Origin of the sequence: Shigella sp. FC1544 (genome assembly GCF_001722145.1) — a bacterium.
GTDB lineage: Bacteria > Pseudomonadota > Gammaproteobacteria > Enterobacterales > Enterobacteriaceae > Escherichia > Escherichia coli.
This window is the reverse complement of sequence record NZ_MECT01000066.1, coordinates 1-40,580: the sequence shown is the minus strand read 5'-3', so window position 1 is coordinate 40,580 and position 40,580 is coordinate 1. Positions and strand designations below refer to the sequence as shown.

The 40,580-nt window shown below is 52.5% G+C and carries 29 protein-coding genes, 6 pseudogenes and 1 riboswitch; of the genes and pseudogenes, 15 read left to right on the top strand and 20 right to left on the bottom strand.

The genetic code is table 11. The annotated features are described in order from the left end of the window. Window positions 1-365 precede the first annotated feature (365 nt). Both murI and btuB read right to left on the bottom strand, forming a co-directional pair. A complete protein-coding gene (gene murI / locus BGK49_RS05200) occupies window positions 366-1,223 on the bottom strand; it encodes a glutamate racemase (protein WP_000201819.1) in 858 nt (285 codons plus the stop codon). Further along, window positions 1,168-3,016: pseudogene (btuB, locus tag BGK49_RS05195) on the bottom strand (TonB-dependent vitamin B12 receptor BtuB). The gene murI and the pseudogene btuB overlap by 56 nt, the downstream one beginning before the upstream one ends. Before the next feature lie 54 nt (window positions 3,017-3,070). Continuing rightward, window positions 3,071-3,260, bottom strand: a riboswitch (cobalamin riboswitch). Window positions 3,261-3,373: 113 nt separating this feature from the next. Here btuB and trmA point away from each other — a divergent pair. Next, window positions 3,374-4,474, top strand: a complete 1,101-nt coding sequence (trmA, locus tag BGK49_RS05190) for a tRNA (uridine(54)-C5)-methyltransferase TrmA (protein WP_000187019.1) — start codon at window positions 3,374-3,376, stop codon at window positions 4,472-4,474. Between the two features lie 39 nt (window positions 4,475-4,513). Here trmA and BGK49_RS05185 read toward each other — a convergent pair whose 3' ends face one another. Both BGK49_RS05185 and fabR read right to left on the bottom strand, forming a co-directional pair. Continuing rightward, complete coding sequence (locus BGK49_RS05185) at window positions 4,514-4,873, bottom strand: YijD family membrane protein (RefSeq protein WP_000806411.1); 360 nt, start codon at window positions 4,871-4,873, stop codon at window positions 4,514-4,516. After that, window positions 4,873-5,523 carry an HTH-type transcriptional repressor FabR gene (gene fabR / locus BGK49_RS05180; RefSeq protein ID WP_122988064.1) on the bottom strand — a complete coding sequence of 217 codons (651 nt, stop codon included), beginning with the start codon at window positions 5,521-5,523 and terminating at the stop codon, window positions 4,873-4,875. The genes BGK49_RS05185 and fabR overlap by 1 nt, the downstream gene beginning before the upstream one ends. 320 nt (window positions 5,524-5,843) lie before the next feature. On the opposite strand from fabR, the gene sthA reads away from it, so the two are divergent. Next, on the top strand, window positions 5,844-7,244 hold the full coding sequence (gene sthA / locus BGK49_RS05175) for a Si-specific NAD(P)(+) transhydrogenase (RefSeq protein WP_001120824.1): 1,401 nt from the start codon (window positions 5,844-5,846) through the stop codon (window positions 7,242-7,244). Here sthA and oxyR read toward each other — a convergent pair. The 4 genes from oxyR to argC all read right to left on the bottom strand — a co-directional run bounded on the left by oxyR (window position 7,227) and on the right by argC (window position 11,631). Further along, window positions 7,227-8,144: a DNA-binding transcriptional regulator OxyR gene (gene oxyR / locus BGK49_RS05170; RefSeq protein ID WP_001025939.1), complete on the bottom strand. Its 918-nt coding sequence runs from the start codon at window positions 8,142-8,144 to the stop codon at window positions 7,227-7,229. The genes sthA and oxyR overlap by 18 nt on opposite strands. Window positions 8,145-8,408: 264 nt before the next feature. Next, window positions 8,409-9,782: an argininosuccinate lyase gene (gene argH / locus BGK49_RS05165; protein WP_001230101.1), complete on the bottom strand. Its 1,374-nt coding sequence runs from the start codon at window positions 9,780-9,782 to the stop codon at window positions 8,409-8,411. A gap of 60 nt (window positions 9,783-9,842) precedes the next feature. After that, entirely contained in the window at window positions 9,843-10,619 is a 777-nt protein-coding gene (gene argB / locus BGK49_RS05160; RefSeq protein ID WP_077901192.1) for an acetylglutamate kinase, read from the bottom strand. Between the two features lie 7 nt (window positions 10,620-10,626). After that, window positions 10,627-11,631, bottom strand: a complete 1,005-nt coding sequence (argC, locus tag BGK49_RS05155) for an N-acetyl-gamma-glutamyl-phosphate reductase (RefSeq protein ID WP_000935387.1) — start codon at window positions 11,629-11,631, stop codon at window positions 10,627-10,629. Window positions 11,632-11,784: 153 nt separating this feature from the next. On the opposite strand from argC, the gene argE reads away from it, so the two are divergent. From argE to BGK49_RS05135, 4 genes are all read left to right on the top strand, one after another. Beyond that, window positions 11,785-12,936: an acetylornithine deacetylase gene (gene argE / locus BGK49_RS05150; RefSeq protein WP_005044632.1), complete on the top strand. Its 1,152-nt coding sequence runs from the start codon at window positions 11,785-11,787 to the stop codon at window positions 12,934-12,936. 351 nt (window positions 12,937-13,287) lie between these two features. Continuing rightward, on the top strand, window positions 13,288-15,939 hold the full coding sequence (ppc, locus tag BGK49_RS05145) for a phosphoenolpyruvate carboxylase (RefSeq protein WP_001005587.1): 2,652 nt from the start codon (window positions 13,288-13,290) through the stop codon (window positions 15,937-15,939). Window positions 15,940-16,121: 182 nt separating this feature from the next. Beyond that, the gene (locus BGK49_RS05140; RefSeq protein ID WP_000556284.1) at window positions 16,122-17,855 is read left to right on the top strand and encodes a phosphoethanolamine transferase CptA; all 1,734 of its coding nucleotides are present in this window, start codon (window positions 16,122-16,124) and stop codon (window positions 17,853-17,855) included. A 214-nt stretch (window positions 17,856-18,069) separates the two neighbouring features. Then, window positions 18,070-18,921, top strand: a complete 852-nt coding sequence (locus tag BGK49_RS05135) for a helix-turn-helix transcriptional regulator (RefSeq protein ID WP_000274584.1) — start codon at window positions 18,070-18,072, stop codon at window positions 18,919-18,921. On the opposite strand, the gene BGK49_RS05130 is transcribed toward BGK49_RS05135, so the two are convergent. The 5 genes and pseudogenes from BGK49_RS05130 to BGK49_RS05110 form a co-directional block, all read right to left on the bottom strand. Next, window positions 18,908-19,249 carry a PTS fructose-like transporter subunit IIB gene (locus BGK49_RS05130; protein WP_000323852.1) on the bottom strand — a complete coding sequence of 114 codons (342 nt, stop codon included), beginning with the start codon at window positions 19,247-19,249 and terminating at the stop codon, window positions 18,908-18,910. The genes BGK49_RS05135 and BGK49_RS05130 overlap by 14 nt on opposite strands. Before the next feature lies 1 nt (window position 19,250). After that, window positions 19,251-20,128: pseudogene (locus BGK49_RS05125) on the bottom strand ([formate-C-acetyltransferase]-activating enzyme). After that, on the bottom strand, window positions 20,094-22,391 hold the full coding sequence (locus BGK49_RS05120; protein WP_000184840.1) for a formate C-acetyltransferase: 2,298 nt from the start codon (window positions 22,389-22,391) through the stop codon (window positions 20,094-20,096). Before BGK49_RS05120 ends, BGK49_RS05125 begins: the two are co-directional and overlap by 35 nt. A 50-nt stretch (window positions 22,392-22,441) precedes the next feature. Then, window positions 22,442-22,762, bottom strand: a complete 321-nt coding sequence (locus BGK49_RS05115; protein ID WP_000161265.1) for a PTS fructose-like transporter subunit IIB — start codon at window positions 22,760-22,762, stop codon at window positions 22,442-22,444. 14 nt (window positions 22,763-22,776) lie between these two features. Further along, complete coding sequence (locus tag BGK49_RS05110) at window positions 22,777-23,856, bottom strand: PTS fructose transporter subunit EIIC (protein ID WP_001004458.1); 1,080 nt, start codon at window positions 23,854-23,856, stop codon at window positions 22,777-22,779. A 308-nt stretch (window positions 23,857-24,164) separates the two neighbouring features. Between BGK49_RS05110 and ptsP the strand changes: the two genes are divergently transcribed. From ptsP to BGK49_RS05085, 4 genes are all read left to right on the top strand, one after another. Then, window positions 24,165-26,666: a phosphoenolpyruvate--protein phosphotransferase gene (gene ptsP / locus BGK49_RS05105; protein WP_001174101.1), complete on the top strand. Its 2,502-nt coding sequence runs from the start codon at window positions 24,165-24,167 to the stop codon at window positions 26,664-26,666. A gap of 11 nt (window positions 26,667-26,677) precedes the next feature. Then, complete coding sequence (gene fsa, locus BGK49_RS05100; RefSeq protein ID WP_000424845.1) at window positions 26,678-27,340, top strand: fructose-6-phosphate aldolase; 663 nt, start codon at window positions 26,678-26,680, stop codon at window positions 27,338-27,340. Between the two features lie 10 nt (window positions 27,341-27,350). Then, window positions 27,351-28,454 carry a bifunctional L-1,2-propanediol dehydrogenase/glycerol dehydrogenase gene (gene gldA, locus BGK49_RS05095; RefSeq protein ID WP_000373977.1) on the top strand — a complete coding sequence of 368 codons (1,104 nt, stop codon included), beginning with the start codon at window positions 27,351-27,353 and terminating at the stop codon, window positions 28,452-28,454. Window positions 28,455-28,727: 273 nt separating this feature from the next. Next, window positions 28,728-29,345, top strand: coding sequence for a DUF1287 domain-containing protein (locus BGK49_RS05085; protein WP_000647869.1), 618 nt, complete (start codon window positions 28,728-28,730; stop codon window positions 29,343-29,345). A 26-nt stretch (window positions 29,346-29,371) separates the two neighbouring features. Here the strand turns inward: BGK49_RS05085 and yijE are convergent, their stop codons facing one another. From yijE to metF, 3 genes and pseudogenes are all read right to left on the bottom strand, one after another. Beyond that, window positions 29,372-30,277 carry a cystine transporter YijE gene (gene yijE / locus BGK49_RS05080; RefSeq protein WP_005044621.1) on the bottom strand — a complete coding sequence of 302 codons (906 nt, stop codon included), beginning with the start codon at window positions 30,275-30,277 and terminating at the stop codon, window positions 29,372-29,374. A 93-nt stretch (window positions 30,278-30,370) separates the two neighbouring features. Continuing rightward, window positions 30,371-32,550, bottom strand: a pseudogene (katG, locus tag BGK49_RS05075) (catalase/peroxidase HPI). Window positions 32,551-32,878: 328 nt separating this feature from the next. Beyond that, window positions 32,879-33,769: a methylenetetrahydrofolate reductase gene (gene metF, locus BGK49_RS05070; protein WP_000007523.1), complete on the bottom strand. Its 891-nt coding sequence runs from the start codon at window positions 33,767-33,769 to the stop codon at window positions 32,879-32,881. A 75-nt stretch (window positions 33,770-33,844) separates the two neighbouring features. Here metF and BGK49_RS31385 point away from each other — a divergent pair, with 75 nt between their 5' ends. Beyond that, a complete protein-coding gene (locus BGK49_RS31385; RefSeq protein ID WP_000660586.1) occupies window positions 33,845-33,979 on the top strand; it encodes a hypothetical protein in 135 nt (44 codons plus the stop codon). A 138-nt stretch (window positions 33,980-34,117) separates the two neighbouring features. On the opposite strand, the gene metL is transcribed toward BGK49_RS31385, so the two are convergent. Both metL and metB read right to left on the bottom strand, forming a co-directional pair. Further along, a complete protein-coding gene (metL, locus tag BGK49_RS05060; protein WP_000110760.1) occupies window positions 34,118-36,550 on the bottom strand; it encodes a bifunctional aspartate kinase/homoserine dehydrogenase II in 2,433 nt (810 codons plus the stop codon). A 2-nt stretch (window positions 36,551-36,552) separates the two neighbouring features. Then, window positions 36,553-37,713: a cystathionine gamma-synthase gene (gene metB, locus BGK49_RS05055; RefSeq protein ID WP_005044617.1), complete on the bottom strand. Its 1,161-nt coding sequence runs from the start codon at window positions 37,711-37,713 to the stop codon at window positions 36,553-36,555. A 276-nt stretch (window positions 37,714-37,989) separates the two neighbouring features. Here metB and metJ point away from each other — a divergent pair, with 276 nt between their 5' ends. The 3 genes and pseudogenes from metJ (at window position 37,990) to BGK49_RS25425 (ending at window position 39,936) form a co-directional block, all read left to right on the top strand. After that, complete coding sequence (gene metJ / locus BGK49_RS05050) at window positions 37,990-38,307, top strand: met regulon transcriptional regulator MetJ (RefSeq protein ID WP_000852812.1); 318 nt, start codon at window positions 37,990-37,992, stop codon at window positions 38,305-38,307. A gap of 183 nt (window positions 38,308-38,490) precedes the next feature. Then, window positions 38,491-39,099, top strand: coding sequence for a YiiX family permuted papain-like enzyme (locus tag BGK49_RS05045; RefSeq protein ID WP_000797345.1), 609 nt, complete (start codon window positions 38,491-38,493; stop codon window positions 39,097-39,099). A 144-nt stretch (window positions 39,100-39,243) separates the two neighbouring features. After that, window positions 39,244-39,936: pseudogene (locus tag BGK49_RS25425) on the top strand (IS1 family transposase). 69 nt (window positions 39,937-40,005) lie between these two features. Here BGK49_RS25425 and BGK49_RS05020 read toward each other — a convergent pair. Then, a pseudogene (locus BGK49_RS05020) lies at window positions 40,006-40,327 on the bottom strand (RHS element protein dsORF-f3). A gap of 1 nt (window position 40,328) precedes the next feature. Then, window positions 40,329-40,403: pseudogene (locus tag BGK49_RS31590) on the bottom strand (hypothetical protein); the annotation flags it as partial. A 55-nt stretch (window positions 40,404-40,458) separates the two neighbouring features. On the opposite strand from BGK49_RS31590, the gene BGK49_RS25415 reads away from it, so the two are divergent. Then, the coding region (locus BGK49_RS25415; protein ID WP_001422013.1) for an IS1 family transposase at window positions 40,459-40,580 on the top strand (122 nt) is incomplete at its 3' end.

Here is a 40,580-nt window from a genome sequence, read left to right as displayed (position 1 = left end):
GATGCTCAAAGAATTAAACTTCGTAATGAATTACGTGTTCACTCTTGAGACTTGGTATTCATTTTTCGTCTTGCGACGTTAAGAATCCGTATCTTCGAGTGCCCACACAGATTGTCTGATAAATTGTTAAAGAGCAGTGCCGCTTCGCTTTTTCTCAGCGGCGCGGGGTGTGCATAATACGCTTTCCCGCTACAGAGTCAAGCATTTATTTTTGCTTTCTCTGTCGGAATTCTCAGGAGAACCCCGCTGACCCGGCGGCGTGTTTGCCGTTGTTCCGTGTCAGTGGTGGCGCATTATAGGGAGTTATTCCGGCCTGACAAGAGGAAATTTAAAATAATTTTCTGACCGCGCAACATTCAACCAAATCAGCCTAAAACTGCCAGTTTTTCGAGCGTTTCGAAGCCGTAACGCTGTAAAACGGGCAATAATTGTTCAGCTTCTGGCGTCATTGCCATACAAAAGGCAATATTCGCATCGGCAGATTTTGCATCCGGGGCTTCATGTTCTAACAACCAGGCCGTTCGGCGAGCAATCGCTGCGCCAGAATCCACTAGCCGGGTTCCCTCTGGCAGCACTTGTAACAGTTCTTCTTGTAGTAGAGGGAAATGGGTGCAACCCAATACAACGGTATCTGGCGGCTCTTTCATTCTTAACCACGGGCGTAGGATACGTTTTAGTGCATCCAGAGAAACATCTTCGCCATGTAGCTTCGCTTCAGCCAACTCAACCATCTCTGCCGAGCCCAGCATTTCTATCTGGCATTCATTAGCGAAACGCGCGATCAGCTCATGAGTATAAGAACGTTTAACTGTTCCGCGGGTTGCCAGTAATCCGACAATGCCATTTGCCGTCAGACGTGCAGCAGGTTTAATCGCCGGCACGACACCAACAACCGGGAAGTCGAACTTTTCGCGTAATGCAGGAAGTGAAACGGTACTGGCAGTGTTGCAAGCGACCACAGCCAGCGCAAGGGGATAACGTTCTTGCACCGCGGTGACAATTGCCACTACTCGCTCAACAATAAACGCTTCGCTTTTTTCGCCATACGGGAAAGCGACGTTATCGAAAGCATAAATGTAATGGAGATCCGGTAAGAGATGCCGGATCTCGTCATAGACCGACAACCCACCGACGCCGGAGTCAAACACCAGCACGGTGGGACGTGGTTCAGAAGGTGTAGCTGCCAGACAAGGTGTATTCCCGTCCTGCAGTTTGGTAGCCATAGACTGTCTCATAATCTTTGTCGAACAGGTTGGCTATTTTACCACGAACTGTCAGGTGAGAGGTGACCGGATACGCAACCGCAAGATCCCACAAGCTCACACCGCCCATTTTAACGGTTTGATAAGGATAAGATGAGTAATCCTTATCATAGCGAGTGCCTAAATACTGATAAGTAATACCCCAGTCGAAGTCATACAACTGCCAGTCGAGCTGGTATTTCACCTGCTGTTTAGCACGGCGTAACAACGGCGTGTCGGTAATCGCATTGCGCGCATCGACATAATCATAACTCACAGTATGCGTCAGTGGTCCGGTATCAAAATTGGCGGTCGCCTCGACGCCCTTAATCCGCGCTTTCCCTTCGTTGTAATATTTCAGGGTGTGATCATCATAATCGATCAAGTCACTGACATCGTTACGATATCCGGAAATACGCCAGTTCACCCCAGCGGTTAAGCCTTCAAACGCGCCTTCCCACTGTTTGCTTTTCTCCGGGTCCAGATTCGGATTTCCGTAGAAGCCATACAGTTGCCCCAGATTTGGTGCCTTATAAGATGTCCCGTAGGAAGCAATGAAGCGATAACCTTCGATGAATTCCCAACCGGCGCTGGTTTGCCAGGTTCCATGACGACCAAACTGTGAGTTATCGTCACTGCGTGCTGCGCCTTCAAAGGTAAAATCGCCGACTTGTTGCAGCCCGGTCAGATAGATGCCGGTATTACGTTGATCATATCCATCCTCAACATAACCTGTACCCGGCGTCGTAGTCTGTTTCTGCCAGTCGACACCCGCACCAATACTACCGTGACCAACGATGACATTGTTTGCCCACTGGACGGTGTATTGCTTCATCTCATCGAGCGTCGCCGACGAATCATAACGACCATAATGGGGATCGTAGTTGTAATCTTTGCTATGGCTATAGCTGGTAATGAGTTGTGATTTAATCAGTTCGCCGTTATAGCGCAGCCCGGCGTCCCAACTTTGGCTATAGAGTTTACGGGTATCGAGCAACGATGAACCGGGAGAATAATACGCGTCATAATTGGTACGGTTATCATAGCCATAGCCGCGCACAAAGCCGCTCCAGGCATCAGTAAAGTTATGCTCCAGCGCGCCATAAAGCGTTTTACTTAAAAAACCATCGTTATCTGTCTGCGCTTGCGTTCCGGTATTACCATAGGCAACAACATCATAACCATGAGTATGGGCATAATCGCCCAACAGCGTTACCCGTGTCTTATCCCCCAGTTGTTGCTGCGTAGAGACATCATAGTTCTGATAACTATTGCTTCCCCACCCTGCTGAAATTTCCGTTCCGGGTTCATCGCGCGTCGTGATGATATTCACCACCCCGCCTATTGCATCGGAACCATAAACAGCGGAGCGCGGCCCACGGATATATTCAACACGCTGGACAAGCGCACGCAATAGGGAACTGGCTAAGGTCGGCAGAACCACTCACCCCCGCCAGATTCAGCCGTACGCCATCAATTAACACCAACACATGACTGGCATTTGTACCGCGAATAAAAATAGATGAGAGCTGACCTGAACCGCCGTTTTGGGTGATATCGACGCCCGGAAGACGGCGCAGCACATCATTGACCGAGGTCGACTGCCAGCGGTCGATATCCTGACGGGTCACAACGGTGGTTGGTGCAAGCACAGTGCTGCGCGGCTGTTCAAAACGGTTAGCAGTAACGACGAGAGTATCCGGGCTGGTATCCTGTGCCCAAGCGGAAAAGGCTGTGACAGAACACGCCGTCAGCAGCGAAGCTTTTTTAATCATTGTAAAGCATCCACAATAGAAGAAGGATGCCGCAGGTTTCATCAATATTACGCGATGATGAGACGTTGGCCGGCAGGTCTTCGGGCTTGGAGGGGTATCTAAGATACTAAGAGATGATGACTTCCCACCGGATGGCAGTGTCCGCATAACGCAATCATCGCACCTTTCCTTACCGCTGCGCGTCAGCTCCAGATTCGCACTGGATTCCCTATTAACTCACAGGACCGGCAAGTGGATGCTACAGGTTGTAACAAGTTACTGTCCAGACGTAGCTCACAAATAGGAATTCATCAAGATCTGGACATCTGATGAGCAATCCCTACAATCGCCGCGTACTTTAATTTTTCAGGATACATCATGACCCCCGAACACCTTCCAACAGAACAGTATGAAGCGCAGTTAGCCGAAAAAGTGGTACGTTTGCAAAGTATGATGGCACCGTTTTCTGACCTGGTTCCGGAAGTGTTTCGCTCGCCGGTCAGTCATTACCGGATGCGTGCGGAGTTCCGCATCTGGCACGATGGCGATGACCTGTATCACATCATTTTCGATCAACAAACCAAAAGCCGTATCCGCGTGGATAGCTTCCCCGCCGCCAGTGAACTTATCAACCAGTTGATGACGGCGATGATTGCGGGTGTGCGTAATAATCCCGTTCTGCGCCACAAGTTGTTCCAGATTGATTACCTCACCACGCTGAGTAATCAGGCGGTGGTTTCCCTGCTATACCATAAGAAGCTGGATGATGAGTGGCGTCAGGAAGCGGAGGCCCTGCGCGATGCACTGCGCGCGCAGAATCTGAATGTGCATCTGATTGGTCGGGCAACGAAAACCAAAATCGAGCTGGATCAAGATTACATCGACGAGCGTCTGCCGGTCGCAGGGAAAGAGATGATCTACCGTCAGGTAGAAAACAGCTTTACCCAGCCGAACGCGGCGATGAATATTCAGATGCTGGAATGGGCGCTGGACGTAACCAAAGGCTCAAAAGGCGATTTACTGGAGCTGTACTGCGGCAACGGTAACTTTTCATTAGCGCTGGCGCGCAATTTTGATCGGGTATTAGCCACCGAAATCGCTAAGCCGTCGGTTGCTGCTGCGCAATACAACATCGCAGCTAACCATATTGATAACGTACAAATTATTCGTATGGCGGCAGAAGAATTTACTCAGGCGATGAATGGTGTGCGCGAGTTTAACCGCCTGCAAGGGATCGACTTAAAGAGTTATCAGTGCGAAACCATTTTTGTCGACCCACCGCGCAGCGGTCTGGACAGTGAAACCGAGAAAATGGTGCAGGCGTATCCGTGTATTTTGTACATCTCCTGTAACCCGGAAACGTTATGCAAGAATCTGGAAACATTAAGCCAGACGCACAAGGTCGAACGTCTGGCTCTGTTTGATCAGTTCCCCTACACGCACCATATGGAGTGCGGCGTATTACTGACCGCGAAGTAAAACCCATGCCGGATGCGCCAGCATCCGGCATAATACCGATTACTCAGCAACTTCCTGCTTACGGTTACGCATCTTCGCGCCAATCCAGAACACCATAATGACGGAGAGTACTGCCGGGAAGAAGTTAGAGCCGATATCCGGATATTCCGCACGAACTACCGTGCTGTACAGCAGTACGCCGAGAATAAAACAGGCAGCTGCCAGACCCGGCAAGCCTACCGGCATAGTGCGATTAAGATAACGTTGATGCAGGCAGTAAACCGTCAGCACCAGGGAAATAATCGGGAATACAGAAAATGGCACAATGGAGCTAAACAGCGCTGCGAAAGTACCATTAATCGATAAGCCAGCAACTAACGCCAGCAGCAGCGTACCTCTATCTTGATTTGCTTGTTTCATTACTCGTCCTTCACATTTCCCGGAATAATTGCGGTTTTCTCTTGTTCACGGCGATACCAGTAATAAGCCCCTTTCGAAATCATTCGCAGTTGCAGTACCAGTCGCTCTTCTAATTGCCGACGTTGTTCGACGCCGACGTCCAACGCCTCGGCACCCGCACTGAAGACAATTGTCACCATTGCTTCGGCTTGCGCTTCAGTAAACGCACGCGGCATATGGTTTTCGAGTTCCAGATAGTCCGCAAGTTCCGCAATGAAGTGCTGAATTTCACGCGCAACGGCGGCACGAAACGCAGCGGAGGTGCCGGAGCGTTCCCGCAATAATAACCGGAAGGCGTTAGGATTATTACCGATGAACTCCATAAATGTGGAGACCGAGGTGCGGATCACACTCCCGCCTTTGGCGATACGCTGACGCGCCTGGCGCATGAGTTGGCGTAGCATTAAACCGCTCTCATCAACCATGGTCAGACCCAGTTCGTCTACGTCGCGGAAATGCCGATAAAAAGAGGTGGGAGCAATGCCCGCTTCACGCGCCACTTCACGCAAACTCAGGCTGGCGAAGCTGCGTTCAGCACTTAATTGGCTAAATGCGGCTTCCACCAGCGAACGGCGGGTTTTTTCTTTTTGTTGCGCTCTTATGCCCATCACGATGTCTGAATCCTTGCCAAAAGTACTGCTGGCACTATACCAGAGAATGAACATACTGGATTGCTCCAGTATTGTGAATGAACGGTAACGCAATAAAACATATTTACTGGCCGGTTCTTTTACGTACAGCGGAAACCTGCCGCTTAAACGGAGAGTATCGTCGATAAAAATCCAATAAAACGTCAGGGCAAAAGTAAGAAACAGACAAAGCAAAGGCCGCTCAGGATATAGCCAGATAAATGACGGGGATCAATTGGCTTACCCGCGATAAAATGTTACCATTCTGTTGCTTTTATGTATAAGAACAGGTAAGCCCTACCATGCCACATTCCTACGATTACGATGCCATAGTAATAGGTTCCGGCCCCGGCGGCGAAGGCGCTGCAATGGGCCTGGTTAAGCAAGGTGCGCGCGTCGCAGTTATCGAGCGTTATCAAAATGTTGGCGGCGGTTGCACCCACTGGGGCACCATCCCGTCGAAAGCTCTCCGTCACGCCGTCAGCCGCATTATAGAATTCAATCAAAACCCACTATACAGCGACCATTCCCGACTGCTCCGCTCTTCTTTTGCCGATATCCTTAACCATGCCGATAACGTGATTAATCAACAAACGCGCATGCGTCAGGGATTTTACGAACGTAATCACTGTGAAATATTGCAGGGGAACGCTCGCTTTGTTGACGAGCATACGTTGGTGCTGGATTGCCCGGACGGCAGCGTCGAAACACTAACCGCTGAAAAATTTGTTATTGCCTGCGGCTCTCGTCCATATCATCCAACAGATGTTGATTTCACCCATCCACGCATTTACGACAGCGACTCAATTCTTAGCATGCACCACGAACCGCGCCATGTACTTATCTATGGTGCTGGAGTGATCGGCTGTGAATATGCGTCGATCTTCCGCGGTATGGATGTAAAAGTGGATCTGATCAACACCCGCGATCGCCTGCTGGCATTTCTCGATCAAGAGATGTCAGATTCTCTCTCCTATCACTTCTGGAACAGTGGCGTAGTGATTCGTCACAACGAAGAGTACGAGAAGATCGAAGGCTGTGACGATGGTGTGATCATGCATTTGAAGTCGGGTAAAAAACTGAAAGCTGACTGCCTGCTCTATGCCAACGGTCGCACCGGTAATACCGATTCGCTGGCGTTACAGAACATTGGGCTGGAAACTGACAGCCGCGGACAGCTGAAGGTCAACAGCATGTATCAGACCGCACAGCCGCACGTTTACGCGGTGGGCGACGTGATTGGTTATCCGAGCCTGGCATCAGCGGCCTATGACCAGGGGCGCATTGCCGCGCAGGCGCTGGTAAAAGGCGAAGCCACCGCACATCTGATTGAAGATATCCCTACCGGCATTTACACCATCCCGGAAATCAGCTCTGTGGGCAAAACCGAACAGCAGCTGACCGCAATGAAAGTGCCATATGAAGTGGGCCGCGCCCAGTTTAAACATCTGGCACGCGCACAAATCGTCGGCATGAACGTGGGCACGCTGAAAATTTTGTTCCATCGGGAAACAAAAGAGATTCTGGGTATTCACTGCTTTGGCGAGCGCGCTGCCGAAATTATTCATATCGGTCAGGCGATTATGGAACAGAAAGGTGGCGGCAACACTATTGAGTACTTCGTCAACACCACCTTTAACTACCCGACGATGGCAGAAGCCTATCGGGTAGCTGCGCTAAATGGCTTAAACCGCCTGTTTTAACACTTTATCGAAATGGCCATCCATTCTTGCGCGGATGGCCTCTGCCAGCTGCTCATAGCGGCTGCGCAGCGGTGAGCCAGGACGATAAACCAGGCCAATCGTGCGGCGAGGTTCCGGCTTAATACACGGCAAATAAACAACCCCATCGCGTTTGCGCTCCGGCGGCACAGCCAGCGCAGGCAGTAAAGTGATCCCGCTACCTGCCGCCACCATGTTACGCAGTGTCTCCAGGCTGGTCGCGCGGAAGTGTGTATCTTCATCCGCCCCGGCTTCAAAGCAGAAACCCATTGCCTGATCGCGCAAACAGTGACCATCTTCCAGCATCAGCAGTTTTTCCCCTGCCAGATCGGCCATCGGTACGCATTCGCGGTTCGCCCACGGGTGATCTTCATAGATAGCCAGCAACATTGGCTCATCAAACAACGGCACTTCAATGAATGCTTCGCTCTCTTTCACCAGCGCGAGGATCACGCAATCGAGTTTGCCGCTGTCCAGTTGCGCCAGTAACTGGTGGGTCTGTGCTTCATGCAGATACATTTCCAGCTTTGGAAATGTCTGGTGCAGCATCGGGATAATATGCGGCAGCAGGTACGGTCCAACCGTAGGAATCAAACCAATATGCAGCGGTCCGGACATCGTCTCGCCCTGCTGGCTTGCCATCTCTTTAAGGACTTTCACCTCACGCAGCACGGTACGCGCCTGATCCACCAGCAGCATTCCCGCCTGGGTGAACAACACTTTACGGCTGGTCCGCTCCAGCAACATCACGCCCAGCTCATCTTCCAGCTTACGAATTTGGCCGCTAAGCGTCGGCTGGCTAACGTGGCAGGAATCTGCCGCACGCCGAAAATGGCGGTGTTCAGCCAATGCCACCAGGTACTCAAGATCACGAATATTCATTATCCATCCTCCATCGCCACGATAGTTCATGGCGATAGGTAGAATAGCAATGAACGATTATCCCTATCAAGCATTCTGACTGATAATTGCTCACAGAAACGGAGCGGCACCTCTTTTAACCCTTGAAGTCACTGCCCGTTTCGAGAGTTTCTCAACTCGAATAACTAAAGCCAACGTGAACTTTTGCGGATCTCCAGGATCCGCTTTTTTGCCATAAAAAAGCCCGGCGATAAGCCAGGCTCAAATTTGTACATATAAATGTTCTTACCCCAACCGCGCCTGCGCAAAAGCAATCGCTTGGGCCACCTGCTGCGGTGAGACGCCGCCTTTTGCCGCACGCTTGTCGAGGCACGATTGTAGCGACAGAATCGGATAGACATCTTCGCCAATCACGTGGCTGAATTTCTGCAACTCGTCGAGCGGCAGATCTTCCAGCGGTTTGCCCTGACGAATGGCTTCCACCACCGCTTCACCCACGATATGGTGCGCCTCGCGGAAAGGTACGCCTTTCGCCACCAGGTAATCCGCCAGTTCGGTGGCGTTGGCGTAACCCTGCTGAGCCGCTTCCTGGCAACGTGGACGTTTCACCTGAATGCCGTCCAGCACCAGCGCCGCCATATGCAGGCAGTCCAGCCAGGTATCGAGCGCGTCGAACAGACCTTCTTTGTCTTCCTGCATATCTTTGTTGTAAGCCAGCGGCAAACCTTTCAGCGTCATCATCATGCCGGTTAACGCACCCTGCACCCGACCGCATTTACCGCGAATCAGCTCCAGCGCATCCGGGTTTTTCTTCTGCGGCATTAATGATGAACCGGAAGTCACGCGGTCAGAAAGCTCCACAAACCCCGCTTCGCCGGTGTTAAAGAAAATCAGATCTTCAGCAAAACGCGACAGATGCACCATGCCGATAGCGGCAGCCGACAGCAGTTCCAACACATGGTCACGGTCAGAAACGCTGTCCAGACTGTTACGGGTCGCCGAAGCAAAGCCCAGCCAGCCTGCTAACTGTTCACGGTCGATTTCATAGGCCGTTCCCGCCAGCGCGCCACAGCCTAATGGGCTGACATCCAGACGCTTAAGCGAATCCTGCAAACGGCTTTCATCACGCGCCAGCATCTCAACATAGGCCAGGCACCAGTGCGCGAACGTCACCGGCTGGGCGCGTTGCAGGTGAGTGTAACCTGGCATTACCGCGTCCTGATTGTTTTGTGCGGTTTCCACCAGCGCCGATTGCAGCTGCCGGTTAGCCGTCAGTAACTCGCTAACGGTATCTTTGCACCACAGTTTCAGGTCAGTCGCTACCTGATCATTACGGCTACGCCCGGTATGCAGCTTTTTGCCTAACTGGCCCACTTTGTCGATCAGTTTGCCTTCCACCCAGCTATGGATATCTTCGGCGTCGCTTTCAAGGATTTGTTGTGGCCTAGCGCGAACATCTTCCAGCAACACGTTCAGCGCCTCTTCCAGTTGCGCCTGCTCTTCTGCGGTTAACACGCCGACCGTTACCAGGGCTTTGGACCAGGCCACAGAGCCAACAATATCCTGCTCCGCCAGACGGTAATCAAAGCGCAGTGAGTCGTTGAATTGTTTGAACCGTTGATCTGCTGCCTGGGTAAAACGCCCGCCCCAAAGTGCCATAACTCTGTTTCCTTATTTTGAAATTCAATGCCGGAAAGCTGCGCCTCCGGCTAACAAAACTTAAGCTAAAATCCGCGTACCCATCGGCATACCGTTAAACAGTGCCGGAAGCTGCTCCGCATGACGCCAGGAGGCGATATCTACCGGACGGCCCAGCGTGCGGGCCGCATCCAGCGCCGCGTTCACTTTCACTATCATGCCGTCAGTAATAATGCCCTGCTCAATCAGTTGTTCTGCTTTCGCGGCGGTCATTTCGGCAATGCGTTGCCCTTTGCCGTCGAGAATGCCGCTGACGTCGGAGAGCAACATCAGATCCGCGCCCAGCGTTGCCGCCAGCGCCGTTGCCGCCTGGTCGGCATTGACGTTCATCAGTTGCCCTTCGTCTGTTACGCCAATGGAGCTGACCACCGGCAGATAACCGTTCTCCAGCAAGGAGTTGATAAGCTTAGGCGAACCTGGCTGCGCCAGTCCAACATGACCTAACTCTTCATCAAGCTGGGTCACTTTGACGCTGTCGCCATCACCGAGAAACAAACCTACGGCCGCAATCTGATGTTTCTTCGCCCATGCCAACAGGGTTTTATTTGCCGTTCCCGCCAGTGCTCCGGTGATAATGTCTATCTGATCAGCAGGCGTCACCCGCAGGCCGTTTTTCTTTTTCACCGGCAGATTCAGCCCTTTCATCAGCTCATCCACCACGCAACCGCCGCCGTGCACAATCACCAGCGGACGCTGATGTGACTCACGATAATTCACCAGTGCGCTAAACAGACGTTCCAGCGCCTCTTCACTATCCAGCAGTACGCCGCCCAGTTTGATAATTAATGGATTCATCATTGCACCCTTAAATAAGAGACTGCGTTTCCGCATAGCCGAAACGAATATTGGCGCACTGTACCGCTTGTGCCGCCGCGCCTTTCAGTAAGTTGTCTTCGGTCGCCACAATAATCAGATGCTCGCCCTGAACGGCAAACCCGATATCGCAAAATGGCAGCCCAACGACATTTTTCAGCGCCGGAACGCCTTTGTCATACAGCCGCACCAGCGGTTTATGGGCATACGCCTGCTGTAACACTTGCGCGACTTGCGCCTGGGTCACACCCGATTTCAGGCGGCAGGTAATGGTTTCGAGAATGCCGCGCGGGAAATTGCCCAGATGTGGGGTGAAGATAACGTCAGCACCGAGGTGTGTGGCGATCTCTGGTTGATGGCGATGAGTAAAGACGCCATACGGTTGCAGGCTAACTTCACAAAAACTATTTGAAATCGCTGCCTTACGTCCTGCACCGCTCACGCCGCTGGTGGCGTTGATCGCCGGCCACTGATTGAGGTCAAGAAGATCGGCATCAATCAACGGTTTCAGCGCCAGCTGTGCCGCCGTCGGATAACAGCCTGGCACCGCAATCAAATTCGCTTCTTTTAATTTATTACCGCACCACTCCGCCAGACCGTAGGCTGCCTGTTCCAGCAGTTCCGGGTATTGATGGGTAAAGCCGTAATATTTTTCATAGAAGGTGGCGTCGTTAACACGAAACGCGCCGGAAAGGTCGAACACCACGCAGCCCGCTTCAAGAAACTGCGGCGCTAAATCGTGGCTAACTTCATGGGCGGTGGCGAGAAACACTACGTCCACCCCTGGGCTAAACTCGCTGATATCCGACATCGGCTGCAACGGCAGCTCAACGATGCCTTTTAGCTGCGGATGCAAATCGGAGATTAACTTTCCCGCATCATTGCTTTGCGCTGAAACAGTCAAAGCGGTTATGTTCATATGCGGATGGCGATTTACATAGGTCACTAGCTCTGCGCCAGCGTAGCCGCTGGCACCCACAATCAGCGTATTCAACATCGGGGCTATTCACCTTCTTATGTCTGGTTGCCAGGTTAAACGTAAAACATTCACCTTACGGCTGGTGGGTTTTATTACGCTCAACGTTAGTGTATTTTTATTCATAAATACTGCATGAATATTGATACTATCATGACCAGAGGTGTGTCAACAATGAAAAACAAATTACCGCCATTTATCGATATTTACCGCGCTCTGATTGCCACACCTTCAATAAGCGCTACGGAAGAGGCACTCGATCAAAGCAATGCAGATTTAATCACTCTGCTGGCGGACTGGTTTAAAGATTTGGGCTTCAATGTGGAAGTGCAGCCTGTTCCAGGAACTCGCAACAAATTCAATATGCTGACAAGTATCGGACAGGGGGCTGGCGGCTTGTTGCTGGCGGGGCATACCGATACGGTGCCATTTGATGACGGTCGCTGGACGCGCGATCCGTTTACACTGACGGAGCATGACGGCAAGCTTTACGGCTTAGGCACCGCCGACATGAAAGGCTTTTTTGCGTTTATCCTTGATGCGCTACGCGATGTCGACGTCACGAAACTGAAAAAACCGCTCTACATTCTGGCGACTGCTGATGAAGAAACCAGTATGGCCGGAGCGCGTTATTTTGCCGAAACTACCGCCCTGCGCCCGGATTGCGCCATCATTGGCGAACCGACGTCACTACAACCGGTACGCGCACATAAAGGTCATATCTCTAACGCCATCCGTATTCAGGGCCAGTCGGGGCACTCCAGCGATCCAGCACGCGGAGTTAACGCTATCGAACTAATGCACGACGCCATCGGGCATATTTTGCAATTGCGCGATAACCTGAAAGAAAGTTATCACTACGAAGCATTTACCGTGCCATACCCTACGCTCAACCTCGGGCATATTCACGGTGGCGACGCTTCTAACCGTATTTGCGCTTGCTGTGAGTTGCATATGGATATTCGTCCGCTGCCTGGCATGACACTCAATGAACTTAATGGTTTGCTCAACGATGCATTGGCTCCGGTGAGCGAACGCTGGCCGGGTCGTCTGACGGTCGACGAGCTGCATCCGCCGATCCCTGGCTATGAATGCCCACCGAATCATCAACTGGTTGAAGTGGTTGAGAAATTGCTCGGAGCAAAAACCGAAGTGGTGAATTACTGTACCGAAGCGCCGTTTATTCAAACGTTATGCCCGACGCTGGTGCTCGGTCCGGGTTCCATCAATCAAGCTCATCAGCCTGATGAATATCTGGAGACGCGGTTTATTAAACCCACCCGTGAGTTGATTATCCAGGTAATTCACCATTTTTGCTGGCATTAAAACGTAGGCCGGATAAGGCGCTCGCGCCGCATCCGGCACCGTTGCCAAACTCCGGTGCCGCAATAATGTCGGATGCGATGCTTGCGCATCTTATCCGACCTACACCTTTGGTGTTATGTATGGCGATTTTTTAACATTTCCATAAGTTACGCTTATTTAAAGCGTCGTGAATTTAATGGCGTAAATTCCTGCTATTTATTCGTTTGCTGAAGCGATTTCGCAGCATTTGACGTCACCGCTTTTACGTGGCTTTATAAAAGACGACGAAAAGCAAAGCCCGAGCATATTCGCGCCAATGCGACGTGAAGGATACAGGGCTATCAAACGATCAGATGGGGTGTCTGGGGTAATATGAACGAACAATATTCCGCATTGCGTAGTAATGTCAGTATGCTCGGCAAAGTGCTGGGAGAAACCATCAAGGATGCGTTGGGAGAACACATTCTTGAACGCGTAGAAACTATCCGTAAGTTGTCCAAATCTTCACGCGCTGGCAATGATGCTAACCGCCAGGAGTTACTCACCACCTTACAAAATTTGTCGAACGACGAGCTGCTGCCCGTTGCGCGTGCGTTTAGTCAGTTCCTGAACCTGGCCAACACCGCCGAGCAATACCACAGCATTTCGCCGAAAGGCGAAGCTGCCAGCAACCCGGAAGTGATCGCCCGCACCCTGCGTAAACTGAAAAACCAGCCGGAACTGAGCGAAGACACCATCAAAAAAGCAGTGGAATCGCTGTCGCTGGAACTGGTCCTCACGGCTCACCCTACCGAAATTACCCGTCGTACACTGATCCACAAAATGGTGGAAGTGAACGCCTGTTTAAAACAGCTCGATAACAAAGATATCGCTGACTACGAACACAACCAGCTGATGCGTCGCCTGCGCCAGTTAATCGCCCAGTCATGGCATACCGATGAAATCCGTAAGCTGCGTCCAAGCCCGGTAGATGAAGCCAAATGGGGCTTTGCCGTAGTGGAAAACAGCCTGTGGCAAGGCGTACCAAATTACCTGCGCGAACTGAACGAACAACTGGAAGAGAACCTCGGCTACAAACTGCCCGTCGAATTTGTTCCGGTCCGTTTTACTTCGTGGATGGGCGGCGACCGCGACGGCAACCCGAACGTCACTGCCGATATCACCCGCCACGTCCTGCTACTCAGCCGCTGGAAAGCCACCGATTTGTTCCTGAAAGATATTCAGGTGCTGGTTTCTGAACTGTCGATGGTTGAAGCGACCCCTGAACTGCTGGCGCTGGTTGGCGAAGAAGGTGCCGCAGAACCGTATCGCTATCTGATGAAAAACCTGCGTTCTCGCCTGATGGCGACACAGGCATGGCTGGAAGCGCGCCTGAAAGGCGAAGAACTGCCAAAACCAGAAGGCCTGCTGACACAAAACGAAGAACTGTGGGAACCGCTCTACGCTTGCTACCAGTCACTTCAGGCGTGTGGCATGGGTATTATCGCCAACGGCGATCTGCTCGACACCCTGCGCCGCGTGAAATGTTTCGGCGTACCGCTGGTCCGTATTGATATCCGTCAGGAGAGCACCCGCCATACCGAAGCGCTGGGCGAGCTGACCCGCTACCTCGGTATCGGCGACTACGAAAGCTGGTCAGAGGCCGACAAACAGGCGTTCCTGATCCGCGAACTGAACTCCAAACGTCCGCTTCTGCCGCGCAACTGGCAACCAAGCGCCGAAACGCGCGAAGTGCTCGATACCTGCCAGGTGATTGCCGAAGCGCCGCAAGGCTCCATTGCCGCCTACGTGATCTCGATGGCGAAAACGCCGTCCGACGTACTGGCTGTCCACCTGCTGCTGAAAGAAGCGGGTATCGGGTTTGCGATGCCGGTTGCTCCGCTGTTTGAAACCCTCGATGACCTGAACAACGCCAACGATGTCATGACCCAGCTGCTCAATATCGACTGGTATCGCGGCCTGATTCAGGGCAAACAGATGGTGATGATTGGCTATTCCGACTCAGCAAAAGATGCGGGCGTGATGGCAGCGTCCTGGGCGCAATATCAGGCACAGGATGCATTAATCAAAACCTGCGAAAAAGCGGGTATTGAGCTGACGTTGTTCCACGGTCGCGGCGGTTCCATTGGTCGCGGCGGCGCACCTGCCCATGCGGCACTGCTGTCACAACCGCCAGGAAGCCTGAAAGGCGGCCTGCGCGTAACCGAACAGGGCGAGATGATCCGCTTTAAATATGGTCTGCCAGAAATCACCGTCAGCAGCCTGTCGCTTTATACCGGGGCGATTCTGGAAGCCAACCTGCTGCCACCGCCGGAGCCGAAAGAGAGCTGGCGTCGCATTATGGATGAACTGTCAGTCATCTCCTGCGATGTCTACCGCGGCTACGTACGTGAAAACAAAGATTTTGTGCCTTACTTCCGCTCCGCTACGCCGGAACAAGAACTGGGCAAACTGCCGTTGGGTTCACGTCCGGCGAAACGTCGCCCAACCGGCGGCGTCGAGTCACTACGCGCCATTCCGTGGATCTTCGCCTGGACGCAAAACCGTCTGATGCTCCCCGCCTGGCTGGGTGCAGGTACGGCGCTGCAAAAAGTGGTCGAAGACGGCAAACAGAGCGAGCTGGAGGCTATGTGCCGCGATTGGCCATTCTTCTCGACGCGTCTCGGCATGCTGGAGATGGTCTTCGCCAAAGCAGACCTGTGGCTGGCGGAATACTATGACCAACGCCTGGTAGACAAAGCACTGTGGCCGTTAGGTAAAGAGTTACGCAATCTGCAAGAAGAAGACATCAAAGTGGTGCTGGCGATTGCCAACGATTCCCATCTGATGGCCGATCTGCCGTGGATTGCAGAGTCTATTCAGCTACGGAATATTTACACCGACCCGCTGAACGTATTGCAGGCCGAGTTGCTGCACCGCTCCCGCCAGGCAGAAAAAGAAGGCCAGGAACCGGATCCTCGCGTCGAACAAGCGTTAATGGTCACTATTACCGGGATTGCGGCAGGTATGCGTAATACCGGCTAATCTTCCTCTTCTGCAAACCCTCGTGCTTTTGCGCGAGGGTTTTCTGAAATACTTCTGTTCTAACACCCTCGTTTTCAATATATTTCTGTCTGCATTTTATTCAAATTCTGAATATACCTTCAGATATCCTTAAGGAATTGTCGTTACATTCGGCGATATTTTTTTCAAGACAGGTTCTTACTATGCATTCCACAGAAGTCCAGGCTAAACCCCTTTTTAGCTGGAAAGCCCTGGGTTGGGCACTGCTCTACTTTTGGTTTTTCTCTACTCTGCTACAGGCCATTATTTACATCAGTGGTTATAGTGGCACCAACGGCATTCGCGACTCGCTGTTATTCAGCTCGCTGTGGTTGATCCCGGTATTCCTCTTTCCGAAGCGGATTAAAATTATTGCCGCAGTAATCGGCGTGGTGCTATGGGCGGCCTCTCTGGCGGCGCTATGCTACTACGTCATCTACGGGCAGGAGTTCTCGCAGAGCGTTCTGTTTGTGATGTTCGAAACCAACACCAACGAAGCCAGCGAGTATTTAAGCCAGTATTTCAGCCTGAAAATTGTGCTTATCGCGCTGGCCTATACGGCGGTGGCAGTTCTGCTGTGGACACGCCTGCGCCCGGTCTATATTCCAAAGCCGTGGCGTCATGTTGTCTCTTTTGCCCTGCTTTATGGCTTGATTCTGCATCCGATCGCCATGAATACGTTTATCAAAAACAAGCCGTTTGAGAAAACGTTGGATAACCTGGCCTCGCGTATGGAGCCTGCCGCACCGTGGCAATTCCTGACCGGCTATTATCAGTATCGTCAGCAACTAAACTCGCTAACAAAGTTACTGAATGAAAATAATGCCTTGCCGCCACTGGCTAATTTCAAAGATGAATCGGGTAACGAACCGCGCACTTTAGTGCTGGTGATTGGCGAGTCGACCCAGCGCGGACGCATGAGTCTGTACGGTTATCCGCGTGAAACCACGCCGGAGCTGGATGCGCTGCATAAAACCGATCCGAATCTGACCGTGTTTAATAACGTAGTTACGTCTCGTCCGTACACCATTGAAATCCTGCAACAGGCGCTGACCTTTGCCAATGAAAAGAACCCGGATCTGTATCTGACGCAGCCGTCGCTGATGAACATGATGAAACAGGCGGGTTATAAAACCTTCTGGATCACCAACCAGCAGACGATGACCGCCCGCAATACCATGCTGACGGTATTTTCGCGCCAGACCGACAAGCAGTACTACATGAACCAGCAACGTACGCAGAGTGCGCGTGAATACGACACCAACGTGCTGAAGCCGTTCCAGGATGTGCTGAATGACCCTGCGCCGAAGAAACTGATCATCGTTCATCTGCTGGGTACGCATATCAAATACAAATACCGCTACCCGGAAAATCAGGGCAAGTTTGATGGCAATACCGATCATGTTCCGCCAGGATTAAGCGCAGAAGAGCTGGAATCATATAACGATTATGACAACGCTAACTTGTATAACGATCATGTGGTTGCCAGCCTGATTAAAGACTTTAAAGCGGCAGACCCGAACGGATTCCTGGTTTACTTCTCTGACCACGGTGAAGAGGTTTACGACACGCCGCCGCACAAAACTCAGGGGCGTAACGAAGACAACCCGACGCGCCACATGTACACCATTCCGTTCCTGCTGTGGACGTCGGAAAAATGGCAAGCGACTCATCCCCGTGATTTCTCACAGGATGTCGATCGTAAATACAGCCTGGCGGAACTGATCCACACCTGGTCAGATTTGGCGGGCTTATCTTACGACGGTTACGATCCAACCCGTTCAGTGGTGAATCCGCAGTTCAAAGAAACTACCCGCTGGATTGGTAACCCGTACAAGAAAAACGCGCTGATCGATTACGACACTCTGCCGTATGGCGACCAGGTAGGTAATCAGTAATTATCAGCCAGGCGCTATTTGCCGGATGCGACGCTTGACGCGTCTTATCCGGCCTACAGATCGCGGCGGTAGGCTGGATAAGGCGTTTACGCCACATCCGGCAATACAACTGCCGCAATGTTTACATCGAACTCCCCTCAGGCCACACTTTTCAGGTGGCCTTTTTTAATAATGCCAGTTACTGTTTTCCCGTCTACATACCTAAGGGAATAACATGTATCACGACATCAGCTATCTGCTCTCCCGCCTGATCAACGGCCCGCTGTCCCTGCGCCAGATTTACTTTGCCAGCAGTAACGGCCCGGTGCCCGATCTTGCGTATCAGGTCGATTTTCCACGGCTGGAAATTGTGCTGGAAGGTGAGTTTGTTGATACCGGCGCTGGAGCAACGTTAGTTCCCGGCGATGTGCTGTACGTTGCCGCTGGTGGCTGGAATTTCCCACAATGGAAAACACCCGCTACCACCTTTAGCGTGCTGTTTGGCAAACAGCAACTCGGCTTCAGCGTCGTGCAATGGGATGGCAAACAATATCAAAATCTGGCGAAGCAACACGTCGCCCGACGCGGCCCACGTATAGGTTCTTTTCTGCTACAAACGCTCAATGAAATGCAAATGCAGCCGCAGGAGCAGCAAACGGCAAGGCTTATCGTAGCCAGCCTGCTTAGCCACTGCCGCGATTTGCTCGGCAGCCAAATCCAGACCGCCTCACGCAGCCAGGCACTATTTGAAGCTATTCGCGATTATATCGACGAACGCTATGCCTCCGCGCTTACCCGCGAATCTGTCGCACAGGCATTCTATATTTCACCAAACTATCTCTCGCACCTGTTTCAAAAAACGGGGGCCATTGGTTTTAACGAATACCTGAATCACACGCGACTGGAGCACGCTAAGACGTTATTGAAAGGCTATGACCTGAAGGTAAAAGAAGTGGCGCACGCCTGCGGCTTTGTCGACAGCAACTACTTCTGCCGTCTGTTTCGTAAAAACACCGAACGCTCGCCGTCGGAATATCGCCGGCAGTACCACAGCCAACTGATAGAAAAACCGACTACTCCAGAATAAGATGGGTTTGCTGCGGCGCAGAAAGCACTTTGCGCACCGCGCTCATTACCCGCTGCGGCTCACGCAGGAATGCGTAGATGCTGCATTGCACATAGCGGCAATGTTCAAATCGCTCGGCACCGGCAAGCTCGATATCCGTAATCAACAGATCAACATCCGCCCGACGGATATCCTCGTCCGCTAAACGATTCTCCGTTCCCAGCGCGCCCTGAGTTTCAATGCTGACGCCCCACTTCTCTAACTGGCACAACTTTTCCAGCCGTTCCGCCGCCATATAAGTATGCGCCACGCCGCTTACGCAGGCGGTTACTGCCACCAGGTATGCCATTTTAACCTCCCACGGTAACCTGAAATCCGGCCCGTTCTGCCATTTCGCGCATCGTTGCCACATCGGCTGATGACGGCGCAGCAACATCCTTCATCGACCATGTTTTCCCCAGCAGGCGGTATTTCGGCTCGCCGTACTGATGAAACGGCAACAGATGGATCTGCCTGATATTCAGCGGGATCAGCACGTCCAGCGCCTGCTGCATATTCTCCCGGCTGAGTGTGAAACCGGAGATCAGCGGCAAACGCGGGATCACGTTGACACCCTCACTCACCAGCAAACGCAGGTTCTCCAGTACGCGTGGCAGGTTCATCTTCACCACATCCCGCGCCTGAGTCGCGTCCATAATTTTTAAATCGAACAACACTTCATCGCACAATTTCGCCAGCGGTAACAGCTTGCTGGCTGGTGCGTCTCCGGCAGTTTCAATGGCACATGAGACACCCCACAGCCGCAGTCGCTGTAAAAAACGGGTAGCAAACTCCGCCTGCATTAACACTTCGCCGCCAGAAAGCGTGACGCCGCCGCCGGACGTGCGAAAAAAAATGTCATCTTTCATCACTTCCCGTTCCAGAGCGTCAAGGCTGATATCGCGACCAATCCGTTCAAACGCCCCGGAGGGGCATTCATCCGCATCACGCAAACATTTCGCACAGTGCAGACATTTCGCCTCTCTGCGTACCGTCTGGATTTTGCGGAGATCGACTCCGGATTAGCACACCACGGGCAAAGATGCGGACAGCCTTTAAAAAAGACCACCGTACGAATGCCCTCGCCGTCATTCAGTGAATAACACTGAATGTTGAAAATGCGCGCCACATCATTGCGGCGCGTTTCCACAACGTTACAGCTGATGCGCTGTCCGGCGGATGATGTCATCCTGGATCTCCTTCGACAGTTCGACAAAGAAGGCGCTGTATCCGGCAACGCGCACCACCAGCCCGGCATAATCTTGTGGGCGCTGTTGCGCTTCCCACAACGTGTCGGCGTTCACCACGTTAAACTGAATATGCTGCAACTTAAGCTGGGTAAACGCCCGTAAGAAGTCGGCCAGTTTGCGTAATCCCGCTTCACCTTCCAGGGTCGCCGGAGTGAATTTCACGTTCAGCAACGTACCGTTAGACAGCAGCGTATTATCGAGCTTACTGACTGACTTCAGTACCGCTGTTGGCCCTTGTTCGTCCTGGCCCAGCATAGGTGACAAGCCGCCGTCTGCCAGCTGTTCTCCGGCAAAACGACCGTCTGGCGTCGCGCCAACCACCGACCCCAACGGGACGTGAGCAGAAACGGTATACGATCCCGGCGTGAAGTAACCACCGCGCGGGTTCTGGTATTTTTCCACTTCTTTGCAGTAGTGGCGCAACAGTTCGGCGCTAATGTTATCCACCTCGTCGATATCGTTACCATATTTCTCAAAGCGGTTAATTAAGCGAGCGCGGACTTTTTCGCCTTCTGGCGTTGCAAAGTTGGCTTTTAATACCGACAGCAATTCGTCAAAACTTAAACGCTGTTGCTCAAAAACCATCCCTTTCAACGCATGGAGAGAATCGCTCAGGTTGGCGATACCGATCCCCTGTACGCCGGAGAAGTTATAACGCGCGCCGCCATCGGTAATATCGCGACCTTTTTCCAGACAATCGCTGATAAAAGACGAGAGCAGCGGTACAGGTGCCCAGTCGCGATGGCCGATATCACAAATATTGCTGCCCTCAACCATCAGGGTGATGTAGTGGCTGATCTTGGCGCGGATCTGCTCCAGTAAACCTTCATAAGTCAGCGCAGCATTGCCTTCATTTTCATGCAGGCAGATTTCCATCACTTTCAGCAGATTAAACATCGCGATGTCATGCAAGCCGTAGGTTCTGCCGGGAATAGATAATTCCACACAGCCCACTACGGAATAGTCGCGCGCATCTTCCAGCGAAACGCCACGGTTGAGGAACGCTGGTACCACCACTTCATCGTTAAAGATTTGCGGAATACCGGTGCCGAGGCGAATGGTTTCGGCGGTTTTCATCAGGAATGGCGTGTCGATCAAGGCGTTAGTGCGCACGCCGAGGTTCGGTTGCGGTAATTGCACGCTTTGATAGGCGTCAAGGCAAAGGAACGAAAGCACGTTCACCGCGCTACGTCCGTTCTCGGTTAACCCGCCGAGCAGTGCGGTATAGCCGGTCGGGAAACCTGCGAAATAACGCGCGCTGCTGGTGGAGCGCAACAGCACGATGTCGTTGCATTTCACCCATAAAGATTCGAGCAGTTCTTTCAGGAACGCCGGATCTTCGCCCTGGGTTAAAGATGCCTGATAGAACGGCAACATATACTGGTCGAAGCGCCCTAAAGACAGCGAACTGGCGTTGGATTCGTATTGCAGAATGATGTTCATGTACCAGAATAACTGGCACGCCTGCCAGAACGTCTGCGGCTTATGTTCGGCGTTATGGCGAGAGATCTCCGCAATAGTCAGCAGTTCTTCGCGACGCTGGGCATCTGTGCAGTTTGCCGCCATCGTTTCCGCCAGTACGGCGTAACGCAAAATGTGTTTCTGCGAGGCTTCCAGCAGTAACAGCGCTGCCTGATAAAAGTGATTCTCCGGCTGTTGCTGACAATGTTGCTGCATCTGTGCCACCAACTCCCCCAGCCCGTGATTCAACAGGCGTGGGTAATCAATAATAATGTGCCCCTGGCCTTTATCCGTCTGGTTAATGCTGAAAATCTGCGTGCTGGTCGCGGCTTTTACTTCATCCGTCATCTGCCCGTTGATGAAATCTTTCATCGAACGTTTTTCCCAGTACGGGAACAACTCTTCACGATAGATACGTTTATCTTCTTCGCTGATAGCAAAGCGGTCCTGCGGACGCGTCGGGAATTGATCCAGCTCTTTCAGCAGCCAGTAAGGGTCCATTTCCGGCGACATAATCCCGGCGCGCGGTTTTACGGTGCGGTTACCGGCAATCAGTTCTTCATCACGAATCGAAATTTCAACATGTTCAAGGATATACGCTGTTGCTTTCGCCCGGCGCAATATCACCGGTTCGCCTTCGGTTTGCCGATGGCTGGCGGTATAAAGCAGCGCCCGCTCCAGCGAGATTTCACGGGTATTGGCAAACAGTGCAGTTTTGAGGCGAGAGATACGATTCGTCATGAGGAACTCCTGTGGGAAAGCGAACCCGCCCTTGCGAGCGGGAGAAGAACTTAAGCGGTTTGCGCCAGGTGAGCTTCAATTTTGCTCATAATGGCGTCAGCACGTTTTACTGCATCGCTGATGTTGACGCGCACGATGGTCTTGCCAGCAAAACGCTCTTCAAACTTGATGCCGATATCTTTGGTCAGAATCACCATATCAGCGCTCGCCACATCTTCCGCAGTCAGTTCATTTTCCAGACCAATTGACCCCTGGGTTTCTACTTTCACTTCCCAGCCTTTCGCTTTCGCGGCACTTTCCAGCGCCTCTGCTGCCATATAGGTATGGGCAACACCTGAAGGACATGCGGTTACTGCAATAATTTTCGTCATGGCTCGTTCCTCAATTAATTAATTTCAAAATCCAAATCCAGGTCGTCTTCTTTTTCATCAGTCGAAGACCCATTTTTACGCGCCAGACTTTTCAGCACGTTCACACAAACAGCCGTCACCACTGCTCCGACAGCCACTGCTGCGATATAACCCAGCTTGCCTTCAACCACCGGCAGCACAATCAGACCACCCCAGCCTGCATAGCACTGCGCACCGACCAGCGCCGCAGTTACTGCACCACAAACTGAACCGACCATGATGGAAGGAATGACACGCAGCGGATCGGCAGCGGCGAAAGGAATCGCCCCTTCAGTAACGCCAACACAGCCCATCACCAGTGCCGCTTTGCCGGTTTCGCGCTCTTCTGCGGAGAAATTTTTACGACCAATCAGCGTCGCCAGCCCCATCCCCAGCGGCGGGATACAAATACCCACGGCAGCGATGACCACCACGGTATAAACACCCTGAGCAACGCAAATCAGCATGAAGGCATAGGCCACTTTGTTAACCGGACCGCCCATATCGAACGCCAGCATCAGACCCATGATCACCGCCAGCATAACAATGCTGCCCTGCTGCATCCCCTGAAGCCACTGAGTCAGGCTGTTGGTCAACGCCCCTACAGGCTCGCCCAAGCCCCACATCATGATGCCTGCGGTAATCAGTGTGCCGACGATAGGAATAATGAAGATAGGCATCACCGAGCGCAGAACTTTATGCACCGGAATTTTCTTCAGGTAATGCACCACGATGCCGCCGATAATCCCGGCGATCAGTGCACCAAAGAAGCCCGCACCAAAGCTGTTACCAACCCAGGCACCGATAGCGCACGGAGCCAGCGCAGAACGCTCTGCAATGGAGTAACCAATGTAAGCGGCGAGGAAAGGCACCATCAGCGTCAAACCTGCAACGCCGATATCAAACAGTTTTTTCAAATTCGGATCGGCTACGGCATCCGGCACTGCGCCTTTGCCATACAACATGACGGAAACCGCCAGCAAAATACCGCCCGATACCACGAAGGGAATCATGTGTGAAACGCCCGTCATTAAATGCTGACGGGTATTTTTCAGGATCTGCACCAACTCATTCATAAGCTGCTCCCGGGCTTGCGAAAGCCCATGTCCATATTTTTGATGGAGGAAACAATAGGCAATCGCAGGCGGAGCAAACAGTGGATAAAAAGGCCATTTACTGGACTTTTGTAATATCAGTACAAAAATGCGATCCGCCTCATAACTTGCGATAAACCGGAAGCATGCCGCAAAACGGCGTCTTGTGAGACGCGCCGCAAATTGACGGTTACATTACATTTGTCCAGCTTTTGGCAGATTTGTCACATGGCAGGCCGTTGCCGTGCGCTCTTATCCTGTAAACAGAAAACCGTACCGGGAGAGAGGCAATGGCCCTGATTGTGGAATTTATTTGTGAGCTACCTAACGGCGTACATGCGCGTCCGGCAAGCCACGTTGAAACGCTGTGTAATACTTTTTCATCACAAATTGAGTGGCATAACCTGCGCACTGACCGCAAGGGCAACGCCAAAAGCGCCCTTGCGCTGATTGGCACCGATACGCTGGCGGGCGATAACTGCCAGTTACTGATTTCCGGGGCCGACGAACAGGAAGCGCACCAGCGTTTAAGCCAATGGCTGCGCGATGAATTCCCCCACTGCGATGCGCCGCTGGCGGAAGTTAAATCTGACGAACTGGAACCACTGCCGGTTTCACTGACCAATCTGAATCCGCAAATTATCCGCGCCCGCACCGTGTGCAGCGGTAGTGCAGGCGGCATTCTGACGCCGATCTCTTCTTTAGATCTCAATGCGCTGAGTAATCTTCCCGCAGCCAAAGACGTTGACGCCGAGCAATCCGCACTGGAAAATGGCCTGACGCTGGTACTGAAAAACATTGAGTTTCGTCTGCTGGATAGCGACGGTGCTACCAGCGCGATACTGGAAGCTCACCGATCCCTGGCTGGCGATACATCTTTACGTCAGCACTTACTGGCAGGCGTCAGCGAGGGATTAAGCTGTGCCGAAGCGATTGTCGCCAGTGCGAATCACTTTTGCGAAGAGTTCGCCCGTTCCAGCAGCAGCTACCTGCAAGAACGTGCCCTGGACGTACGCGACGTCTGCTTCCAGTTACTCCAGCAAATCTACGGTGAGCAACGCTTCCCGGCACCGGGCAAACTGACGCAGCCCGCCATTTGTATGGCTGATGAACTGACTCCCAGCCAATTCCTCGAACTGGATAAAAATCACCTCAAAGGTCTGTTACTGAAAAGTGGCGGCACCACCTCACATACCGTAATTCTTGCCCGTTCGTTCAACATTCCGACACTGGTTGGTGTAGATATTGATGCCCTTACTCCGTGGCAGCATCAAACGATTTATATCGACGGCAACGCCGGGGCGATTGTGGTTGAGCCAGGGGAAGCCGTGGCCCGTTATTATCAGCAAGAAGCCCGCGTACAGGACGCCCTTCGTGAGCAACAGCGTGTCTGGCTGACCCAACAAGCCCGTACCGCTGACGGTATCCGCATTGAAATTGCCGCTAACATCGCTCACTCCGTGGAAGCGCAGGCCGCATTCGGCAATGGTGCGGAAGGCGTTGGTTTGTTCCGCACTGAAATGCTCTATATGGATCGCACCAGTGCACCGGGCGAAAGCGAGCTGTACAACATTTTTTGTCAGGCGCTGGAGTCTGCCAACGGACGCAGCATTATTGTGCGCACTATGGACATTGGCGGCGACAAACCCGTTGATTATCTGAACATTCCGGCAGAAGCTAACCCGTTCCTCGGTTATCGCGCTGTGCGTATTTATGAAGAATACGCCTCGCTGTTCACCACACAACTACGGTCGATCCTGCGCGCCTCCGCTCACGGCAGCCTGAAAATCATGATCCCGATGATCTCCTCAATGGAAGAGATCTTATGGGTGAAAGAAAAACTGGCGGAAGCCAAACAGCAACTGCGTAACGAACACATTCCGTTTGATGAGAAGATCCAGCTTGGCATTATGCTGGAAGTACCGTCGGTGATGTTCATCATCGATCAATGCTGCGAAGAGATTGATTTCTTTAGTATTGGTAGTAATGACCTGACGCAATATCTGCTGGCAGTGGATCGCGATAACGCTAAGGTTACTCGTCACTACAACAGCCTGAATCCGGCATTCTTGCGGGCGCTCGATTACGCCGTGCAGGCGGTGCATCGCCAGGGCAAATGGATTGGTCTGTGCGGTGAGCTGGGAGCGAAAGGTTCCGTGCTGCCGTTGCTGGTCGGCTTAGGGCTGGATGAACTCAGCATGAGCGCACCATCAATTCCGGCGGCGAAAGCGCGGATGGCGCAACTTGATAGCCGTGAGTGCCGCAAGTTGCTCAACCAGGCAATGGCCTGCCGTACTTCGCTGGAAGTGGAACACCTGCTGGCGCAATTCCGCATGATCCAACAGGACGCACCGCTGGTCACCGCCGAGTGCATCACGCTGGAAAGTGACTGGCGCAGCAAAGAAGAAGTGCTCAAAGGCATGACCGATAACCTGCTGCTGGCGGGCCGCTGCCGCTATCCGCGTAAACTGGAAGCCGACTTATGGGCGCGCGAGGCCGTTTTCTCTACCGGTCTGGGCTTTAGTTTTGCCATTCCACACAGCAAATCAGAACACATTGAGCAATCCACCATCAGCGTGGCGCGTCTGCAAGCGCCGGTGCGCTGGGGCGATGATGAAGCGCAATTCATCATTATGTTAACCCTGAACAAACACGCTGCGGGCGATCAGCACATGCGCATTTTCTCGCGCCTCGCTCGCCGCATCATGCACGAAGAATTCCGTAACGCGCTGGTTAACGCCGCCTCTGCCGACGCTATCGCCAGCCTGCTGCAACATGAACTGGAACTGTAAAAGGAAACATCATGGAACTGTATCTGGACACCGCTAACGTCGCAGAAGTCGAACGTCTGGCACGCATATTCCCCATTGCCGGGGTGACAACTAACCCGAGCATTATCGCTGCCAGCAAGGAGTCCATCTGGGAAGTTCTGCCGCGTCTGCAAAAAGCGATTGGTGATGAGGGCATTCTGTTTGCTCAGACTATGAGTCGTGACGCGCAGGGTATGGTGGAAGAAGCGAAGCGCCTGCGCGACGCCATTCCGGGCATTGTGGTGAAAATCCCGGTGACTTCCGAAGGTCTGGCCGCCATTAAGATGCTGAAAAAAGAGGGTATTACTACGCTTGGCACCGCAGTGTACAGTGCTGCACAAGGGTTACTGGCCGCGCTGGCAGGGGCAAAATACGTTGCTCCGTATGTTAACCGCGTAGATGCCCAGGGCGGGGACGGCATTCGTACGGTTCAGGAGCTGCAAGCGCTGTTAGAAATGCACGCACCAGAAAGCATGGTGCTGGCGGCCAGCTTTAAAACGCCGCGTCAGGCGCTGGACTGTTTACTGGCAGGATGTGAATCCATCACCCTGCCCTTAGATGTAGCGCAACAAATGCTCAACACCCCTGCGGTAGAGTCAGCTATAGAGAAGTTCGAACACGACTGGAATGCCGCATTTGGCACTACTCATCTCTAAAGGAGCAATTATGGACCGCATTATTCAATCACCGGGTAAATACATCCAGGGCGCTGATGTGATTAATCGTCTGGGCGAATACCTGAAGCCGCTGGCAGAACGCTGGTTCGTGGTGGGTGACAAATTTGTTTTAGGTTTTGCTCAATCCACTGTCGAGAAAAGCTTTAAAGATGCTGGACTGGTAGTAGAAATTGCGCCGTTTGGCGGTGAATGTTCGCAAAATGAGATCGATCGTCTGCGTGGCATCGCGGAGACTGCGCAGTGTGGCGCAATTCTCGGTATCGGTGGCGGAAAAACCCTCGATACTGCCAAAGCACTGGCACATTTCATGGGTGTTCCGGTAGCGATCGCACCGACTATCGCCTCTACCGATGCACCGTGCAGCGCATTGTCTGTTATCTACACCGATGAGGGTGAGTTTGACCGCTATCTACTGTTGCCAAATAACCCGAATATGGTCATTGTCGACACCAAAATCGTCGCTGGCGCTCCTGCACGTCTGTTAGCGGCGGGTATCGGCGATGCGCTGGCAACCTGGTTTGAAGCACGCGCCTGTTCCCGTAGCGGCGCTACCACTATGGCGGGCGGCAAGTGCACCCAGGCGGCGCTGGCACTGGCAGAACTGTGCTACAACACTCTGCTGGAAGAAGGCGAAAAAGCGATGCTTGCCGCCGAACAGCATGTAGTAACCCCTGCGCTGGAACGCGTGATTGAAGCGAACACCTATTTAAGCGGTGTTGGTTTTGAAAGCGGCGGACTGGCGGCGGCTCATGCGGTGCATAACGGCCTGACCGCTATCCCGGACGCGCATCACTATTATCACGGTGAAAAAGTGGCATTCGGTACGCTGACGCAGCTGGTACTGGAAAACGCGCCGGTTGAGGAAATCGAAACCGTAGCTGCACTTAGCCATGCGGTAGGTTTGCCAATAACTCTCGCTCAACTGGATATTAAAGAAGATGTCCCGGCGAAAATGCGAATTGTGGCAGAAGCGGCATGTGCAGAAGGTGAAACCATCCACAACATGCCTGGCGGCGCGACGCCAGATCAGGTTTACGCCACTCTGCTGGTAGCCGACCAGTACGGTCAGCGTTTCCTGCAAGAGTGGGAATAACCTACTCCAAACTCCCGGCTTGTCCGGGAGTTTGAACGCAAAATTGCCTGATGCGCTACGCTTATCAGGCCTACGCAATCTCTGCAATATATTGAATTTGCGTGCTTTTTAGGCCAGATAAGGCGTTCACGCCGCATCCGGCACTCTGTGCCAGTAATCTGAAACTCCTACGTTGTCCAGGAGTTTTTTATCCGCTTCTGGACATTTTCTCTACAGAACAATCGTTAGCCCGGAAGGTCGAATCTGTGACTCTTATTTTCACGGACGAACCAGATGAAAGCTTCACTGGCGCTGCTCAGCCTGCTAACGGCATTTACCAGCCACTCCTTAAAATCTCCCGCCGTTCCACCAACCGTGGTACAAATCCAGGCCAATACCAACCTTGCCATCGCAGACGGTGCCAGACAGCAAATCGGCAACACGCTATTTTACGATCCGGCGTATGTGCGGCTTACCTATCCTGGCGGTGATGTCCCGCAAGAACGCGGTGTATGTTCCGATGTGGTGATCCGTGCATTGCGCAGCCAGAAGGTCGATTTGCAGAAACTGGTTCACGAAGATATGGCGAAGAATTTTGCCGAGTACCCGCAAAAATGGAAGTTAAAGCGCCCGGACAGCAACATCGATCACCGTCGGGTGCCTAATCTGGAAACCTGGTTTAGCCGCCACAACAAAACACGCCCCATCAGTAAAAATGCCGGTGACTATCAAGCGGGCGATATTGTCTCCTGGCGATTAGATAACGGGCTGGCGCATATTGGGGTGGTGTCAGATGGCTTCGCCCGCGACGGTACGCCACTGGTGATACATAACATTGGCGCAGGCGCGCAGGAAGAAGATGTGCTGTTTAGCTGGCGGATGGTGGGGCATTATCGTTATTTTGTTAAATAAGCGATCGCCCCACATGAAGAAAAAATTCAGATGCTTTTTACACTGACAGCTTCTTTTTTCTTACGGCTCACCAGCGCCAGTGCCAGCACAATCAGCACAATACCGCTACCTTCAACGGCCCCCGGATTCTCACCGAGCAGCCACCAGGAAAAGAGTACGCCGCAAACGGGAACGGCCAGCGTGCTTAAGCTGGCAATACTGGCAGGCAAGTTTTTCAATACAAACAACCATAAGCTCCACGCCAGCGCCGTCGCCAGAATCGCACTGTAGGCCAGCGCCCAGAACACGGTGGGCTGCCAGTCAATTTCACGTTGCGGCACCAGTAAAGCGACCACACTCATCACCAGCGCCGCATAGAGCATCTGCCAGGATGTTAACGATAATAAATCCACGCGCGGATGACGGGTGTATAGGCGTTTAGCAACAATCGCGCTCGCCCCCCAACTAACACCGGAGAGGATTGCCAGCATGGCACTTTTCATCGAAGAGAAATCGAGTTGCCACGGCTGCAACACCAAAAATAAGCCGAAAGCGGCAATCAGAATCGCGAAATATTGCCCACGTCGCAGGCGTTCACCGAGAAACAACGCGGCGAAAATCACCACCCAGAACGGCATGGTATAGCTCAGGAGCGCCACCTTCCCCGCACCTCCGCTGACCAACGCCCACTGCGCCAGACCAACCATCCCGCAGGTTTGTAACAGGGCAATGGCTAAGGTGTATTTAAACGGCGTCGGGTGAATTCCGCGACCACGTAATAAAAGGACGATGAATAAAACGAGAGCGCCGAAAATGCAGCGTAAGGCGGTAAAGTCGAAGGCACCGATGTAACTGGTGACTTGCTTCATGAAAATCCAGCTATAACTCCAGATAAGTGTGAGCACAACCAGGCCACTGATTGCCAGTGGGTTGCTCTTTCCTGCGGCAGACATGAGAGATCCAGTGTGTAGTTTTCCTGTGGACACTATACGCCGGTAAAGAAACTTCAGCGACTGCCTGAAAGATAGTCACTGAAGAAGGTCAGATTACAGCAGGTCGAAACGGTCGAGGTTCATCACTTTCACCCATGCCGCTACGAAGTCTTTAACAAACTTCTCGTGGGCATCGCTGCTGGCGTAAACTTCCGCTACCGCACGCAGGACAGAGTTAGAACCAAATACCAGATCCGCACGGCTGGCTGTGTATTTCACTTCGCCGGTTTCGCGGTCACGTCCTTCGAACAGCTCTTTCGATTCGTCAGTCGCTTTCCACTCGTAACGCATATCCAGCAAGTTCACGAAGAAGTCATTGCTCAATACGCCAACGCGGTCAGTGAAGACGCCGTTTTTGCTGCTATCGAAGTTGGCACCCAGTACACGCATCCCGCCCACCAGCGCAGTCATTTCCGGCGCGGTCAGCGTCAGTTGCTGTGCTTTGTCGATCAGCAGTGACTCGGTGGTGGAAACGTCCAGACGAGCGCGATAGTTACGGAAACCGTCAGCAATTGGCTCCAGCAGCTCAAACATCTCAATGTCAGTCTGATCCTGACGCGCATCAACGCGACCCGGCGCAAACGGTACATGAATGCTCAAACCTGCGGCGCTTGCGGCTTTCTCAACACCAACCACACCAGCCAGCACGATGATATCCGCCAGCGAGGCTTTACCAGACTCTTTCTGGATTTTCTCCAGAACAGGCAGAGCACGAACGGCTGCGGCGTTCACATCCCAGTCGCGCTGCGGCATTAATGCCAGACGCGCACCGTTGGCACCACCGCGTTTGTCGCCACCACGGAAGGTAGAAGCAGATGCCCAGGCCACCGATACCAGCTCACTAACAGACAGACCAGAATCCGCAATCGCGAATTTCAGATCGATAATGTCCTGCTCGGTCGGGTTGTAGATCGGCTGCGGCAGCGGATCTTGCCAGATCAGATCTTCTTTCGGCACTTCCGGCCCGATGTAGCGAGATTTCGGCCCCATATCCCTGTGCGTCAGTTTGAACCAGGCACGGGCAAAGGCTTCGTTGAACGCCTGCGGATCGTTGAGGAAACGACGAGAGATCTTCTCGAACTCAGGATCAAAACGCAGCGTCAGGTCGGTCACCAGCATTGTCGGTTTACGTTTCTTCGACGGATCGAACGGATCCGGGATAATTTCCGGTGCGTCTACCGCTTCGAACTGGATTGCTCCAGCCGGACTGCGGGTCTGTACCCACTCATATTTGAACAGGTTCTCGAAGAAAAGTTGCTCCACTGGGTCGGCGTCTGGGTCCAGACAACTTCCAGACCAGAGGTAATGGCATCTGCGCCAACGCCGCTGCCGTAAGTGCTCGCCCAGCCTAAACCTTGTTCTTCAATCGGTGCAGCTTCTGGATCAGGACCTACATTTGATGTCGGACCGGCACCGTGAGTTTTACCCAGCGTATGACCACCCGCAATCAGCGCCACGGTTTCTTCGTCGTTCATGCCCATGTTGCCGAAGGTCGCACGGATAGCTGCTGCCGCAGAAAGCGGTTCGCCGCTGTGATCCGGGCCTTCCGGGTTAACGTAAATCAGACCCATCTCGGTTGCACCCAGCGGTGCTTTCGCCAGCGCTTCCGGATGACGGTGAGTCAGCCAGGCTTTTTCATCACCCCAGTTAACATCCAGATCCGGTTCCCAGACGTCTTCACGACCGGCACCAAAACCGAAGGTACGGAAGCCGGAGTTTTCCAGCGCCACGTTACCTGCGAGGATAAACAGGTCGGCCCAGGAGATTTTCTGACCATATTTCTGTTTGATTGGCCACAACAGGCGACGCGCTTTATCGAGGCTTACGTTATCCGGCCAGGAGTTCAGCGGTGCAAAACGTTGCTGACCACGACCCGCGCCGCCGCGTCCATCGATTGAACGGTAAGTACCTGCGCCGTGCCAGGCCATACGAATAAACAGACCGGCGTAGCTGCCCCAGTCGGCTGGCCACCACGGCTGAGATTCTGTCAGCAGGGCTTTCAGATCTTTTTTCAGGCCGTAGTAATCTAATTTGCTGAATTCTTTGCGGTAGTCAAAGTCCTCACCCAGCGGGTTAGAACGATTAGAATGTTGGTTTAACAGGTCAACACGGAGTTGATTTGGCCACCAGTCGCGAGTGGTTGTGCCCGCCCCCGCGCTCTGGTCGTGACCGCCCTGATGGAACGGGCATTTGCCAGTGGCTGTCGTGTTATGGATATCGTCTGACGTGCTCATCAATGTGCTCCCCTCTACAGTGTTACCGTTACGATACACAGCGTTAGAGAGAAGTTATAATTGAATTAATCCACGGATGCGATAGTTGAGATCTTACATATTGTTGGTTAAAGAGATGTAGGTCAAATTGATCGTAATTAAGCTTTTTTGATTATGTCCGAATTCGGACAAATGCTTTATAAAAAAGGGTTTTAGCTTCATATCCTTCAAGTAATGAGGGAGAAAACAAGGCTGACAACCTTATTTTCCCGCCCTCATTTCGAGGCAGCATTTTGTGCTCTGTTTAAAATTTGTGATCACTGTGTGATTTTCACAAAAGCCACACTATTTATAAACCAGGTCGAACACCCAGCGTATGGCAAATCGCGTAACTCATTTCAGCGCGGTTAAGCGTATAGAAGTGGAAATCTTTCACTCCTTCACGGCTTAAAATCTTCACCATATCCATGGCAATATTCGCGCCCACCAGTTTGCGGGTTTCGGCATCATCATCCAGGCCGTCGAACATTTGCGCCATCCACGCCGGAATACGCACGTTGGTCATATCGGCAAATTTCTTCGCCTGTTTAAAGTTAGATACCGGCAAAATTCCCGGAATAATTTCCACATCAATGCCCGCCGATACACAGCGGTCACGAAAACGCAGGTAGCTTTCGACATCGAAGAAGAACTGAGTAATCGCGCGGTTGGCTCCGGCATCGACTTTGCGTTTCAGATTAAGCAAATCCGCCTGAGCGCTTTTTGCTTCCGGGTGAACTTCCGGATACGCCGCCACGGAGATATCGAAATCTGCCACTTCTTTTAATAGCGTCACCAGGTCAGAAGCATACATTTCTGGCTTACCACTTCCCGGCGGCAGATCGCCACGCAGCGCCACGATATGACGAATACCGTTATTCCAGTAGTCGCGTGCAATGGTGCGCAACTCGTCGGGCGTCGCATCAATGCAAGTAAGATGCGGTGCCGCTTCCAGACCAGTGCGATCTTTAATGCCTTTAATAATGCTGTGCGTACGGTCGCGCTCGCCGGAGTTCGCGCCATAGGTCACCGATACAAACTTCGGTTTCAGGCTGCTAAGGCGATCGATGGAGTTCCACAGGGTCTGCTCCATTTCACTGGTACGCGGCGGGAAAAACTCGAACGAAACGTTAATCTGCCCCTGGACTTCTGCCAGGCTCTGATTCAGGGCATCCCGCTGGCTGGCGTGAAAAAAGCTCATACCTTACCTCATCAATCGCTTGTAGTTATATGTTGTGTTGTGCACATCTATCCGTTTAGACGTCCAGATGTAAAGATGAAGGAAAAGCCGAAGGGCGTCAACCGAAAAATGACCAATGATGGTGAGGAAAAATCAGGGAAGATGAAAAAACTTCAGGATGGTAAGAAAAAGAAAATCCGGTATGCAAAGCAAACCGGACTGCAAATATAAACTAACCATGTACTTATTGCTTCTTGCCGGATTCGTCGTAAACGCTTAATCCGGCCTAATCCTATGATAATTCAATATATTTCATTAGAAACCATAAACCCGAAAACATGAGTACCGGGCATTATTAAATTTCTGAAATTACAACAACTGTGCCAGCCGGTTGATATCCGACTGAATCGCCCCGGCGGTGACGTCGCGCCCCGCGCCAGGCCCACGGATCACCAGCGGGTTGTCGCGATACCAGCGGCTTTCGATGGCAAAGACGTTATCGCACGGCAGCAGTGATGCCAGCGGATGGTCTTCACGCACCGCCTCCACGCCCACACGCGCTTTGCCGTTGGCATCGAAACGCGCCACGTAGCGCAGCACCAGCCCCATTTCGCGGGCCGCTTCCAGCCGTTGCACCATCTGCTCGTTAAGTTCATCGCCATTTTCAAAGAAATGGTCGATGCTGCCGCCTTCGCAATGAGCAGGCACCAGCGATTCCACACGTACCTGGTCCGGTTCAATGTTGTAACCCGCTTCACGCGCCAGAATTACCAGCTTGCGCATTACGTCTTTGCCGGAGAGGTCGTCACGCGGATCAGGCTCGGTTAAGCCCTGCTGCCACGCCTGATCCACCAGCTCGGTAAACGGCACGCTACCGTCGAATTGCAGGAACAGCCAGGAGAGCGTGCCGGAGAAGATCCCGCTGATCGACAAAATAGTATCGCCGCTGTCGATCAGATCGCGCACGGTGTGGTTGATCGGCAAGCCCGCACCGACGGTGGCATTGTACAGCCAGTGACGCCCGGTTTTTTCGAAGCCGTCGTGGATCTGGCGATATTTATTGCTGTCGCTGGCTCCCGCCAGTTTGTTGGCGCTGATAACGTGGAAACCGTGGCTGGCGAAATCAAGATACTGATCAGCAAGCTGCTGGCTGGCGGTAACGTCCAGCACCACTAAATCATCATACGGATGGGCGCGCATCCACAGGAACAACGACTCTTCATCCTGCTCAACCGCTTCATCGTTGAAGAAGGCTAACGCGCGGCTGGCGTCCAGCCCGTCATAGCTCAACAGGCTGCGGCGGCTGTCCACCACACCTGCCAGCACAAACTCAAAGCCGGTACGTGCCGAAAGCGTGCTCTGCTCACGGGCGAACAGTTCCAGCCAACGGGAACCGATATTGCCCTTACCGAACAATACCAGGCCGATGCGTTTTTCTGCGCGGAAGACGGACTGATGCAGCCCCTGAATCAGGCTTTCGGTCGGGCCGGTGCGCAGTACTGCCACCAGGCTGATGCCGTCATCGGACTGCCAGGTAAATTCGACCGGCTGGCCTTTCAGTTGCTGCCAGAAGCGGTGGCAATGCAGCGGGTTACGGGTGACGCCTGCACCGACCATCGCCACCAGCGCCAGCCCCTGACGCAGGCGCAGTTCGCCAGGTAATCCCGCTTCGTCGAGGATTTTCAGCGCACTGTCGGCCACTTCTGAGGTGTAGCAAAATTGCAGCAACTGGCGATCGTTATGTACGCCAACCGCCAGCGGGCGTACCTGCGCGCGTTTCAGGATTTGGTCGATCTCTTTATGCGCCAGTTTGAAATCCTGACTGGCGGGCACCTGAAACTCAATCAAACAGACATCATCGTGGCTGGTGACAATACGCGCACCAGTACCGGAGGCCAGCACGCGTTCAATGCGCGTGGAACCTTGATCCGGCGTGTAGCTACAGCGCAGTTGCAGGTCGATTTCGCTGCCAGAAACCGGCTGTAAAGTACGGGCGTGAAGAACGGGAGCCGCCAGGCGCGCCAGTTCGCTGGCCTCATCCAGACGCAGCAACGGCAGCAGGCAGGCATCTTTCACTTTACGCGGGTCGGCACTGTATACCCCGGCGACGTCGCTCCAGATGGTTACGCGAGAAACACCCGCCAGCGCACCGATTTGTGTCGCGGAATAGTCGGAACCGTTACGCCCCAGCAGCACCGTTTCACCGGCGTTGTTGCGGCTGATAAATCCGGTCACCACCAGACGTTTGCCCGGATGTTGCACCAGCAGCTGTTGCAGCAACGGGTAAGAAAGCCCTTCATCAACCTGCGGTTGTGCGGCGCGTTCAGCGCGTAAAAACTCGCGGGCATCAAGCCAGGCCGCTGGCAGCCCTTGTTGATTAAGTACCGCAGACATCAGGCGTGCCGACCATACTTCCCCGTGGCCCACCACTTCCGCATACACTGCGTCGTTAATACCGCTGTCGAGCAGCGCCGCCAGGCGCTCAAGGTCGCTGACAAAAGCGCGAATGAGGCTATCAGCTTCTTCAGCGGGTAGCAGACCGCTAATCAGATCGCACTGATAGCGACGCAGCGTTTGTTGAACCTGATGCGCAGAGAGACGATCGGTCTGGCTTAGTTTCAACCAGTTAATCAACTGGTTAGTGGTGCTACCGGCGGCGGAAACCACCATCATATCGTCAGGCTGAGAGTACTCCGCCATAATGCCCGCAACACGCAAATAACACTTCACATCAGCCAGACTACTGCCACCAAATTTATGCAGTTGACGACCTTTCGCCCCTGCCTGCGCAATCACACTCATTTTTACCCCTTGTTTGCAGCCCGGAAGCCATTTTCCAGGTCGGCAATTAAATCTTCGCCATCTTCAATACCGGTGGAGATACGCAGCAGCGTCTCGGAGATCCCGGCGGCAGCACGCGCTTCTGGTGCCATGCCTGCATGTGTCATGGTTGCGGCGTGAGAGATTAAACTTTCCACTCCCCCTAATGATTCCGCCAGCGTAAACAACGACAGCCCGCCCAGGAAACGACGCAGCGTCTGCTCATCGCCATCCAGTTCAAAACTCAACATTGCGCCAAAGCCTTTTTGCTGGCGCGCGGCAATTTCATGCCCCTGATTTTCCGACAGCGACGGGTGATACAGTTTTTTCACCAACGGCTGGGTTTGCAGATATTTCACAATCGCCTGCGCGTTGCGCTGGGCCAGCTCCATACGCGGCACCAGCGTTCGCAACCCGCGTAGCAGCAGATAGCTGTCAAACGCGCCGCCCGTCACGCCAATATTGTTTGTCCACCAGGCAAGTTCAGTGACAACGTCCGGGTCTTTAGCAATCACCACGCCAGCCACCACGTCAGAGTGACCGTTCAGATATTTCGTACATGAATGCAACACCAGATCGGCACCCAATGCCAGCGGATTTTGTAATGCCGGGCTTAAGAAGGTGTTATCCACCACGCTCACCGCCCCGACTTCCCTTGCCAGATGGCAGATTTTCGCAATATCCACGATGCGTAACAATGGATTACTTGGGCTTTCTACCAGTACCAGTTTGGGTTTTTCTGCCAGCGCTGCCCGTAATGCCTGTTCATCGCCTTGATCAACAAACAACACGCGATAGCAACCGCGTTTCGCCAGACTGTCGAACAGGCGATAGCTACCGCCGTAGCAGTCGTGCGGCGCAACCAGCAGATCGCCAGGTTTCAAAAAGACGGTCGTTACCAAGTGAATCGCGGACATGCCGGTATTAGTAAGTACTGCGCCAGCACCGCCTTCCAGTTCTGCCAGCGCACGCTGAACCACATCGCGCGTTGGGTTGCCGCGACGCGAGTAATCATGCGCGCGCGGTTCATTAAATCCGGTAAAGTTATAGGTGCTGGAAAGATGGATGGGAGGGACAACGCAACCATACTGTTCGTCGTCATTTAACCCGCTACGCACTGCGATGGTGGCCTGTTTACGCGTCATGTGATGAAGTTTCCTGGGCTTTGTCGGTGAAATGTCAGGCACCAGAGTAAACATTGTGTTAATGGACGTCAATACATCTGGACATCTAAACTTCTTTACGTATAGATTGAGCAAATCCCAAATAGCCGTTAAAATTATATGCATTATCACGCCGACAGGTGCATTACACGATGTCACGGTAACGCCTGTACGGTAAACTATGCGGGTTTACGGTCAGTACCCACATAAATTGTGTGGTCTGGTCTCAATTTATTGACGAAGAGGATTAAGTATCTCATGGCTGAATGGAGCGGCGAATATATCAGCCCATACGCTGAGCACGGCAAGAAGAGTGAACAAGTCAAAAAGATTACGGTTTCCATTCCTCTTAAGGTGTTAAAAATCCTCACCGATGAACGCACGCGTCGTCAGGTGAACAACCTGCGTCACGCTACCAACAGCGAGCTGCTGTGCGAAGCGTTTCTGCATGCCTTTACCGGGCAACCTTTGCCGGATGATGCCGATCTGCGTAAAGAGCGCAGCGACGAAATCCCGGAAGCGGCAAAAGAGATCATGCGTGAGATGGGGATTAACCCGGAGACGTGGGAATACTAAAGCAAAAAAGAGCGGCGCGGAGTGGAATCGCCTGATGCGCTACGCTTATCAGGCCTACGTCATATTGCAATTTATTGAATTTGCACGAACTTGTAGGCCGGATAAGGCGTTCACGCCGCATCCGGCATAAACAACGAGCACGTTGTCTGCGACCCACCGCTTTTTATACATGGACGTTTAACTATGAAAAACAGGCTGCTGATCCTCAGCCTGCTGGTTTCTGTACCTGCCTTTGCCTGGCAGCCACAAACCGGCGACATCATCTTTCAGATCTCTCGCTCATCGCAAAGTAAAGCGATCCAACTGGCGACCCATTCCGATTATAGCCACACCGGTATGCTGGTGATACGCAACAAAAAGCCCTACGTTTTTGAAGCGGTCGGCCCGGTGAAATACACCCCGCTCAAGCAGTGGATCGCCCATGGTGAAAAGGGCAAATACGTTGTTCGCCGCGTTGAAGGCGGACTGAGTGTTGAACAACAGCAAAAACTGGCGCAAACGGTAAAACGTTATCTCGGTAAACCGTATGATTTCAGCTTCTCATGGAGCGACGATCGCCAGTACTGTTCGGAAGTGGTGTGGAAGGTTTACCAGAACGCGCTGGGAATGCGCGTGGGCGAGCAGCAGAAGTTGAAAGAGTTCGATCTCAGCAACCCGCTGGTCCAGGCTAAGCTCAAAGAACGCTACGGCAAAAATATTCCGCTTGAGGAAACGGTAGTTTCACCACAAGCCGTTTTCGACGCGCCACAACTCACCACGGTTGCCAAAGAGTGGCCGCTGTTTTCGTGGTAATGGATGATGAAAAAAATAATTCCCGCCGTAGTCTGTTTGTTGCTTTGTAGTTGCACGACCTTTCCGCAAACTGTCGCTCCGGTAAACGGTGATGCCTCCAATTAGTTGAATTAAGGATATAATACTCGCTTTTAAGGTTGTTTCATGGTCACAGTTAACCTTCATTGCCCCCGTTGCCAGTCCGTTCAGGTTTACCGTCACGGGCAGAACCCAAAAAGACATGATCGATTCCGCGGCCGTGACTGTCACCGGGTATTTCAGCTCAGTTACTGTTACGAGCCCCGTAAACCGGGAGTTAAAGACCAAATCGCTGAAATGACTTTCAACGGTGCCGGAGTTCGCGATACTGCCCGTACGCTGAAAATCGGCATTAATACAGTCATCCGAACTTTAAAAAACTCTCGCCACGAAGAATAACGTCATCCCCGGTCGCTCATGCTGATGTGGCACTCATCTGCGAACTTAGTCAGCAATGGAGCTTTGTCGGCAGTAAAGCGCGACAGCACTGGCTCTGGTACGTGTACAATACGAAAACTGGTGGTGTTCTGGCCTACACTTTTGGCCCCCGGACTGACGAAACCTGTCGTGAATTGCTGGCGCTGCTTACCCTTTTACCATCGGCATGTTGACCACTGACGAATGGGGTAGTTACACCAGAGAGTTACCGAAGGAAAAGCATCTGACTGGTAAGATTTTTACTCAGCGCATTGAGCGCAACAATCTGACCCTGAGAACCCGAATCAAACGTCTGGCCCGCAGAACCATCTGTTTCTCGCGCTCTGTAGAACTTCATGAAAAAGTCATCGGTGCTTTTATCGAAAATATATGTTCTACTAATTGGAGTCATCACCCTTCTGATGAGCTTTCCTTGGATGATTACCAGACTGAATACACAGCCAAAGATTTTTACCTCATTCTGCTCTTTTTTCTCAAATGACATATATTATATTTTACATCATATTCATAGGCATATGACATTCCCCCGCCCCCATTATGTCATTGTGGGTTGATGTTGGGCTTTCATAAAAAAAACATCTTTTTTTGAACTAGCATTAATTATATTTACTTTATATATTAAAATATTTTCTCCATCTGGAAATATTTTAGCCACACAATATAAAACAGCTGAATCCGAATTACTTAAAAATATATTATCATTACCCATAACTCCAGCCATTAAATTACTGGAGACTAAAGCAAGAAAATAACAACATTGTATTGCCTTCATTTTAATTACTCCCTTGTCTGATAATTGTAACTCCATTCCCTTTAGCTTTGGGATTATATTTTAGATAGGTGTTATTGGTGATGCTGCCAACTTACTGATTTAGTGTATGATGGTGTTTTTGAGGTGCTCCAGTGGCTTCTGTTTCTATCAGCTGTCCCTCCTGTTCAGCTACTGACGGGGTGGTGCGTAACGGCAAAAGCACTGCCGGACATCAGCGCTATCTCTGCTCTCACTGCCGTAAAACATGGCAACT

Coding starts and splice junctions, on each gene's coding strand:
- BGK49_RS05085 (WP_000647869.1), top strand. CDS start 28,728: ATGAAAGCTTCACTGGCGCTGCTCAGCCTGCTAACGGCATTTACCAGC.
- metB (WP_005044617.1), bottom strand. CDS start 37,713: ATGACGCGTAAACAGGCCACCATCGCAGTGCGTAGCGGGTTAAATGAC.
- BGK49_RS05115 (WP_000161265.1), bottom strand. CDS start 22,762: ATGACGAAAATTATTGCAGTAACCGCATGTCCTTCAGGTGTTGCCCAT.
- oxyR (WP_001025939.1), bottom strand. CDS start 8,144: ATGAATATTCGTGATCTTGAGTACCTGGTGGCATTGGCTGAACACCGC.
- metF (WP_000007523.1), bottom strand. CDS start 33,769: ATGAGCTTTTTTCACGCCAGCCAGCGGGATGCCCTGAATCAGAGCCTG.
- gldA (WP_000373977.1), top strand. CDS start 27,351: ATGGACCGCATTATTCAATCACCGGGTAAATACATCCAGGGCGCTGAT.
- argB (WP_077901192.1), bottom strand. CDS start 10,619: ATGATGAATCCATTAATTATCAAACTGGGCGGCGTACTGCTGGATAGT.
- BGK49_RS05110 (WP_001004458.1), bottom strand. CDS start 23,856: ATGAATGAGTTGGTGCAGATCCTGAAAAATACCCGTCAGCATTTAATG.
- metL (WP_000110760.1), bottom strand. CDS start 36,550: ATGAGTGTGATTGCGCAGGCAGGGGCGAAAGGTCGTCAACTGCATAAA.
- sthA (WP_001120824.1), top strand. CDS start 5,844: ATGCCACATTCCTACGATTACGATGCCATAGTAATAGGTTCCGGCCCC.
- ptsP (WP_001174101.1), top strand. CDS start 24,165: ATGGCCCTGATTGTGGAATTTATTTGTGAGCTACCTAACGGCGTACAT.
- BGK49_RS05185 (WP_000806411.1), bottom strand. CDS start 4,873: ATGAAACAAGCAAATCAAGATAGAGGTACGCTGCTGCTGGCGTTAGTT.
- murI (WP_000201819.1), bottom strand. CDS start 1,223: ATGGCTACCAAACTGCAGGACGGGAATACACCTTGTCTGGCAGCTACA.
- BGK49_RS05130 (WP_000323852.1), bottom strand. CDS start 19,249: ATGGCATACCTGGTGGCAGTAACCGCCTGCGTAAGCGGCGTGGCGCAT.
- metJ (WP_000852812.1), top strand. CDS start 37,990: ATGGCTGAATGGAGCGGCGAATATATCAGCCCATACGCTGAGCACGGC.
- fsa (WP_000424845.1), top strand. CDS start 26,678: ATGGAACTGTATCTGGACACCGCTAACGTCGCAGAAGTCGAACGTCTG.
- BGK49_RS05045 (WP_000797345.1), top strand. CDS start 38,491: ATGAAAAACAGGCTGCTGATCCTCAGCCTGCTGGTTTCTGTACCTGCC.
- yijE (WP_005044621.1), bottom strand. CDS start 30,277: ATGTCTGCCGCAGGAAAGAGCAACCCACTGGCAATCAGTGGCCTGGTT.
- argH (WP_001230101.1), bottom strand. CDS start 9,782: ATGGCACTTTGGGGCGGGCGTTTTACCCAGGCAGCAGATCAACGGTTC.
- BGK49_RS05120 (WP_000184840.1), bottom strand. CDS start 22,391: ATGACGAATCGTATCTCTCGCCTCAAAACTGCACTGTTTGCCAATACC.
- BGK49_RS05140 (WP_000556284.1), top strand. CDS start 16,122: ATGCATTCCACAGAAGTCCAGGCTAAACCCCTTTTTAGCTGGAAAGCC.
- BGK49_RS31385 (WP_000660586.1), top strand. CDS start 33,845: ATGAAGGAAAAGCCGAAGGGCGTCAACCGAAAAATGACCAATGATGGT.
- argE (WP_005044632.1), top strand. CDS start 11,785: ATGAAAAACAAATTACCGCCATTTATCGATATTTACCGCGCTCTGATT.
- ppc (WP_001005587.1), top strand. CDS start 13,288: ATGAACGAACAATATTCCGCATTGCGTAGTAATGTCAGTATGCTCGGC.
- BGK49_RS05135 (WP_000274584.1), top strand. CDS start 18,070: ATGTATCACGACATCAGCTATCTGCTCTCCCGCCTGATCAACGGCCCG.
- argC (WP_000935387.1), bottom strand. CDS start 11,631: ATGTTGAATACGCTGATTGTGGGTGCCAGCGGCTACGCTGGCGCAGAG.
- trmA (WP_000187019.1), top strand. CDS start 3,374: ATGACCCCCGAACACCTTCCAACAGAACAGTATGAAGCGCAGTTAGCC.